Below are 57,671 nucleotides of genomic sequence, written 5' to 3'. Positions count from 1 at the left end.
GCGACCGCCTTCGAACACGAGGAGGAGGTCCTCGAGGAGCGATTCGAGGAGGACACGAAGGCCCACGGCGGGAACGTCACCCTGGCCGTCGGCAAGGCAGCGTTCTTCCTCTTCCTCTATCTCGAGGTCCTCGACGCCAGCTTCAGCTTCGACGGCGTCATCGGCGCCTTCGCGATTACAACCGATCCCATCCTCATCGCGATCGGCCTCGGTGTCGGTGCGTTGTACGTCCGATCGCTCACCATCTACTTGGTCCGCAAGGGCACGCTGTCCGACTACGTCTATCTCGAGCACGGGGCACACTGGGCGATCGGCGCCCTTGCCGTGCTGTTGATGGTGTCCATCGGCCACGAGATTCCAGAGCTCGTCACCGGACTGATCGGCGTCGCGTTCATCGGAGCGGCCTTCCTCATGAGTGTCGCCCGCAACCGACGTGAGGGTTCGCACGAGGACGCTGACGTCGACGCGGAGTCGGAGGGGGTCGGGGCCCCATGAGCAACTGGGGTCCGAGCGGTTCCTGGGGCAACAGCGGCGGCAACGGCGGCAGTGGCTGGGGTCAGCAGGGCGATGGCCAGGGCAGCCCGCCACCCGGAGGTTGGGGCAGCCCCAGCACTCCGCCGGTGGCACCCACCAGCCCGTCAGGGTGGGTCACCCCGGCGCAGGACGGACCTGGACCCGGTGGAGGAACCGATCCCTGGCGAGGTGGTCCGACGTCCCCGAGCAATGGCGTCGTGTCGGCCCCGGTGTTCTGGCTCTGCATCGGTCTGGCTCTCGTGGCCGCGGCCGCCGGTCTCTGGTTCCTCGACGACGGCGTGCCACTCGCAGTGCTCGGGTGGGTACTGGCCGGTCCGCTTGCGATCGGCGTGCTGGCGATCTTTCTCCTTCAGGACAGTCGCAGGCGAGCCGGAAGTTGGTACGCGCCTGCCGCTGCGGCAGCGCCCCTGACCGCTGTCCTTGTCGTGACGGCACTCGTGGTGGTGGGTCTGCACGCCTACCACGTGGCCGACGTCGTCGCGCGGAGCAAGTGATGGTCGGTCTTGAAGGACGCCGTGCGGGCGTCGCGTTGATCGGTGCCCTGATTCTTTCCGCCAGCACCTTCGGCGGGGCCGCCGGGGCGGGCACGCCCGAACCGAACGTTGCCGCACCGTCGGAGGCACCGGCGGACGACCCCGTCCGACGTCTCGGTTCCTGCATGGCCTCAGGCCAGCCGACGGACGTGCTCCTGGTCCTCGACAGATCCAGTTCGTTGGAGACGACTGACCCTGAGAACGAACGTGTCGACGCGGCCGGGTATCTCGTCGAACGCCTGATCGCCGTCGCCGACACGAGCGGTGCCGACATGAGCATCGCGGTCGCCGGGTTCGACGTCAGCTTCGAGATCACGAAGAAGTGGACGGAAGCTACCTCGGCCCGTCAGGGCGACCTCATTGACCACCTCGAGACGTATCGCACCAAGAACCAGGGTTGGGAGACCGACTACTGGGAGGCTGTCCAAGGTGCACGTACGGCGCTCGCCGGCCGGGAACGGGACGACGCCCATTGCCAGGCGTGGGTCTGGTTCAGTGACGGGTCCTACGACCTCGACGTACGTGATTCCGGCGAGGAGCAGAGCCGCTACGGCAAGGGGAAGCCGTATGCCGACGACGAACTGACCTCACGAAAGGCTGTCGACTCGGCGGTCAAGGCTGGGGTCCTCGACCTTTGCCGCGCGGGCGGTCAGGCGGACCAATTGCGTGCCCAGGACATCGTGACCCTTGCCGTGGGGTTGAAGGCACCAGGATCCGACGCCGACTTCGACTTGATGAAGGGGATCGCGGAAGCCAGCGGCAGCGGCGGGGAATCCTGCAAGGGGGGCGCGTCGCCCACCCCCGGCGCCTTCATCCAGGCTTCCCAGGTCGACGAGCTCCTGTTCGCATTCGACGAGTTCGCCAGCCCCAACCAGAAGCCGATCGAGCAGGATTCGAAGCTCTGCCCAAAGCGTTCCTGTGCAGAGGAGGCGCACACCTTCGTGCTGGATGATTCGATCGGGTCCGTGCACATTCTTGGAACCGCTGACGCCTCCCAGAAGCTGGTGGCGTTGCAGCGCGACGGGATGGCCAAGCCGATCCTGTTCGACCCGGCTACGACCTCCGGCGCCCAGCGGATCGGTGACGTCGAGGTCACGAGCACCTGGTTGTCGGACGATTCGCTCGAACTGGACCTGGTCCGTGGCAATGGCAAGGGCTGGGCCGGCCTGTGGTCGATCGTGTTCATCGACCCGGACGCTCAGAAGGCTGCCGGAGCCGCGCGATCTCGCATCCACCTGCAGGGTGACATCGTCCCTGCTTGGCGGGGGGACGACGAGGCCTGGCACACCGGGGACACCGTCGAGGCCTCCTTCGGTCTGGCGCGTATCGGCAGTGGCGAGAACGTCCCCCCCGCCAAGATCCAAGGGCGAGCCGTGGTCTCCGCTGTACTCGAGGTGCGCGGTGCCGAACCGATCGTCGTGACCGACGGCATCGAGGGGGCTGCAATCGGCCAGCCGCAGCAGATCGACCTCGACGACGTGCCCATCGGCGACGCGGTGCTCCGCATCACTCTCGACCTCACCACCAAGTCCGCGACCGACTCGGACGGGCGTGCGGTTCCCGGTACTGAACTTGAGCCGCAGAGTGTCGACGTGCCGGTGCAGATCCTTGCTCCGGCCGACTATCCGAGGGTGTCGACCGCCCTTCGGCTAGGAAGCATCGAGGAACTCGAGCCTGTCGACGGTGAGGTGACCGTCACCGGCCCGGGTTGTGTCTGGTTCGCCGAAGCCCGGCCGGCGACGACCCTGCCCACCGGCGTGGGATCCCCAAGAGTGACCTCGTCAGCTGATTCGCAGGAGAGCTGCGTGACGCTGCAGGAGGGTGAGGAGGGCGCCGTGCCGCTGTCCTTCGAGTTCGATGCCCTCGACAACGGAGCGGTCAACGGAGCGATCCAGCTGAAGGCGGTTCCCACCGACGGCGTCGGTGATCCGATTGCCATCGATGTCGACTACACCCTCGAGATGCGCAAACCGCGCGACGCATCGACGTTCTGGCTGGCACTCATCGGGATCACCCTTCTTGGGGTCCTCATTCCGGTCGCCATGCTCTACCTCGTCAAGTGGGTTGCCGCGCGGATCCCGGGGAAGTCGCTGTTGCTGGGTCGGATGTCAGGGACAGTCGACGCCGACGGTCAGTTCCACCCGACTGCTGGCGGACTACTGGGCTTCGATCAGGCGACCATGCAGACAGTGTTCGTCGGAAACGGCCGTGCCGTCGGTCTGCCCGGTGGCGGACAACTGATCGCCCGGATGGGTCTCAACCCAAGTGCGGCCGGACACGTCACCGCGCGTGGCCTCGGCGGTTCCTCGGCGTCCTCCCTTCGTCGGCGCTCTTCGACGCGAAGACGTGAGGCGATCCTGCCGTCGGCTGTGGCTGGCTCGTGGCTCGTCATCGTGAGAGCGGCCCACACGGGTGCCGCGGCGGAGGTGATCGTGTTCACCAACTCCTCCGGATCGGGGCTCGGTGACCTGGTCGATGACGCGAGGTCGCGGATCCCGGACGTTGTGACGGCCCTACGCAGCAGGATGCCGGCGTCGCCCCAAGTGTCCGCGGAGCCGCCACCGTCCGACCAGGGCTGGGGCGCACCGTCGCCCACGGCTCCCCCTGATGGCAGCCAGAGCCCGACCAACGGCTGGTGACGTGCGAGACAACGAAGGACGGATGGACAGATGAGGCGCTTTCTGATCGTCGGCTGCGGAGGATCGGGTGGCGCCACCATCCGGTTCATCCAGGATCAACTCCTGGCCGACCTTCGTCCCGAAGGAACAGACAAGTTGCCGGATGCCTGGCAGTTCGTCCACATCGATGTGCCCACGACACCAGACAAGGGGCCAGCACCGCTGGGATCCGTTCGCGACATGGGTGGTCGCTACCTGTCGGTGAGCGCCGAGGGGAACACATTCAACAGGACGGCACTCCAGCTGTTCCAGGCGTCGCGCACCCGGTTGGACATGGTGGGGGGCTGGGTACCGGACCCGCGCCGGTGCACGGTGCCCGTCACCACCGGTGCGGGGCAGTACCGAGCAGTGGGGCGCACGCTCACCCTGACGAGGACGAGTGACCTGAACAAGGTCATGATCCAGGCGCACGAAGACCTCCAGAAGCCCGATCCGTGGGCGGGCCTGTCCGACCGACGTCGGAGCGAGATCGCGCAGAACGCACCCATTGTTCCGATCGTGATCGGGAGCCTGGCCGGGGGCTCCGGGGCGTCAATGTTCCTCGACGTGTGCCGGATCCTGGGCACGATTCCTGGGATTGACCCGAGCGCCATCGGCGCCTTCTTGTTCACCTCTGACGTCTTCCAGGCGCTCCCTGCCGGGGCCCGGGACGGGGTCGAGGGCAATGCCCTCGGAGCGATCGGGGACGTCATCGCCGCTCAGACGGGCCTCTCCTACGATGCCGACCGCGCCCTGCTCACCTCACTCGGTGTCGCGGACATCTCACGCTTCGCCTTCGCGCGGATCTTTCCGATCGGATCCGCGATCGGCGGGGACGGGGCCCGGTTCGGCGACGGCACTGCCACCGGGATCTTCCGTGGGATCGGTCGCGCGCTTGCTGCGCTCGTCATCGGCGATGCCGGAATGCAGCAGAAGTACGTCGACTTCATCGTCGGCAACCCTGGTGGGGGAGGGTCCACCGACACGCAGACTGTTGGTTGGGGCACGGATCCGGGTGTCTTCGCCTGGGGATCCTTCGGCTACGCAAGTCTGAGCCTCGGTCGCGATCGCTATGCCGAGTATGCCGCCCAGCGCCTTGCTCGCAGCGCGGCCGACCGGCTCCTGGAAGGTCACCTTGACCCGGGAGTGGACCTACCAGGAGGCGAGCAGCTCACCGCCAAGGTCGACGCCCAGTGGACCTTGACCCTGAGTCGTCTCGGCCTTCCCCAGCCGGGCCAGGACGTCGGAGCCTGGTTCCGCGAGCAGGCGATGCCGCGCAGTTGGACGCAGGCAGAAACGCGGCGCGTCCTGAGCGACGCCTTCACGATGGTGTCCTCGATCCCCGGGGCCGCTGCTTCCGACTGGTTCGCCGAGGTCAGTGCTCGACTTCCTTCGCAACGTGAGCAGGTGCGCAGCGCGCTGAACGATGCGGCCTACCTCTGGAATGAGCGTTTCGCACATGATCTCGAGAACCGGGTGATCCAGCAGTTCCTCGATGACATCCGCCGCCAGGGCCTCCCCTATGCACGAGCGGTGCTGGAGCGCCTCCAAGCGCATCTGGAGGTGATGGTCAACGTCCTCCAGACAGTGCCGGACCCCAACGGGTTCGATCCTCTCGCGCTCGACGGAGGCGGCATCCAGCAGCGCGTGCTCGCGCTGAAGCGGGCGATCGTCGCCGCGGGCCACGATCTGGTTGGCCTGGTGGCGGGAGAGCTGGAGGGCAGCAGCTCGCGCGTGCTCCAGATGTCGGGGGCACGCTATGCGGCGCAGCTGCTGGACTCCTTTGAGTCCGACGTGCTGGGGCCGCTCGTCACTGCGGCCAGCAACGCCCTCGGCGACCTGGAGGTCTCCCGGACGTCCAAGGACGTCGAAGCGGGGCTGGCCCAGCTCGGTACCGACGTCTACCGGGAATGGCCGGACGACTCGGAGGTCCCGGTTCGCTTCCTTCACGCCGAGAACGAGATTCTGTTGACCACGGCGACCGAGTTTCCGGGTCTGTTCACGGATCACGTTGTGCGGTCGGTGCCGGGTGGCATGCCGCCTGCTGACGCACAGCGTCAGATCGTCTCGCAGATCATTCGTGGCGAGTGGGAGACGCAGGGTGGCAAGTTGGGATCCATCGACATCATCGCGACCCAGGCCCGTTGGCGGGCGGCGGTGCTGAACGTTAACGCAGAGACCGGCGAGCCCACCCCTCGTTCCGCGGGCCGGTACACACTTCACCTCGGACCAGCCCATCTCGCCGCCCGCGCGCGACTCTTCCTGGAGCGGCCGAACGAACCCTTCGCGGTCTTCCGTGGCGAGAGCATCGGGCAGTACCTCAACGACCTGAACATCCCCCCGGCAGAGATGAGTGCACGAAAGTCCGGCTTCGCACAGAAATTCACCGAGGCACTGCTCCTGGCTCGTCCGTTGGTGGGCGTCGACTCGAGCATGATTCCTGCCGTCCACCCCGGGCAGACGCTGAAATACACCTACGTGTTCGGAAATCTCGGGTTGCAGGGGAGCAGCGAGGTCGTCGAACGCATCCGCTCGGGCCTCCAGGCCGATCCGACGCTCGAGCTCGAGACCGTCCTTCCTGCCTTCGACGCTGCGGCGATGGGTGACGCTACGGAGTCACGGATTGCGATCTTCGGGTCGTACCCCAAGTACTCGCCGATCGTGTTCAGTTCCCTGCTCGGCAATGTCAAGAATCAGTTCGCGATTCAACCCGACGGTGGTCGCGCCGCGCTGTGGAAGTGGAAGGGAACACGTCCCTTGGGGGCGTCGTTGCCGATGAGCGCAGCCGAGCTCCGTGCGCTCATCGCCGGGTGGTACGTCGGTCGCCTGACCGGACAGTTGCGTACCGGATCCGGTGAGCAACCGGTCATCGTGTGGTCGGCCAAGGACGTACGTTGGATGCCCTTGATCTGGCCGATGTTGACCAACCCGTCCCAGATCAGCGCCGTTGACTGGCTACCGATCACGCTCGAGAGCTACTCGTTGGCGTTCATCCAGTGCAACCGGGATCCAGAACTGCAGGCACTGCAACCGTTCCGGGCACTGCGCAGTCTGTGGGACGACTCGTCGACAGGCCCCGGCCTGCGTGACGGCCTCACCGGATTCGCGGCGGAGCGGAACATCGCCAACTGGCTTCAGTCCGGTGCCATCACGGGCGCTGATCCCTCGCCGGTCATCGCCGATGCGGGCGCGCTGACAGTCGAGGAACGACGGGCCAGGGGTCGTGACTGGATCAAGCAGTTGGTCCAGTGGATCGACACCGACATGCTGCAGCAGGGCACGGGAGCAAACACGGGCCAGCTACTCGGTCGCATCGACAAGTGGGAGGAGTTGTACGACTCGAACGGCAATTCCCGGGTCCGGTTCCTGACGATCGCGCCTCTTGCCCGGCAGGTGCTGTTGGAGATCGACCAGATCCTTGCCTCCTTGTCCTTCACCCCGGCCGCCGCGCCGGGCCTCCCGCCCAGCGAGCCTCCGGTGGTGATGTGAGTTGCCGAACGAACTGAGTGTCCTGGTCGTCGCCGGCGATGTTGCCGGTGCGGCCATCGACGTCCTGACCGACTGGTCCGCGTCCGGCATCGTCGATCCGATCCTCGTGGTCGATGAGACTTCGCTACGGCCAAAAGACTTCCGGGTCCCGGCCCACCTGATTGTGGAAGGTCGGTCCTACGCCACCTCCATGCAGTCCTACCTCGCCGATCAGGTCGGGATCGACCTCGTACGGCTCGTGGCGCTGGGCCGCGTGCGGGTGACTTCGTCGATGGCCTCCGCCGAGGTGGCTTCCGAGGTGTTGAAACAGCTCCAACAGACTCTGCCGGGAGCGAGGACCCTGCAGGCGCAGGTCATCGGGACCTCCCACCAGGGAGAAACACTGCCCGCCACCTCGGCGTGGCTGGGCTGGCACAACATCGTGGTCGCTCCTGAAGACTCATTGGCTCCGGGGTCGGGCGTCGAGCGATTGGCGAGTGACGCCCCTGCAGGTCTGCTCGACACCCACCTGCTGACCTCGGTGTGCACGATCGCCGGGGCATGGGCGCATGCTGACGGGTCCCCGCTGGACGACGATCCACCCCTTCCCGGCAATCAGGTCACACTGTTCCGATCGTTCACTCGCCTGCTCTCTGCGCAGCAGGTCGAGAACGAGCTCCTCGGCCGAATCATCTCGGTCGCAGACGGCTATCCGCTCCCCATGGTGGGGAACGAAAGGGCTTGGGCGGTCGAGGACCAGGGTGCTGCCGCCCAGGCGATGGCAGACCAGCTCCTGACGAAGCACCACTACGTAATGCCCCAGCCGCGGGTACTTCCTCCTCGCGAACCCGTCAAGGTCTTGGGCTTCTGGGAAGCGTTTCGCCTGTTGTGGGGCTTCCTTTGGTCGGCATTGGTCAACGCCCCGCGGCGGTGGGTCGAGTCGACGGTGCACCGGTTCTCCACGGGGATGGCGGCATTGGCGCAACGGACCGTCTTCGGCACCGACGATTCCGAGTACGAGGTGGTGGTGCGGGGGATTCGCAGTGATGGCACCCCTGCCTCGTGGGCAGACATCGACCAGATGTCGGCTGTGCTGGCGTCGCGGATCGGACCGTCCGGCAGCACACAGACGGCGGGGACCGACCTGTCGGCGTTGTGGCGTGACTTTGCCGGCGGAGCCATGACGCTGCTCGACGGCGAGTCCCGTTCGCCTGAGCTGCCTCCCATTGCGGTCGGCGCCCACCGGGGCATTGTGACCACGCCGGGCATGGTCGTGCCGGACCCTCGCGACCTGATGGAGCCGTCTGGCGCCGTCGGTGCGAACATCCGGGGTTGGAAGGTGGAGCCAGCTGATCTGATCCAGGCCCACGCGCTCGAGGCGGAGCTGCAGCGGGTCGCTCATGGCAACACCATGTTGCGCACCGCCGCCACCGCCGATCGCGAGCGGTTGCAGACGTGGCGAGCTCGCGTGGAACGCTCCTACACCGGGCGGGTCGGCCATCGACTGGGCCGAGCAGTGGTCGACACGCGGGAGGAGGTCATGAGCCTGGCGCAGCAACTGGCTGGTGCCAACAGCGCGCTCGAGCTTCCCAATGACATCGAGGAGCGTCAACGCAGGGTGGCAACCAAGCTCCGCTGGATCCTGCTGGGCGCGCTGGTGGCCGTTGCCGTGACTGTCACGGTGATCGTGCTCAACGTGATCGGCCCGATCGTCGGCACCGCTATCGCAACGGCGATCGTCCTCATCTGGGTGCTCAGTTCCGTCGTCGTCTTCATGAGGGGACAACAGGAGCTCTTCCAGCTCCTCAACGCCCGCAAGGATCTCGGCAGGAGGGCCGAGATCCTCCAGGAGTTCTTGGGCGCTGCCGTCGGTGATCTGCGCAGGTTGGTCCGCGCCTACCGGCAGTACCTCGACTGGACCCGGGCACTTGGCACGTTCGTCGCGGCGCCGAACGGCGTGCTGTCCGACGTCCGGCAGCAGGGGGTCGCACTGGGGGCGGGCCTGCCGCGGAGCATCGCCTTCGGCGAGGTTCAGCCAGATCCGGCGGTTCTGGACGATGTCGCTGCTCGGCTCCGCAACGAGATCCTCAAGGCCGGTTGGCTCAGCGCCAGCTGGGAGTCCTTCCTAGCCGATGTTCCTGAGCAGTTGGGCACCCGGGCATACGAGGTTCGTGAGAACCCGGACGCCATCTGGGTCGACCAGGGCAGCAGCGATCGTTCCTTGCTGTCGGCATGGAGCGGCGCAGTTGATGCCCGCGGGGTGGCTGCCGGGTCCGTGGACGGACTGCGCCAACGAGTGCGGACCACGCTTGCCGTGCATCCTGCGGGTCTTGTGGAGCAACTGTCCGCGACGATTCGCACGCGCAGCACCTCGGGCACCATCGAGTTGGTCAGCTACCGACAGTTCATCGCCGGACTTCGTGACATCCGTGACGACAACCATGTCTTCGACCAGTCGGTGTTCACCGACATCGGCGCTGCGGGCGAACCGTGGCGCATCGCACCGGGATCGACCTGGACCGCGACGGGTGCGGCGGATCTCGGTGGTTCGGTCGTTGTTGCCCAACGAAGTCGGGCGATCTCAGTGGAGGACCTCGTGTTCGGAGCGGAGGTTGAGGTGATCCTTCCCCAAAAGGATGAGTCCTCGCCGCCCGGCCATCCGGTGATGTGACATGGACCTGCCCTGGGGAACTCTCGTGACCGTCGCGACGGTGTGGACCATCGGAATCGTCGCCTACTCCACCGCGGCCGCCGTCGTGGTGGCGCGCGCTGCACAACGCCCGATGTGGGTTGCTCTGGTTGTCGGAGTCCTGGTCCCCGTCATCGGTCCATGGGCGTGGGCCGTCATCGAGTACGCAAAGCTCAAGCAGCACGGTTACTCGGGCCGGGGGCAGGCGTTCGTCATTCGGTCGACCACCGCGGCCGTTGGGTGGTGGATCGCGAGTGTCCTGTTGCTGACCGCGTTGTTCTTTCCCTGGCTGCACGTCCAGGCGACCGTCGAGGCCTACGGTGGCAAGGCGGACCCGACACCCCTCGACACGACTGTCGGTGGACTGGTGCTCGCGGCGACGGCTCTCGTGTCCTTGACGGCCGGTGTCGTCACGGGTTCCGCGTTCCAGAGACGCCTGAGCCTGCTGATGGGGGCCGTGATGATGACGTGGTTCCTCGTGTGCCTGTCGTCATTGGTGGTTTACAACTCCCTCGATGCGGCGGCGTCGAACGTTCTTCTCTGGTCCGGGCAGGAGGTCGCGGGCGAGATTCGCGGTGGCGCAGGACTGTGGCTGACCCTTCTCGCGAGTGTGGCCGGGATCGTGGGTGCGGCCGCCGCCGGGGCCAGCAAGGTTTCAGTCGATCAAGCGCGTCAGGCCGGCGTGGCTCCTTCCCCGGTCGTCGGGCGTGACTTCTCCACGGGTTGTGGGGCGCCGCCCCTGCCTTCGCCGCAGCCCGGCCCGTCCAGAGATTCGACAGGAGGCTGGTGATGACGACCCCCTCGGCGCGCATCATGCGCGCACTCGAGTGGTTCAACGCACTCGGCCCGACCCAGATCGACGAGCGCGATGTCACGGTCGTCGCGGCTCTCGGCATTCGCGATGAGTCGGTCGGCCGCGAGTTGGCCCTGCACAGCGCAGCGGCCCTGTTGCCGCGCTGGGGCGAGTTGGTGTCGGCCGTCGACGGGGTCGTCGTGCAGCAGGTGGTCAGCAGCAACCGATGGGGGAGTCAGCAGTCCCGACGCGGGGATCACCAAACGGAGGAGCTCGGAGCGGCGGCCCCGGCCGAAGCGGGGCAGTCAGAAGCGGGGCAGTCAGAAGCGATCCCCGAGGTGGTCCCCCAAGGCCGCCCCTCGCGTCGGTCGAAGTCGACCGAGTGGGAACCCCAGGACACTACTGCGGTGGGCGCTTCCGCTGGTAAGGCGACACCGCAGACGTCACCGACCCGCGCCGCGGAGATCGTCGACATGGGTGGCTTTGAGCCCTACACGGCAGTGGAGATCGACTATGCCTCGGCGCAGTCGCTGGCTTTCGCCATGGCGCCCGACGGGAATGTACGGATTGCGTGGACACCCGCGTCCGCCTCCTCGGGAGAGGTTGCCGTCTATCGGGTCGTGACGAGCATGGCGGGGGAACCGTACAGCCCGGACCAGAACCCTGTCGGGGCGACGACCGACCTCGTCCACGTCAATGACGATCCGCGCCGCGAGCCCTACCTGAACGTCCAGGTCTGGGTGAATGTCGGAGCCGACATCCCGGCAGCCAAGCGCGCGCAGCCCACTTTGCACGCCCGTGGACTGATGGTGCTGCCTCCGGCGAACTTCGACATCCGAGTGAGTGAGGGGCAGGTCGCGGGCAGTTGGCCGGTCGCCTCCGACGACGTGACGGTCGACGTGATGTGCGTGGAGGCTCACCTGTCCGAGCGGATCCATGGCTTCGACCCGACGCGTCGCCTCGAGTCGGTCCAGCAGGGTGGTTTTCGGCATGACAACCCGCCATCGGGCAGTCGCCTCGAATACCGCGTCGTTGCCCGACTGGAGCGTATGGGCGGAGACGGCCACATGCGACAGGGAACCTCGCCCTACCTCTCCCGCTTCGTGGACACGCCGGCTGTCATCGAGGCGGTCACCGATCTGGAGGTCAACCTGTCGGGTGAGGCGAAGGTCGACCTGAGCTGGACGACGCCGCCCTCGGCAGTTGATGTCCACATCTACATGACCGAAGTAGAGCCGCCGGCGGGCCTGCACCGACAGGATCTGATCGACCGCAGCTCTCTCGACCAGAGCAACTTGGTGGCGTCGAGCCGGCTGATCCATCCGACCGATAAGCAGGACGGCCGCACCTGGATGCGGGACGTTCCATGGCCGCGATCCTGGGCACGGGCTTGGTTCGTACCCGTGACTGTTCTCGACGACCAGCACATGAAGGCGGGGCCTGCACTGGTGCGCAGCAGACCGCCCGAACCGGTGACCGACCTGCGGCTCGTCGATCGGGTCGACACCAAGACTCTGACGTTCGACTGGCCAGAAGCAGTTGAATTGGTGCGTGTCTATGTCACCCCACGCGGTGTGGATCTCGATCCCGCCACCCAAGCTGCGGTCCAGGAGCTGACGCAGGAGGACTACCGCCGATTTGGGGGCCTCCAGATTCCGCCGGGCGTGCTGAACGACGATCCCTCGACGGTGCACGCCGTGTCGACGACGTACTCGAACTATGAGGCGATCATGGCCCGCCCGGTGACGATCGAGTACTCAGGCATGCGGCAGTTGCGGTACTTCGTCGTCGCACCGGAGCCCGCGCAGGGCCGGGGCGCACCTCCTGTGTCGCCCGGCCAGCGGATCCTGCGAGTGGAATCGCAGACAACCTGGGATCGGCCAGTGCGTTTCGGTCTCTACTTCCATCGCACCCATCTCCCGCTGACAACAGAGGGAGCGGAGCTGGCCGCGGAGTTCACCTGGCAGCCCAACAAGGACGAGCCGCTGACGCAGGAGTGGGACCTGTCGCGCGGAATCGGTGGTTTCATCCGACTCTTCGCTCTAGTGTCCGACCTCGAGCAGCGCACCCTCGCCATCACGGATCCCGTCGTCGAACAGCTGAGGATCAGCTGATGACAGTCTGGTCCCAACTCGTCTACACGTCAGCCGACTTCAACGACGGATCTCCCGGAGGATGGGGCGTGAAGCTGGCGTCTCCGGAGGAGACCCGAAACCAGGCCGACGCCATGCTTGCGAGCGTCGACACTCGGGCGTTCGCATCTGAGGACCTCGGCGACTTCCCCACGGCAGCGACCTTGGCAGTCCGTCGGCGGCAACTGTCCGCCCGTCGGCTCGACGGCAAGTTGCTGCTCCTGCACGTGGTCTCGGCGGGAGCAGATGCGACGGGGCGCCCGGGCAATGTTTTTGTCCACGGCGCGCTGGGTGCCGCCGTCGACGGAACGGCGATCGAGCACTGGCACTCCGACGGCTGGCTGATGCCCTACGGCCCGAGCGCTGTGGCCGCAGCGAAGCTCCCTGAGCACTTGGAGAGAGGAACGGTCATCACTCGGGCGACGGTTGCGGCCCACCTCGTCGAGCCAGGTCGACTGGAACTTCTTGCCGTGCTACTCGAGCAGATCTCACAGGTGGCAGGCCCCCTCGGTCCCGTGGTGCTGTTGGTGGAGGATCCCGACGAGGCCGCATGGTGGATCGGAGCCGTCACCTTCCTCAGAGACCCCCGCAGCGACGGCGACATCGGTTGGACCACCTGGGCCCGGGCAGAAGCACTATCGACCCTTGCCAGCGCGGGGCTGAGTCTGTTCGCCGTGTCGCACAGTGAGGCGGACGGCGCGCGCACCTGGGTTCGCGAGACGGACGGTGCCGTCCTGATCGACACCAGCATCATCTACCGCCTCGCCGATGACGGCGACAGCTGGCTCGCACCCGACGGCACGCAGGTTGCGGTGGCTGACATCCCCACAGCTTGCGTACGCGCCCTTCGGCAAGGTGTCGAGGAGTTCGGAGCCGATCTGCTCCGCGATCTGCTGGACGATGTTCCGTTGGCCGTCGCTGACTCGTCTACCGACTACGGAGAGCCGCTCTGGGCAGTGACCGCGATCGCGCTCTGCGATCCAGATCTGCAGGTGGACAAGCGCGAGGAGCTCACTTGGACAGTTCTGATGTTCGGGCCCCAGGAATCCCAGTCCCCAGTGGTGACAGCCGTGATCGACCGGTGGTGGCAGGAGCAGCCGACGGCTGCAGCGAAGGCCATCGTCGGTCCGGATGTTGTCACGAAGGTTCTCCAGGCGGTTCTCCGTCGACGGGCAGTGCTGCTGCTGGCCGGTCGTCTCTCGTGGGATGACGACCTCGACGGCCCCTTCGCGCTCAGCGACGAGGACCGGACGCTGATCGAGCCAGAGGTCGCCAACGCAGTGAAGCGCTTCGAGGCGCTGACCGGCATCCCGAACCGTCTGGACGAAGCGGCTCAGATCCTGAGGGTCTTCGACTGCTATGGCATCGGCCTGGAGGTGGCGGCCGTCGCGGCTGCACGAAGTGGCCTGCTCGAGGGGCTCGACGAACCTGAACGTCAGCGGCTGACGGAACTGGCGACACCGCCGCGACGAACCCCACCCTTCGTCGCCATGGTCCCGGTGGACCTTGCCAAGGCATCCGAGATCGTCACCGTGAGGGTGCCAGACCGTGGCCCGCCGGAGATTCCCTCCTACCTTCCGTCCCCGCCCAGCACCGTCGTGCCCCGGCCAGTGCCGCCGGCGGCACGCCCGCAGGTGAGGGTGCCCGCCCCGCCTGCCGGAGCACGTCCTGCAACTGGCGGCCGGGTCGCATCGCGCGCGATGTCGGTGGTCCAGGCGTCGAAGCAGTTAAGTAGCCAATGGAGGATGCTGATGACAACAGCCCTCCATGGCGCCGAGCTGCCTCCATCGGCATGGCAGTCGGTTGCTGACAACGTTGCTGTCGTCGACGCCGGCGACCTCGCGGCCGAACTGCTGCTCCTCGAGGATCCAACACTGTTCGCTCTACTCCGTGAGGCCTTGAGGGTGACGATGTCCCGGAACGAGGTCGACACACCTTTCGCGATCGGAAGGGCGGAGAACCTGAGCAACTCACTGCTCTACCACGTTGCGGTCGCCGCTCTCATCGAGATCATTGCGGTCAACGGCAACGGTCGGATGTGGACACTCACCGAGTGGGACGAACACATCGCCCTCGCCGTCGAGAAGCGGTTGGGTCGTAAGAACCCGCTCTCAGGAGCGTGGGGCAAGGCAAAGAGCCACCATCAATGGAAGGGAACCGGTCGTGCCTGAACTCAAGGGCGGCGAGTCGTACGTGATGAGCCTCGCGCCACTCAGAGTGACGCTCGCGGGAGTCGCCGAGGGCGTGGTGCTGCGGATTCTCGAGGGGGACAAGCTCGCCCAGGTGGCGTGGGTGTCGCCGACCGAGGCAGTGATCCTCACCCAGCCACGGGTGCTGAGTCTCCGCGTGGAAGGTGCTGACGGCGGCCTGATTCCCCCGGGGACGACGGTCGGACTCGGCATTCGCGCCGACCTGGCCGGTGACCCCGAGCAAGTTGTGGTCTCGCCGTCAGACGTCGGGGCGAAGCGGTCCGTGGAGTTCGCAAATCTCACCATCACATCGGACGGCGTCACCGTGAAGGTTCCGGAGAGGGCATCCGAACCGATCGCTGGCCAAGGCCGTGGCGACTGGTCGCGGCCGGGTGCCTATGCCTTCCGCGAGGCCTTCGTCAGTGCCGTCCCGGCTTCCTCGTTGCCGTGGGTGTTCGCAGTCGACGGCTCCGTTTCCATGGCACGGCGCCTCGAGCAGGAGTCGATGCGGGAAGTCGTGCGACTCGTGGCCGGGATCGGTCAGGAGTGGATGCGGCGCAGTCCGAAGGGAGTCCTACGGACAACCCCATGGTCGCCGAGTCCTGTGACGGCAGGACCCACTTACGCCGATGATGTCATTGCGGCGATTCGCGATAGTGAGGCTCTGGCGTCGTGGCTCCATTTGGCGCCGGTGGTTCGCAACGCCGGCGCGGTTCTCGGTTCGGGAGGATCTCTGTTGGCCGTCCTAAGCGGAGTCCCCTCGGACATCCCCGAGGTGATGGCTGCCCTTGACGAGTTCCCTCGCCTCGACCTTCGACTCGTCGTCTGGGGGCGATCGGTGCTCGGACTGCCGGCGGCGCCCCGCCCCGAGTGGTTCGCCGACGACCTCGCGCTGCTGTCGAGCCTCAGTGCCCGAGCCACCGTGATCGCTGTCGACGACGACCCTGCGCTCGTCCGTTCCGTTGAACTCGCCGCGGCCCTGGCAGCCGAAGAGCCCGCGAGGTACGCCGGATGAGTCAGTGCCCGCAGTGCTTCCACAGACTGCCGCCGATGCCGCACGAACTGGTGTGCACGGGGACCTGCGCACCCAAGGCCGATGAGGCGGCCGCCCGAGTGCTGGGGTTCGACGTACAGGTGCGGCCGTTGGTCCAGATCGCGCCGAACTCCACGGCCGAACTCCCGCAGGGCACCTGTGGGAAGTGCAAGCTGCACACGACCACCGAGGCCTGCCCGTACTGCCGCTACGAGATCCCCGCCCTGTGGCGTCAGAGTCGGGTCACGACGATCGCGATGGCGGGAGCCCGCACCACGGGCAAGAGCCTGTTGGTGGCGACGGGCGTCATGCAGCTGCATCTCCTGGCGGAGCGACAGTGGCATTCGGCGGTCGAGCCCCTCGGGAGTACGGCTGCCCGCTTCCGCGCTATTTACGAAGAGCCGCTGTTGGAGCAGCGACGACTGATGCCAGCCACGGATGGTATGAACTCGGCGACGTCAGCAGGTCGTGAACCGCTGATGTTCCGCATGACGCAGCGAATCAACGGTGAGGTCCTGCCTCGAATTCTCGTTCTGAAGGACGTCGCCGGTGAGGACCTGGAAAATTCAGCAGTCAACCGACAGCAGTTCAGCTTCCTGAGCCGCGCGAATGCGGTCTTCTTGATGGTTGACCCGCTGAAGGTGGCCGAGATCCGGGCAGTGCTGGCTGACGCCATCCCCTCGGCGCAAGCACTTGGTGGCGATCCGCTGGTGGTCCTCAATCTGGTGCTGGGCCACATGACGGGTCACATCCCTGGTGCCATGACGGACATCCCCGTTGCGCTGGTACTTTCCAAGTTCGACGTCATGCAGCGCCTGCGCGACGTGTCGAACCCACGATGGTCGGGGATCATGTCGAGGGCGGGTTCCCCGTTGGTCCGCGACCCAGGACTGGCGACTCCTGTCTGGGACGCTCATGACGGCGACCTGTTGCACGAAGAAGTACGCACGCTCCTGATCGAACTCGGCGTGCCGCTGATCGAAGCGACGTTGAAGGACCGCACGAGGCATCATCGCTACTTCGCGGCGTCCGCTCTCGGAGAGTCGCCGGACGACAAGATGATCAATCCACGAGGGATCGCCCCGTTCCGCGTGCTCGACGCCTTCAAATGGGCGATGTCGTTCACCTGATGACCGGAGGAAAGATGAAGCTCAGCAAGGGAGCCAACGCCCAGCTTGGCGGAATGGACATCACCACCGGACTCCTGGTCGGCCTGCGTTGGGACTCGACGGACGTCGAGGTCAACGCCTCAGCCTTCGTTGTCGGTTTCGACGGGCAGGCGATCAGCGAGAAGCACTTCGTCTACTTCAACAACCCGTCGTCTCCTGAGCACTCCGTGTGGCTGCTCGAGCCGGAGCGCTCTCCGGTCACGGACAGGGCCCAGATCGCGATCTCGCTCGCTGATCTGCCGAGCCGGGCGTCGAAGGTGATTGTCACCGTCGCCACGCTCGACGGCGACTCGACCTTGGCATCGCTGACCGGTCTGTCCGCGCGTGTCCTCAGCCTGCAGTCGGGCGACGAGCTGATCTCCGTCGCCTCCGACACCTTCGGTGTCGAGAGCCTCGTCCAAGTGTTGGAGATATATCATCACCCTTCGAGCGGTTGGAAGGTCCGTGCCGTCCTTCAGGGCTACAGCAGTGGACTGGCTGGTATCGCGACCGACCTGGGCATCGACGTGGCCTGAAGCCGGAGCCTCGACTCAGCAGGCGGCAGCGGTGAGGCGGAGTGACTCGATGTCGGCCACGGGAAGCGGTAGGTCGTAGGCAATGACCACCCGGGTGAACCTCTCCGCATAGTTGCAGCGGAAGTCCTTGTTGACGGGCAACCAAGTGCCGGGGCCCTGATCGCCCTTTGACTGGTTCGCCGGGCCGTCGGCGGCCAAGAGGTTTCGGGGGTCGTTGGCGAAGTTCACCCTCAGCTCGGCCGGCCACGCATGGGCACCGAGGTCCCAGGCGAGCGACAGAGGCACCAGATGATCGATTTGGACGTCGGTCTCTGCGCGCACGAAGTGCACCCGCTGGCCGGTGTAGGGCTCGATGAAAGTTCCGGACAGCACGACGCATCCGTTAGTGCCGTCCTTCAGTACGACCTCGTCGAGGTCTCGGCGCAGGGTGTCATTGCGGGTGTCGCACCCGTTGCGGCCGAACTCCATGTCGTTGTCGTCGGTCCATGCCGGTCCGAAGACGCAGCCTTCGCCGGGGGAGCAGCCTCGCTCGTAGCCGACTGGGTGGGGGCGTGCCGAGAGCATTCTGATCGAATCGAGCAGCGCAGTGAGGTCCTCGGTCGGTGACGGCAGTGCCGAGGCGGTTGGCGCGGGCGCGCTGGACGGCCGGGGGGCATCGGACTGGCCGGGGGCATCGGACTGGCCGGGGGCATCGGACTGGCCGGGGGCATCGGACGGCGCGGAGGAGATCGCGGGTTTCGCCCGCTCGAGCTCGATATCGGCTCGCACCTGAGTCACGCCCAGCCCGGCGACCGCGAGCAGTGTGACCGACGATCCGAGAACAGCCAAAGAACGGAAACGATTCGCCCACGACACCGTGCGATCATAGGTAGGTTTCCCATTCCAGACAGTTGAAAAGGGGAATACCGTGTCGGTTTCGCTCGCCAAGGGTCAACGGGTCTCGTTGGCCAAAAGCAGTGGTCAGTCGCTCTCCAAGGTCCGGATGGGGCTGGGATGGGACGCCAAGAAGAAGAAGGGCTTGTTCGGCTCGAAGACACAGGAGATCGATCTCGACGCAACCTGCCTGATCTTCGACGCACGGAACGAACTGGTCGACGTCGTCTGGTTTCAGCAACTCCAGAGCAAGGACAAGTCGATCGTCCACACCGGTGACAACCGCACCGGCGAGGGCGATGGCGACGACGAGTCAATCATCGTCGATCTAGTCAACATCTCGGCCAACGCACACACGTTGGTCTTTGTGGTCAACTCCTTCACCGGTCAGGACTTCTCACAGATCGAGAACGCACTCTGCCGACTGGTTGACAGCACTGACGAGAGAGAGCTGGCCCGCTATGAGCTGACCGGTTCGGGTACTCACAACGCTCAGGTGATGGCGAAGGTGTACCGCGAGGGCAACGGATGGGTCATGCAGGCCATCGGCCAGATCGCCAATGGGCGGACCTTTCACGACCTGCTGCCCGCTGTCGCCGCTGTTCTCTAGCGTCCGCGGAAGTCGCGGCGCCGTGCATTGACGGTGGCCGCGGCCTCCACGAACCGCGGCACGAACTTGTCGGCGGCGAGCACGCATCCTGCGTGCCCGTCGTCGACTTCGTGCATGGTGGCCCCGGGGATGGAGCGGGCCAGGGCGATCTGGCGCGACGTCGGGATGACCCGGTCGCGCATCATCACGACCACCGCGGTCGGGACGTCGATGCGTCCCAGCCACGGTCGTGAGTGGTGGCGGCCGAGCGCCGCGAGGGCCTGACCGACGGCCCAGGGACTGGTCGAGCGGAACTCGCGCAGGGCCCACTCGTGCATGTCCGAGGGAACGAAGTCGATGCCCCGGGCAGCCGCCCGGGCGGCCTTCAGTGCCGTGCGGGACCGGGACACGCCACGCAGCGCGAGCATCGTGGTCCCCATCCCGAGGAAGAACCCGCGCTCGGCGGGGTTGAGCTGGAAGCGGTCGGTGGTCGCGCCGAGCACGAGTCCCTGCACGATCTCCGGGTGCTGGCGCCACACCCGTTGGGCGACGATCGAGCCCATCGAGTAGCCGCCGACGACGACGTCGCGCAGGTCGAGCACCTGGACCAGGGCTGCCACGTCGTCCGCGCAGTCGGCGAGCGAGAACTCCTCGCTCTGGATGCCGCGCCCGTGCCACCGCTGGTCGAGGGTGACCACCCGGAAGCGCTCGGAGAGCGGCTGGATCGAGGGGAACCACGTCAGCAGGCCAGTGGTCCCCAGTGCGTGCAGCAGCACGATGGTGGGGGAGTGCGGGCTCGGCCCGGGGGTGTCGGTCACCCAGGTGGCCCCGCCGCGTCCCGGCAGCTCGACCATGCGGCCTTGCGGGATGGCCGTCGACGCTAGATGGACCCGTCGACGCGCCACGTGGGTGAGTGAGACGACCGCCATGCATCTCAGACTAGAACACGTTACAGTTTGGTTCGTGGATGCTGAGGCGATCAATGCAGTCCGCGCCGTCGTCGGCGAGGTCCTCGAGCGTGAGTCGGACGCGCGGAAGTGGTCCGCCTGGGCCGCGGCCGGCCTGACGGCGCTCCCTGTTCCCGAGGAGCACGGCGGTGAAGGACTCGGGCTCACCGAGATCGCCGTGCTGCTGCGTGAGGCCGGGCAGGCCGGGGTGCAGGTCCCTGCGTGGGAGACCCTCTGCTGCGGCGCACTCACCCTCGCGTCGTACGGCACCGATGCGCAGCGCAAGGAGCTCCTTCCCGGGGTCGCCTCCGGCGAGGTCCTCCTGACGCCTGCGCTCCGCGGTGACGCGTCGTACGACGACGGCAGGGTCTCCGGTCGCAAGCTGGCCGTGACCTGGGCGGCCGAGGCCACCCGCCTGCTCGTCGTCGCCCGGCAGGGCGAGCGCGACGTGGTGGTGCTCGTCGACCCGACCGGACCGGGGGTCGAGCTGCTCCCCGCCAGCGTGTCGAGCAGCGCCCCGCAGCACACCGTCCTCCTCGACGGCGCTCCTGCCGACCTGCTGGAGGACGGGGCGGCAGGTCGTTTGCTCGACCTGGCCCGTGCCGGGCTCACCGTGACGGCCGCCGGGGTGCTCGCCGGTGCCCGCGACCTCACCGCGGAGTACGTCAAGGGCCGCCGCCAGTTCGGTCGCGCCCTGGCCGAGTTCCAGGCAGTCTCGCTCCAGATGGCGGACGTCTACGTCACCTCCCGCACGCTCGACCTCGCCGCGGACAACGCAGTGTGGCGGGTCGCCGAAGGCCTGCCGGCCGGGGACGACCTCGCCGTCGCCGGCTACTGGGTCAGCCAGGTCGCGCCGTACGCCTTCCGCACCTGTCACCACCTGCACGGCGGGATGGGGGTCGACATCACCTACCCGTTGGTCGGCTACACGACCTGGGGCACCGATCTGGCCCACGCGCTGGACACCACGGCCGACCAGGTGCCGGTCGAGTCGGTGTCCGCGAAGAACCTCGAGCTCACCGAGGACCAGCGCGCCCTCAAGGACCGCCTGCGGACCTACTTCGGTGGTGTCGCGGCCGCGTTCGAGGGCCAGCACGACCCGGATCCGGTCGAGGGCGCGTGGAACCGGCACGGACCGACCTACGAGCGCCAGATCCGGCAGCTCGGCACCGACGGCTGGATGGGGGTCGGCTGGCCGAAGGAGTACGGCGGCCACGGACTCGGCGAGATCGAGCAGACCATCTTCGCCAACGAGGCGCAGTACTCCGACGTGCACCTCCCGTCGGTGACCCTGCAGACGGTCGGCCCCACGCTGATCCGGTACGGCACCGAGCGGCAGAAGGAGCTTTTCCTGTCGCGGATCCTCGCTGGCGACGTCCACTTCGCGATCGGCTACAGCGAGCCCGACGCGGGCACCGACCTTGCCTCGCTGCGGACCACCGCCCGGCTCGACGGCGACCACTACGTCGTCAACGGCCAGAAGATGTGGACCACGGGCGGCCATCAGGCCGACTACCTCTGGCTCGCCGTCCGGACGGACCCGGACGCCCCGAAGCACAAGGGCATCTCGATCCTGATCGTGGACACGAAGGACCCGGGTTACAGCTGGACGCCGATCATCACGGCCGACGGCTCCCACCACGTGAACGCGACGTACTTCAACGACGTGCGCGTGCCTGCGGACATGCTCGTCGGTGAGGAGAACCAGGGCTGGAAGCTGATCACCACCCAGCTGAACCACGAGCGGGTCATGCTCGGGCCGGCCGGCCGGATCGAGGGCCTGCGCGACCGTGTCGTGCGCTGGGCAGACGCTGCCGGCATCCGCGACGAGCACGACGTGCGGGACCTGCTGGGCAAGACCACGGCGGTGTTCCGGATCAACGAGCTCCTCAACTGGGAGGTCGCCCGCGCGGCGGCGTCCGGTGAGCTCAAGGTGGCCGACGCCTCGTCCTCGAAGGTGTTCGCCTCCGACCAGGTCCAGCACCTGCTCGCCGACCTGCACTCCCTGGTCCACCGCCACGGTGACGCGGGTGACCCGGTGACCCGCGACCTGCTCGACTACCTCGACGCCCAGGCGAAGCGCAATCTCGTCATCACCTTCGGTGGCGGTGTGCAGGAGGTCCAGCGCGAGCTGATCTCGATGTTCGGGCTCGGCCTGCCGCGGGTGCCGCGATGAGCGCGCCAGCCCAGGAGCTGGTCCCGGCCGACGTCCACGAGCACGTGCTGGCCGAGGCCGAGCGGATCAAGGCCTGGGGGGAGGCCGCCGAGCGGTTCTCCCGTGACGAGGTCAACCAGCCGACGATCAACAACTGGCTCGAGGCGATGGGACTCGACAACCCGCGCTTCAGCGCGGGCGAGGCGCCGCCGTCGATGGCGCAGGTCTGGACGATGTACGGACTCGGCGGCAAGCCGTCCGACCAGGACCCGCTGCACTCGATGATGCGCGTGCTCACCGATGCCGGCTTCACCGCGGTCCTCGGCACGAACTGCGACCAGTCCTACGACCGCTACCTGCAGGTGGGGGAGCGCCTGCGGGTGACCACTGCGCTGGACTCCGTCGTCGGGCCCAAGGCCACCGGGATGGGTGTCGGCTACTTCGTGACCTCGCGCAACACCTGGTACGTCGAGCACGAGGACGGCTCGAGCGAGCAGGTCGCGACGATGCTCTTCCGGGTGCTGAAGTTCGTCCCCCGGAAGAAGGACTCATGAGCGGCCCGGTCCGTCCGGTCGTCAGCCGCGACAACGCCTACTTCTTCGAGGGAACGCGGGCCCGCGAGCTGCGCATCCAGAAGTGCAAGGCCTGCGGCGTGCTCCGCCACCCGCCCGGCCCCGCCTGCCCGGAGTGCGGTGCCTTCGACCGCGGCTTCGTGCTGGCGCAGGGCGAGGGAACTGTCTTCTCCTACCTGGTGCACCACGCGCCGAAGGTGCCCGGCAAGGAGCTCCCGCTGGTGATCGCGCTGGTCGACCTCGACGAGGGCGTGCGGATGGTGGCCGAGGTGACCGGTCCCGTCGAGATCGGTGACCGGCTGCGCGTGGGCTGGAACGTGATCGACGACGAGCTGACCCTCCCGATCTGGACGAAGGTGGACCGATGAACGTGGGAGAGAAGCTCCCGGAGTGGAGCCTGCCGATCACGCCGACGCTGGTGGTCTCGACCGCCATCGCGACCCGTGACTTCCAGGACGTCCACCACGACCGTGACATCGCACAGGCGGCCGGGTCGAAGGACATCTTCGTCAACATCCTCACCTCCACCGCGCTCTGCGAGCGCTACGTCACCGACTGGGCCGGCCCCGACGTGCAGATCAAGGGCATCGCGATCCGGCTCGGTGCGCCCGCGTACCCGTACGACACGTTCACCTTCACCGGCGAGGTGACCGAGGTCGTCGACGGCGAGGCCACGATCAAGGTCGTCGGGTCGGTGTCCTTGGGTGACCACGTCATCGGCACCGTGCGGGTGGCGTCATGAGCGCCCGCACGCTGTCGGGCAAGGCCGCGATCGCGGGCATCGGCGCCACGGAGTTCTCCAAGGAGTCCGGCCGTTCCGAGCTGCAGCTCTCCGTCGAGGCCGTTCGCCACGCCCTCGTCGACTGCGGTCTGACGCCGGCCGACGTCGACGGCCTGGTCACCTTCACGATGGACAGCTCCTCGGAGATCGCGATCGCCCGCGAGCTGGGGATCCCCGAGCTGCGGTTCTTCAGCCGGATCAACTACGGCGGCGGCGCGGGCTGCGCGACCGTCCAGCAGGCCGCGATGGCCGTCGCCACCGGCGTGGCCGACGTCGTCGTCGCCTACCGCGGCTTCAACGAGCGCTCCGGCGACCGGTTCGGCCAGGTCTCGGCCTGGGCAGCCGCGCAGGTCAACACCAACGGCCTCGACAACGCCTGGACCTACCCGCTCGGCCTGAGCACCCCGGCCGCGACGGTGGCCATGCAGGCACGTCGCTACATGCACGAGTACGGCGCCACGTCGGCCGACTTCGGACGCGTCGCCGTCGCCGACCGCCGCCACGCAGCGACGAACCCGGCGGCCTTCTTCCACGGCAAGCCGATCACGCTCGAGGACCACCAGGCCTCGCGCATGATCGCCGACCCGCTCCACCTCCTCGACTGCTGCCAGGAGTCCGACGGCGCGGTCGCGATCGTCGTCGTGTCCGCCGAACGCGCCCGCGACCTCGCCCAGAAGCCGGCCTTCATCACGGCCGCGGCCCAGGGCTCAGGCCGCGACCAGTTCGTGATGACGTCCTACTACCGCGACGACATCGGCATCCCTGAGATGGGCGTTGTCGGTCGCGAGCTGTGGCGTCAATCGGGGCTCACCCCCGCCGACATGCCGATGGCGATCCTCTACGACCACTTCACGCCGTACGTCCTCATGCAGCTCGAGGAGCTCGGCTTCTGCGGCCGCGGCGAGGCCAAGGACTTCATCGCCGACGGCGCCATCGAGATCGGCGGACGCCTGCCGATCAACACTCACGGCGGCCAGCTCGGCGAGGCCTACATCCATGGCATGAACGGCATCACCGAAGCCGTGCGCCAGGTGCGTGGCACCTCCGTCAATCCGGTCGCCGACGTGGAGAACATCCTCGTCACCGCCGGCACCGGAGTCCCGACGAGCGGGCTGGTCCTCAGCGCCTGATCCCTCGGTGCTGTCGGTGGTCGAGGAGGTCGCGCAGCGACCGTCTCGAGACCTGGTGAGCCGGTGCCGGGACTGAGTCACGGGCGGGCGGGTGCACCGGTGTGGGTGGTCTCGAGACGGCCGCGGGCGGCCTCCTCGACCAACGGCAGGGCAGCACCCCGGTGGTCGAGGAGGTCGCGCAGCGACCGTCTCGAGACCTGGTGAGCCGGTGCCGGGACTGAGTCACGGGCGGGCGGGTGCACCGTGGCGGGTGGTCTCGAGACGGCCGCGGGCGGCCTCCTCGACCAACGGTGGCGGATCTACTCCTCGACCCACACGTTGTCGTGCTCGCGCATGAACTCGTCGTACTGCTCGGAGGTCCACTGCTCGCCGCGCGCGAGCCGGTCGAGGCCCTCGAAGTACGCCTCACGCGGTGCGCCGGGGGAGAAGTGGAGCAGCATCGACGCGGGGGCCCCGGACTCGTTGCGGAAGCCGTGCAGGCCGCCCGCAGGGACGTGGAGGAAGTCGCCCGGGCGGGCGGTGACCCACTCCGTTCCGTCGTGGATCCGGACCTCGCCGTCGAGGATGTAGAACGACTCGGAGATCGAGCGATGGAAGTGCAGTCCCGGGCCGCTCACGGCCTCGGAGAACTCCCAGCGGTACAGGCCGAACTGGCCGCCGGTGCTCTCGCCGCGGGCGAGGTGGTGGACGCGGTTGCCGTTGGGGTAGACGAGGTCGGGCTCGGCGTCACCCGGGCGGACCCAGGCCGAGACCTCGCCGTCGCCGTCGTACAGGGGCGGGGGGTAGGACATGCGGCCACGCTACGCCGCGGTCAGTCCTTCTCCTGGTTGCCGAAGCCGATGCCGAGCGCGATCCCCAGCAGCACGCCGAGGAGCAGCAGGACGAACTGGTCGGAGGCGAACCAGAGCAGCACCCCGGCCAGGCAGCCGAGGCCCAGCCAGGTCAGGTTCACCCCTCCGACGGTAGTCGGTCCCATGTGACAGGACCCACAACTTCGGTCGATCCGTGATGTGCCACCATGGTGACCAAGAGCTCGCGTGCTCTGGGGTCGGTGAAAATCCGAGCCGGCGGTGAATGATCCGAAGCGTCCTCGCTTCGCTCACAAGTCCGCGACCCGATCACATCCAGTGATCGGTTGACCAGGTGGAACTCCTGGACCGACGGTCAAAGTCCGGATGGGAAGTGCACGCAAGCGTTCGACGGACGAGCCAGCCCTTTCGGGCTGGCGACGGCGTCGGACGTCCTGCCAGCCCCGGAGTCCGCAGCATCGGACACGAGAGGCACGCAGTTGACCGGCACGACCGAGAACTTCGCCGATGAGTACGACGCCATGCGTCGCGCCATCGCGCTCGCCGCGAGCCCCGGCGTACCCCTGCACCCGAACCCGCGCGTCGGCTGTGTCCTGCTCGCAGGGGACGGCACCGTGGTCGGGGAGGGCTTCCACCACGGGGCGGGGACTCCGCACGCCGAGGTCGAGGCGCTGGCCATGGCCGGTGACCGGGCGCGAGGTGCGACGGCCGTGGTGACCCTCGAGCCCTGCAACCACACCGGACGGACGGGTCCGTGCGCCGAGGCCCTGATCGCTGCCGGCGTCGATCGGGTGATCGCCGCGCAGCGTGACCCGAACCCGCAGGCGAGTGGCGGGCTGGAGACGCTGCGCGCCGCCGGCATCGAGACCGACGCCGGACTGCTCGCCGACGAGGCCGCGGAGCTCAATCGTGCATGGACCTTCGCGCACCGGCACGGTCGCCCGTTCGTCACGTGGAAGTTCGCGACCACCCTCGACGGCCGCAGTGCGGCCAGCGACGGCTCGTCGCGGTGGGTCTCCTCGCTGCCTGCCCGGCGCGACACGCACGTCCTCCGTGGGCTGTGCGACACGATGCTGGTCGGCACCACCACCGTCGAGGTCGACGACCCGCACCTGACCGTGCGGGGTGAGGACGACCAGCCACTGGGCGTCCAGCCGTTGCGGGTGGTGATGGGGAAGCGCGAGTTGCCCGCGGGCCGTCGGGTCTTCGACGACGCGGCCGAGACGGTCCACCTCCGCACCCGTGACCCCGAGCTGGCGCTGCGCACGCTCTACGCCGAGCACGACCGTCACCACGTCTTCCTGGAGGGTGGCCCGACCCTGGCGGCGGCCTTCCTCAAGGCAGGCCTGGTCGACGAGGTCATCACCTACATCGCCCCGATGCTCCTCGGCAACGGCACATCCGCTGTCGGGCCGCTCGGAATCGGATCGATCGACGACGCGTTGCGTCTCGAGATCGTCGACACCACCGTCGTCGGCAAGGGCACCGAGGCCAATGTGCGCCTGGTGCTCCGCCCCGTCCAGCAGGAGGACTGAGTCCATGTTCACCGGAATCGTCGAGGAGTTCGGCACCGTCCAGGCCATCGAGGACCAGGGCGACGCCATCCGGCTCACCATCGCCGCCGACGTCACGCTGGGTGACGCCGGGTTGGGGGACTCGATCGCGGTCAACGGCTGTTGCCTCACGGTCGCGGAGCGGACCGACGACACCTGGACCGCCGACGTGATGGCCGAGAGCCTGGACAGGACCAGCCTCGGCGGCCTGGCCGTCGGCGACCGGGTCAACCTCGAGCGCGCCGTCACGGCCGAGAAGCGGCTCGGTGGGCACATCGTCCAGGGCCACGTCGACGCGGTCGGCGAGGTCGTCGGCCGCACGCCCAGCGAGCACTGGGAGATCGTCGAGATCGCGATGCCGGCCGAGCTCGGTCGCTACCTCGTCGACAAGGGCTCGATCACCGTCGACGGCATCTCGCTCACGGTCGTCGAGGCCCACGACACGACCTTCACCGTCAGCCTCATCCCCGAGACCCTTGCGCGCACGACCCTCGGGTTCCGCGCCCCCGGTGACCGGGTCAACCTCGAGGTCGACGTCATCGCCAAGCACGTGGAGAAGCTCGTGCGTGCCTACACCAAGGAGAACAACTCATGAGTGACCAGGACGCCAGGGTGCGCCTCGACTCCGTCGAGCGGGCGGTCGCGGACATCGCGGCCGGTCGTGCCGTCGTCGTCGTCGACGACGAGGACCGCGAGAACGAGGGCGACATCATCTTCGCCGCCAGCAAGGCGACCCCGGAGCTGATGGCCTGGACCATCCGTTACTCCAGCGGTGTCATCTGTGCGCCGATGCCGGGCGCCATGCTCGACCGGCTCGAGATCCCGTTGATGACTCCTCACAACAAGGACGCCTACCGCACGGCGTACACGATCTCCGTGGACGCTCGCGACGGTACGACGACCGGCATCTCGGCCGCGGACCGCGCCCGCACCGTGCGCACCCTGGCCGACTCCGCCACCGAGCCGTGGGAGCTCACCCGCCCCGGTCACGTCTTCCCGCTGCGCTACCGCGAGGGCGGCGTGCTGGTCCGCCGCGGGCACACCGAGGCCGCGGTCGACCTGTGCCGGCTGGCGGGCCTGACGCCTGCCGGCGTGCTGGTCGAGGTCGTCAACGACGACGGCACGATGAAGCGCGCGCCCGAGCTGCGCGCCTTCGCCGACGAGCACGGCCTCGCGATGATCTCCATCGAGGACCTCGTCCGCCACCGCCGCCGCGTCGAGCGGCACGTGATCCGCCAGGCCGAGACCCGCCTCCCCACGCGCCACGGGGACTTCACGGCCATCGGCTACACGATCACCGTCGACGACAGCGAGCACGTCGCGCTCGTGTACGGCGACGTGGCCGATCTCGGTGCCGACGGCCCGGTGCTGACCCGGGTCCACTCGGAGTGCCTCACCGGCGACGTGTTCGGCAGCAGCCGCTGTGACTGCGGCCCGCAGCTCGACGAGGCGATGGCCCGGATCGTCGAGAACGGCAGCGGCGTCGTGGTCTACCTCCGTGGCCACGAGGGTCGAGGGATCGGCCTGGTCGCGAAGCTGCAGGCCTACCAGCTGCAGGACGGGGGACGCGACACCGTCGACGCCAACCTCGACCTCGGCCTCCCGGCGGACGCACGCCACTACGGCGCGGCGACGCAGGTCCTCAAGGACCTCGGCGTCGAGCAGGTCCGCCTGCTCACCAACAATCCGGACAAGGTCAGCTCGCTGGAGGACTACGGCATCAAGGTCGCCGAGCGCGTCCCGCTGACGCCGCACCCGAACGACCACAACCTGTCCTACCTGCTGACCAAGCGCGACCGCATGGGGCACGACCTGCCCGACCTCGAAGGAGCGAACTGACATGGCTGGACACGGCGCCCCCGACATCGAGCCCGTCGACTGCCACGACCTCCGGGTCGCGGTGGTGGCTGCCAGCTGGCACACCGAGGTGATGGACGGCCTCATCGCCGGTGCCCACCGTGCCTTCGCCGACCACAAGCTCGAGGCGCCCGTCGTGGTGCGCGTGCCCGGCACGTTCGAGCTGCCGGTCACCGCTGCGGCGCTCGCGCCGTCGTACGACGCCGTCATCGCGCTCGGTGTCGTGATCCGCGGGGGCACTCCGCACTTCGACTTCGTCTGCAATGCGGCCACCGACGGCCTGACCCGGGTGTCCCTGGACCACCACACCCCGATCGGTTTCGGCGTGCTGACCTGTGACACCGACGAGCAGGCCCTGGACCGTGCAGGCCTCGAGGGTTCCAACGAGGACAAGGGCTACGAGGCGGCGTCCGCCGCCCTGCAGACCGCGGCCACCTTGAAGCGGATCCGTCGGGGCTACGCGAGCTGAGGTCGTGGACCGGCGGCGCGTTCCGGCCGGGCGCACCGTAGGCTGAACCCCCGTGAAGACGTTCGACGACCTGTTCCGCGAGCTGAGCGAGAAGGCCCAGACCCGACCCGAGGGATCGGGGACGGTGGCCGCGCTGGACGCGGGAGTCCATGCGATCGGCAAGAAGCTGATCGAGGAGGCCGCCGAGTCGTGGATGGCAGCCGAGCACGAAGGCCCTGAGGCGACCGCGCTGGAGATCAGCCAGCTGCTCTACCACGCCCAGGTCCTCATGATCGCGAGCGGCCTGTCGCTCGAGGACGTCTACTCCCACCTGTGAGGGCCACTGGCCCCGATGAGGAATCACCCATGCTGAAGATCGCCGTCCCCAACAAGGGGGCCCTGTCGGAGGCCGCTTCGACGATGCTCCGCGAAGCGGGCTACGCCCAGCGCTCCGACTCCAAGCAGCTCACCAAGATGGACCCGGACAACGGGGTCGAGTTCTTCTACCTGCGTCCGCGCGACATCGCGCTGTACGTCGGCGAGGGCACCCTCGACGCCGGGATCACCGGCCGCGACCTGCTCCTCGACTCCCACGCCACCGCGACGGAGGCGCTGCAGCTCGGCTTCGGCCGCTCGAAGTTCCGCTTCGCAGCCAAGCCCGGCACGGCCGACGACGTGTCGGACCTCGGTGGCCTCCGGGTCGCGACGTCGTACGACGGCGTGCTCAAGCGCTACCTCGCCGACCGTGGTGTCGACGCCAGCGTCGTGCGGCTCGACGGCGCAGTGGAGACGAGCATCCAGCTCGGTGTGGCCGACGTGATCGCCGATGTCGTGGAGACCGGCAGCACGTTGCGCAGCGCCGGCCTCGAGGTCTTCGGCGAGGTGATCCTCGAGTCCGAGGGCGTGATGATCACGAGGTCCGACGCGGACTCCAGCGCGCTGGAGATCTTCACCCGACGCCTGCAGGGCGTCCTGGTGGCCCGGACCTACGTGATGATGGACTACGACATCCCGGTCGAGAAGATCGAGCAGGCCATCGCGCTCACCCCCGGCATGGAGGGACCGACCGTCAGCCCGCTCCACCGTGAGGGCTGGGTCGCCGTGCGGTCGATGGTCAAGCGGGCCAGCGCCCAACAGGTCATGGACGACCTCTGGGCCCTCGGTGCCCGGGCGATCCTCACCACCGACATCCACGCCTGCCGGCTCTGATGTCCGAGCAGGCGGCGGCGCCGACCCTCCCGCACACCTGGCGCCCCTTCGGGCCGCGGATGGCCTCAGCCGTCTTCGGTGTGGTGCTGGTCGGTGCCTTCGCCTGGCTGTGGGTCAACTTCGACGACGGGACCAGGGAGTCGGTCAACCCGATCCAGAAGGGGACCGTCATCGCCCTGATCGGGCTCGGTCTGTTCCTGCTCAACGGGCTCGCCCGTTCCCGGGTCCGCGCGAGCGACACCGGGCTGATCGTGGTCAACGGGTACCGCAAGCGCGTGCTGCCCTGGGCCGAGGTCGGTGTCCTGCGGATGCCGCGTGGTGCGCCGTGGCCGCACCTCGAGATCGGCGACGGCGAGCGGGTGTCGCTGATGGGGGTCCACACCTCCGACGGCCAACGTGCGGCCACCGCCGTACGGGAGCTGCGTGCGGTGATTGCGGAGCATTCCGACACCGTCAGTTGACCGCTACCTGTCGACCGGTTCACAGCACTTGTCTAGAGTCTGTCCTGCCCGACCTTCTCAACGAATAAGGACATGGACATCATGGCTGTTTCCCTCACCAAGGGTGGCAACGTCTCCCTGACCAAGGAGGCCCCCGGCCTCAGCGCCGTCGACATCGGCCTCGGCTGGGACGTGAACTCGTTCTCCGGCGGAGAGTTCGACCTCGACGCCTCGGCGATCATGCTCAACGCGGCGGGGAAGGTCGTGTCGGACGCGCACTTCGTGTTCTTCAACAACCTCTCCAGCCCGGACGGCTCCGTCGTCCACGCGGGCGACAACACGACCGGTGAGGGTGACGGTGACGACGAGGTCGTCAAGGTCAACCTCGCCGTCGTCCCGCCGGACGTCGACCGCGTCGTCTTCCCGGTCTCGATCTACGACGCCGACAACCGCAGCCAGAACTTCGGCATGGTGCGCAACGCGTTCATCCGCGTCCTCAACCAGGCCGGTGGCACCGAGATCGCTCGCTACGACCTCACCGAGGACGCCTCGACCGAGACCGCGATGGTCTTCGGCGAGCTCTACCGCAACGGCGCCGAGTGGAAGTTTCGCGCGGTCGGCCAGGGGTACGCGTCCGGCCTGCGCGGCATCGCGCAGGACTTCGGCGTGAACATCTGATCGAGCTTCTCCTCGCTGCGACGCCGGGTCGACCTCCGTGGTCGGCCCGGCTCGCTGCCACCAACAACTAGGGAGCACCCCCATGGTCGACTACGTGAAGAAGCCCAAGGCCGCGCCGGCGCCTCCGCCGCCGCCCCCGCCGCCCTCCTCGGCGACTCCTCCGCCGCCTCCGCCGCCGCCTGCTCCGGGCGCGCCCGCTGGTGGTGGCGTGAATCTCTCCAAGGTCTCGCTCACCAAGGGCAGCCCCACCGTGTCGCTGACCAAGGGTGGCGGCGCCAACGGCCACATGCGGTTCAACCTGAACTGGACCCAGGGCGGCAAGCCCTCCGGCGGCCTCTTCAAGCGCGCGATGGGCGGCAGCTCCAACGTCGACCTCGACCTCGGCTGCCTCTGGGAGACCTCGGACGGCAACAAGGGCGTCGTCCAGGCCTTGGGCAACTCCTTCGGGGCCCTGGACCGTGCGCCGTTCGTCTTCCTCGACGGTGACGACCGCTCCGGCACCGCGACCGGTGGCGAGAACCTGCTGATCAACCTCGACCAGCTGGACCGGATCCGCCGCATCCTCGTGTTCGCCTACATCTACGAAGGTGCGCCGAACTGGGCCGCCGCCAACGGTGTGGCCACGATGTACCCGGTCGGCGGTGCGCCGATCGAGATCGTCCTCGACGAGGCCGCCAGCGACAAGCGGTTCTGCGCGGTCGCGCTGCTCACCAACGCCGGTGGCAGCCTGCGCATCGACCGTCAGGTCCAGTACATCTCCGGTACCCAGCGCAACGTCGACGAGGCGTTCGGCTGGGGAATGGACTGGACTCCCGCCCGCAAGTAGATGAAGCACTTCAGCTACCTCGACACCGGTTCTCGGGACCGGTTGTTCGAGGTCGCGCCTCACGACTTCGGCCCCGAGAGCCCTCGAGAGCTCCTGGCGCTCGCGCTCGGCGCGACGCTCTACATGCCGGGCACCCGCACCAACCTCGCGGCCGACGCCCACCGCCTCGCGGCGGTCGGCGCGACCTCTCTGGTGTGGTGCCTGGAGGACGCGATCGAGCACTCCGCGGTGGAGCAGGGCGAGGCCAATGTCGTCGCCGCGCTGCAGGAGCTCTGGGCCGACGAGTCGACCCGGCGCTCCGTGCCGCTGCTGTTCATCCGGATCCGCGATGCCGATCAGATCACCCGGCTGACCGAGCGGATCGGCGATGCGCTGCCGTTGCTGACGGGCTTCTCGCTGCCCAAGGCCGACCTGACCCGGTCGGAGTCGATGCTCACCGCGGTGCGCGACGCGTCCGTCGGTCTCGACCGGCCCATGTATGCCATGCCGATCCTGGAGAGCGAGGAGATCGCGTTCATCGAGACGCGTCGTCCCGCCCTCCAGCGGCTCGCGGAGCTGTTCTCGCAGTACGACGAGCACGTCGTCTGCGTGCGGGTCGGCGGGACGGACCTCTCCGGGCTGTTCGGTCTGCGTCGCGATCGCGACACCACCATCTGGGACCTCGCGGTGGTCCGCGACGCCCTCGCCGACATCCTCAACCAGTTCTCCCGCAAGGGCGACCGGGTCGTGAGCGGTGCGGTCTGGGAGCACATCGCCGCACCCCGCATGTTCAAGCCCCAGCTCCGGGCGACGCCGTTCGCCGAGCAGGACGCCTCCAAGCTGCGCAGCCAGCTGATCCGCGACGACGTCGACGGCCTGATGCGCGAGACCAGCCTCGACAAGACCAACGGGATGTACGGCAAGACCGTCATCCATCCGTCGCACGTGTCCGTGGTCAACAGCCTGCTCACGGTCCACGGCGAGGAGTACCAGGACGCGCTGATGATCGACGCGCACCGCGACCGCGGCGGCGTGCTCGCCTCGGCCCACGGGCGGATGAACGAGGTCGGCCCGCACGCCCGTTGGGCGGACCAGGTGCTCGCCCGGTCCAAGGTGTACGGCGTGCTCGCCGAGGACACCGCCCTCGTGGACCTGCTGTCGATCGGTCAGCGGGTCGCGACGAATGCCTTCGGTCTCCCGAACCCCCGCCCGCGGGTGGTGTCGTGAGGGCAGGCGCCGCCCCGGACACCGCTGACCTCACCGCCACCGTCGAGACGCTGCTGGGTGTCACGGTCCCCGTGGACGACCCGGACCAGCCGTTCACCTCGCTCGCGGGCCTCGCGCTGCGCGACAACCCCCGCCGGGCCCATCTGATCGTGTCCCGGATCCTCGGCAAGCACATCCCGGTCGCCCCCGGCGATGTCCTGCGCGGGGGAGCGCTGCTCGGGGAGGCGGTCCGGGACGCGGTGGACCTCCGAGACCCGGATGGCGCGCTGGTGATCGGGTTCTGCGAGACCGCCACCGGCCTGGGGCACGCGGTCGCCCAGGAGCTCGGCGCGTCCTACCTGCACTCCACCCGGCGCCCGGTGCCCGGGCTGCCGCTGCGCATCTCCTTCGAGGAGGAGCACTCCCACGCGGTCGCGCACCACCTCCAACCCGGTCTCGCCTTCCCGCTCGACGGCGACGGCCCGCTGGTGCTGGTGGACGACGAGCTCACCACTGGCCGCACGGCGCTCAACATGATCGCCGCCCTGCACGCTCAGCACCCACGCGACGAGTACGTCGTCGCCGCCCTGATCGACACCCGCACCGCCATCGAGCGTGAAGGCTTCGAGCGCCGGGCCGCGGAGATGGGCGTCCGGGTGCGCGTCGCGTCCGTGCTGGCCGTCGCCCTGGACATCCCCGAGGACGTGCTGGAGCGGGTCGCCGCCGCACGCTCGGCGCTTCCCGGCCCCGCTGCCGCCCCGACCGGACCCCTCGGCTCGGTGCACGTCCACGACGAGTGGTGGCCGCAGCAGCGGGCGGCGACCGCCCGCTCCGGCATGACCCGCGAGGACACCGAGCGCCTGGTCGGGTTCGCCGAGCGCCTGGCCGGCGGGCTCGCGGGCGCACTGGAGGGCAGCGGCTCCACGCTGGTCGTCGGCACCGAGGAGCTGCTCCACCTCCCGACGCTGGTCGGTGCCGGACTGGCCGGGCGGCGGCCCGATCTCGCGGTCGCCTTCCAGTCGACGACGCGATCGCCGGTCCACGCCGCCGACGACCCGGGCTACGCGATCCGGCGATCCCTGGCCTTTCCGGCTCCCGACGATCCGTCGCGCCCCTCGCGCCTGCACAACATCATCGACCCGAGCATCGTCCCGCCGCCCGGTACGCCGTGGAGCGAGCTCCGGCACGAGCACATCGTGGTCGTCGTCGACGCCCCTGCCGCGGACTGCGGCCCGATGGTCGAGGCGCTGCGTCCCTACGCCGCCTCGGTCCATGTGGTGGTGGTGGACGTCGAGCGGCCGTTCGGGTCCTACCCGCCTGAAGACGTCACCTGGTTGCTCACCGATCTCTCGGAGGTCGAGCTCGAGCGCGGCACCGACGACCGGGAGGAGGCCATCCAGAGCGGCGTCCACTACTCCGAGATGCTCCCCGTCGAGTTCCAGCCGGACGCGTCCTACCTTGCCCTCTTCCACGAGGCCCTCGCCGAGTCCGCCCGACGGCTCGCCGTCGACACCGGAGTGGTGGGCGAGCTCCTGGCCGCCCGTCACGAGGTGCACGGCGAGCGGCCCGTACTGGTCTCGCTGGCCCGGGCGGGCACGCCCGTCGGCGTACTCCTGCGGCGCTACTACGACCAGGTGCACGGCTGGTCCGTCCCGCACTACACGATCTCCATCATCCGGGGCCGCGGCATCGACGAGGTCGCCCTCGCACGGGTGCTGGAGTCCCACCCGGCCTCGGCGATCGCCTTCGTCGACGGCTGGACCGGCAAGGGAGCCATCCAGCGGCAGCTCACCGAGGCCGTCGCCGCCTGGCGCGAGAGCCACCCCGAGCACGCCGCCCTCGACGACGAGCTGGCCGTCCTGGCGGACCCCGGTGGCTGCACCGAGCTCCACGGCACGCGCGAGGACTTCCTGATCCCGTCGGCCTGCCTGAACTCGACGGTGTCCGGCCTGGTGTCGCGCACGGTGCTCCGCGAGGACCTGATCGGGCCGGGGATGTTCCACGGCGCGAAGTTCTACCCGCAGTGGGCCGACGAGGACGTCTCCCGACTGTTCGTCGACACCGTGGCCGCCCACTTCGCCGACGCGGCCGCCGACATCGCCGCCCGGGTCGAGGACACGACCATCTCCCGGACGGTGACCTGGGCAGGTCTGCGGTCCCTCGAGAGGATCGCGGCCACCTACTCCATCGCCGACATCAACCTGGTCAAGCCCGGGGTGGGGGAGACGACGCGAGTCCTCCTCCGCCGCGTCCCGTGGCAGATCCTCGTGCGCCCGGACCGCCTCGGCGACCTGGGCCACGTCCTCGCGCTCGCCGAGGCCCGCGGCGTCCCCGTCGTTCCCGTTGCCGACCTGCCGTACTCCTGCATCGGCCTGATCCGACAGGTGGTCCCGTGACCCTGGTCGCCGTTGACCTCGACCGCACGCTGATCTTCTCCCCGGCCGCCCTCGGGCCGCTGGCCGACGACGCGACGCTCCGCGTCGTCGAGATGTACGACGGCGCCCCGCTCTCGCGGATGACCGACCGTTCCTGGCAGCTGCTGACCGAGCTGATGGACCGCTCGCAGCTGGTGCCAGTGACGACCCGCAGCACGCTCCAGTACCAACGCGTGGAGCTGCCCCGGGTGCCCGCGTTCGCGCTCTGCACCAATGGCGGGACGCTGCTGGTCAACGGTCGGCCCGACCCGCTGTGGCGGGCCGAGTCGCTGGCGATCGCCGCCGAGTCCGCGCCCCTCGCCGAGGTCGCCGACCTGTTCGGCACCGTGGCGGACGAGCCCTGGGTCAAGCTGGTCCGTGACGTCGAGGACCTCTTCACCTATCTCGTCGCCGTCGAGCGCAGCGCGATCCCCGTCGGTTGGGCCGAGGAGCTCACCGGGTCCGCGGAGCGCCTCGGTTGGCGGGTGTCGGTCCAGGGCCGCAAGATCTACGCCGTCCCGTCAGGGATCTCCAAGGAGAGCGGCGTGGTGCGCCTGCGCCGACATCTCGGCAGCGACGGTCCGGTGTTCGCGGCGGGTGACAGCCTGCTCGACGCGGGGATGCTGATCGCCGCCGATCACGCGATCCGGCCCGCGCACGGCGAGCTGCACGACGTGGGCTGGGCCGGGGACGGCGTGACCGTGACCGGTCGCGCCGGCGTGCTGGCCGGCGAGGACGTCCTCGACTGGCTGCTCAGCCGTTCCGGGCATTCCTGATCATCGCGTCGATCGCTGCCTCGATCGACTCCTTCTCGGCCAGCACCGCACCCCAGTCGGGGCGGTCCTCGCCGATGGCGCTGCGGAGCGACTCGGCCCGCGCGGCGAGCTTGTCGAGCGTGGGTGACATCCGGGTGGCCTCCTGCGCGCTGCGCCCGGCGACGAACCGTCGCGTGTCCACCAGTCGACGCTGGAGGTCGGCGAGCGTCTGATCGGGGTTGCGCGACACCTCGTCCAGGTGGGCCAGCAGGTCGACCGCCGCTCGCAACCGGCGATCGGCCTCCGTCACCGACGTGCGTACGGCGGCGAGCAGGTCGGCCGCATCGGGGACCACCAGCGGCCGGGCTGCCAGGAGACGGTCGAGAGCCACCAGGTCGTCCTCGACGCGACGCAGGCTGGCCGTCACCACGGCGGGGGCGTCCTCGACGTGACGCCAGGTCGGCAGCGTGTAGCGCCGCCGGAGCTGGCTCATCGCGTCGTCGAGCCGTCCCTGCTGGTTGCGCAGCGCATCGCACCGGGTCCGCACGGACAGGAACCCGTTGCGAACCTGCGCGCCGCGGGCCTCGAGGGTGCTCGCCAGCTCGAGAGCGGTCCCGGCGTCACCGCGGGCGCGGGTCGCTGCCGCGTGGGCCTCGACCCAGCGGCGTTCGTCCGCGGCTGCGCGTGCTGCACCCAGGTCGGTGCTCGCGCGAGCGTGCGCGGTGCGGGCACTCGGGTCCTCCATGCCTGCCGCGGAGCCGGCCGCCAGGGCGAGCCCGGCCTCCTTGAGCGTGGTCGTGGCGGTCCGGATCAGCTCGGGGACGGCGTCGCGCAGGGCCAGGGCCGCATCGAGTGCCACGGAGTGCTGGGCCCGGAACGCGTCCACCTCGGGGAACAGGCCCCGCAGCTGGCCGGCGACCGCGGCGAAGCGCTGGGCGAAGCGCTGGGCCTCGCTCTCCTCGAGGTCGGCCGCGGCGTCATAGGCCGCGTCCATCTCGTAGAACTCCAGCGCCGGGAGCCCGGTGCGGACCGACAGCTGGTCCCACGCGTCGGCGAGCGGGGTGCGGAACCCGACAGGGTTGGCGCGGGCGCGACGAGCCGCTGCCGCGGCGTCGATCGCGCTCAGCTCGTTCAGGTCGACCTCGAGGGATTCGAGGTGGACCATCGCCTGACTCGCATCGGCGTGGGCCGCCCGGGCAGCAGCGAGGGCGAGATCGCGGGACCTCCGCCACCATCGTGGCCCGCCGCTCTCGGGCTCGTTCGCCATGCGGCCAACGTTAGCGACGCGACCTATGTCCGCAGAACCAGGTCCGCACGAGCCCGGGTGTCCTCGCGGGCGTGCAGGGCCGCTTCGTCGTCGAGCCAGGTCAGCCAGTGTCCCCGCATTTCCTCGCCGTCGCGGGCGAGTCCGCGTGCCAGGCGGGTCCCGCGATCGGCCTCGACCCAGACCAGGAAGGTGATCAGGTCGTCGTAGGCAGCGGCAGCGGAGCCGACGCCCTCGAGCACGATCAGTGGTGCGGGGTCGACCGTGGTGGACCCGGCCCAGCCGTCGGCGTACCAGTCCCAGCGCCGCCACGTCCCGGGACGGTTGTCGGCCAGGGGACGCAGCAGGGACTCGACGGAGGCACCGAGGCGGGGGAGACCGCGCCATCCCTCCAGCATCTCGTCGGTCCCGATCACGACGGCCTCGGGCGCCAGGGCGGCCAGGCCGCCGGCGAGCGTCGTCTTGCCCGACCCGGCCAGCCCGTCGATGCAGATCAACCGGCCCGCGCCCAGCGTGGGCGGTCGCGAGAGCGCTGCAGACAGGACCCGGGAGGCCTCAGAAGGCGAGGCCATGACCGCGGTAGGTGGGCACCTGGTCGACGAACCGGTCGCCCTGGAGGAGCTGGACCTGCAGGCCGTGCTCGAAGGGCTCGCCCGACTTCGCGTGGCGGAACCAGACCAGGTCGCCGATCGCCAGCGTCGCGGCGTTGGTGCCCACGAGCGGCGTCTGGACCTCGCCGGCGCCTTCGAGGCCGGTGAGGCGGAGGCCGGCCGGCGCCCACGGGGTGGGAGCGCGGTCGGAACCCGTCGGTCCGGAGGCGATCAGTCCGCCACCGTGGACGGTGGCCACGTCGGCCGAGGGACGGCGGGTGACGGGCAGTCCGAAGAAGGCGGCCGGCTGCGGCTGGAACACCTCGTAGTTGTCGAAGAGGGTGGGGCCGAACAGTCCCGACCCGGCGGTCACCTCGGTCACGACCGGATCGGCGGCGGAGGACTCGATGGAGCCCGATCCGCCCGCGTTCCAGAAGCCCGGACCGGTGTGGTCGCCGTGCCCGGCGAGTCCGGTCAGCGCCTCGGCGATGGCAGTGCGACGCACCTGGAGCTGCTGGACCGAGAGCTGCTTGAGCTTGCGGACCACGGCCGACTTCGTCCGCTGGTGGGGCACGACGTCGGGGACGCCCGCGACCTGGCCCTCGTAGGTCATCACTCCCACGAGCTGGAAACCCGGCCGCTCGATCACGAGCAGGGCGAGGTCGCTGACCGATCCGACGTCGTACAGGGGCGAGCGCTTGGGGCCGACGGCCTGTCCGCCCCAGCGCAGGCCGGCATCGATGTCGATGGCGACGCGGACCGGCACGGCCGTCGAGGCCCGCAGTGCGTCGACCGCATCGAGGTGGGCGACGTCGTCGATCATGATCGTGATCCGCGAGGCCGCGCGGGGGGAGGCGACCAGCGCGGACAACGCCGCTGCATCGACGCTCGGATAGGCGACGACCACGTCGTCGCTGACGTCCTGCTCGACCAGCCAGAGTGCCTCGGCGAGCGTGTAGGCCAGGACGCCGGCGAAGCCGGGGGTCTCCAGGGCGCGCCGGATCAGCGCCGGCACCCGCAGCGACTTCGACGCCACCCGGATCGGCGTGCCGCCGGCGCGGCGGACGAGGTCGGCTGCGTTGGCGTCGAAGGCGTCGAGGTCGACGACGAAGCTCGGCGAGGGGAGCGGCTCGGGCCAGGCCCGGACGGCGTCGCCCAACCTGACCGAGAGGCGATTGCGGGCGACGAACGAGTGGTGCACGTCGTCATGCTTCCACGAGTGCCAGAATCCTCCGGTGACCGAATCGCCGAAGGAGCGTCCCGACGCCCGACGTCTCGAGGGCTCGGAGTACGTCGACGACGACGGCAGCGCGAGTCCCGCCCTCGCTTCCGCGCTCGCGGGGTACGACGCCGGGACGGTGCCGTACGCCGAGGCGCTGGCCGCGCTCGGCTCCTCCCGACTGCTGGTCCCGGTCGTCGCCCTGCTCGGCGAGGTGGAGATCGGTGAGGACGGCCTGGCCCGGGACAAGTCGAGCGACATGGCGGCCGTGCTGCTGACCGGCGGCGACGGCCGGCTCGCCCTCCTCGCCTTCAGCGACATCGCGGCGCTGACCGCGTGGAACCCGGAGGCACGACCGGTGCCGGTCGCGGCCCATCTCGCTGCTGCGACGGCGGTGCAGGAGGGGGCTGCGGCGCTCGTCCTCGACGTCGCCGGCCCGCACCGGCTCGTGGTGGACGGCGACGACCTGCACCGGATCGCCTCCGGATGGCGCGCCGTACGCCTGGAGGACGGCGGCTGGGGATGGCTGGGTGCCGCGGATTCGGCACCGGGGGAACAGATCCAGTAGCATCTGTGTTTGACCGATCTGTCATGCCCTCGCGGGACTGACAGGTCCACAAGCGGGGGCACGCACCATCGTCTCCCACCCGCAGCGGCCGCCAGGTCGTCGGGTCCGGTCCATGGAGAGTCACGATGCAATTCGTCGTGACTCATGGCTGGCTTCCGCTTGGACTTTTAGCGGGAGCCACTTCTCATTTTGCAGGCCTGACCTGCAGGACCGGAAGTCCTCCTGACCGAACGAGTTTGGAGGACACATCAGCACCGAGCTGCGCATCAATGACCGGATCCGGGTTCCCGAGGTCCGTCTGGTGGGACCCAACGGCGAGACCGTCGGCATCGTCTCCACCGACCAGGCACTGAAGCTCGCCCAGGAGGCGGACCTCGACCTGGTCGAGATCGCCCCGATGGGCAAGCCCCCCGTCTGCAAGCTCATGGACTACGGGAAGTTCAAGTACGAGAACGCCCAGAAGGCCCGTGAAGCTCGACGGAACCAGACCAACGTCATCATCAAGGAGATGAAGCTCCGGCCGAAGATCGACGCGCACGACTACGAGACCAAGAAGGGTCACGTCGTTCGCTTCCTCAAGGCCGGCGACAAGGTCAAGATCACGATCATGTTCCGCGGCCGCGAGCAGCACCGTCCCGAGCTGGGCTACCGGCTGCTGCAGAAGCTGGCCGAGGACGTCGAGGAGCTGGGCTTCATCGAGTCCAACCCCAAGCAGGACGGCCGCAACATGGTGATGGTCCTGGGGCCGCACAAGAAGAAGGCCGAGGCCAAGGCCGAGGTCAAGGCAGCCAAGGAAGAGCGTCGCGCCGAGCGCGAGGCCGACGCCGCCCTGGATGCGGCCGCGCAGGCAGAGCGCGTGGCCCAGAAGCCCGCGGCGCAGAAGAAGGAACGGGGTCGCTCGGAGAACCTCGATCCCGAGATCGACGCCTGAGACTGACTCGAAGGAAAAGGAAGAGACATGCCGAAGAACAAGACGCACTCCGGTGCCAGCAAGCGGTTCAAGGTCACGGGCAGCGGCAAGATCCTGCGCGAGAAGGCCGGCAAGCGCCACAACCTCGAGAAGAAGGCCTCCAAGGTGACCCGTCGCCTGTCCGGCACGGTCGAGGTTGCCAAGAACGACGTCCCGCGCGCGAAGAAGATGCTCGGTCTCTGACCGGCCCTTCCGCACTGAGCACCGAAACAAGGAGTTAGAAGATGGCACGCGTCAAGCGCGCAGTAAACGCGCAGAAGAAGCGTCGTACCACCCTCGAGCGGGCCAGCGGTTACCGCGGCCAGCGCTCGCGGCTGTACCGCAAGGCCAAGGAGCAGGTCACCCACTCCCTGGTCTACAGCTACAACGACCGCAAGAAGAACAAGGGCAACTTCCGCCGCCTGTGGATCCAGCGGATCAACGCGGCTGCCCGCGCCGAGGGCATGACCTACAACCGCTTCATCCAGGGCCTGAACCTGGCGGGCATCGAGGTCGACCGCAAGATCCTCGCTGACCTCGCGGTCAACGAGCCGGCCACGTTCTCGGCGCTCGTCGCCCAGGCCAAGGCTGCGCTGCCCGAGGACGTCAACGCGCCCAAGGTCTCCGCCTGATCCGATGGCGCCCCTGACTTCTGGCAACACCAGGGTCAAGGAAGCACGGAAATTGCACCGCCGCTCGGAACGTTCCGCGCGGCGGTGTTTCCTTGCCGACGGCCCCAAGGCCGTCGAGGGTGCCCTCGCGACGGTGCTCCCCTCGGGGGAGCCGTGCGTGGTCGAGGTCTTCGCGACCGTGGCGGCCGCGACGCAGTACGCCGGGCTGCTCGGTGGTGCCGAGGTGGTCCTGGTCGAGGACCGCGCCATGGACGGGCTCAGCGACAGCGTGAGCCCTGCGGGACTCGTCGCGGTGTGCCGTCACCTCGACGTCCCCCTCGCCGACGCACTGCACGGCGAGCTCGTCGTGATCTGTTCCGACGTCCGTGACCCCGGCAATGCCGGAACGGTCATCCGCACCGCCGACGCGGCCGGTGCGACCGGTGTGGTCCTCGCCGGCGACGCCGTGGACCTCTACAACCCCAAGACGATCCGGGCCTCGGTCGGAAGCGCCTTCCACCTCCCGGTCGCCATCGAGCGCGACCCCGCTGCCGCGGTCCGGGCAGCCCGGGCCGCCGGCCTGCAGGTCCTGGCCGCTGACGGTGCCGGCGTCGTCGACCTGTTCGCGGACGACGCGCTGCTGTCGCGGCCCACCGCGTGGCTCTTCGGCAACGAGGCCTGGGGTCTGCCTGTCGAGCTCGCCGACCTCGCCGACCACCGGGTCAGCATCCCGATCCTGGGTCGGGCCGAGTCGCTCAACCTCGCCACGGCGGCGGCGGTCTGTCTCTATGCCAGTGCCCGCGCCATGATGAGGGCGTGACGGACCCAGCGCTGGACCTCCTGCCCGACGGCGTGGTCGTCGCGGACGCCGACGGTCGCGTGACCGCGATCAACGCTGTCGCGGTGACGATGCTGGCTGCCGGCCCGGTGGAGCGGGCCCTGGGCCGCACGCTGGCCGACGTACTGGCCCTGACCGACCACGACGGCCAGGCATGGACGGCGGCCAACTCGCCGTACACCGGACTCGCGACCCGCAAGGCCGTCCCCGAACAGGCATGGCTGCTCCCCGACGGCACCGAGGTGCTGGTCACCGCGCGGCTGCACCGTGAGGTCCGGGTCGGACCGGTGAGCGCGGTCGCGATCTCGTTGCGATCCGGCCGGGGCCGCGCCCGCCTGGACCGGGACCGGTCCGACCTCGTGGCAACGCTGGCCCACGAGCTGCGCTCGCCGCTGACGGGCGTCAAGGGCTTCGTCCACGCGCTGCTGAACCGGTGGGACAAGCTCACCGACGAACAGAAGCTGCTCATGCTGACGACCGCCGGGGCGGACGCCGACCGGCTCAGCCGGCTGATCACCGAGCTCCTCGACGTCGCGAGGATCGACACCGGGCGCCTGCAGCTGCACCGTCGGCCGACCGACCTGGCGGTCAAGGCCCAGCGGGTGCGCGACTCCATCGGCGTGGTCACCTCCACGCCGATCGAGCTCGAGTGCGATCCCGACCTCCCGCTGGTGACGGCTGATCCCGACAAGGTGATGCAGGTCCTGACCAACCTCGTGGAGAACGCCGTCCGGCACGGCAGCGGCACCGTCCGGATCCGGGTGGCACCGTGGGCCGAGGACCCGGCGTACGTCGCGGTCACGGTCACCGACGAGGGCGAGGGCATCCCCGTCGAGCTGCGCAAGCGGATCTTCACCAAGTTCTGGACCGCCGGAACGGGCGGCGGTTCGGGCCTGGGGCTCTACATGGTGCGAGGGCTGGTGCGGGCCCACGGTGGCGTCGTGAGTGTCGACGACCGACCCGGTGGGGGAGCCCTCGTGCTCACCGCCTGGCCGGTCGCGACCTGACCCGCTCCGCCTGCGAGCGATACCGGTTCGCGGACACGGGTCCCTGCTTCCTAGACTTGCCCCGACATGTCTGGACCCAACACTGACTACGACCCTGTGGAGGTCGCCGCCGTGAGCCCTGCCGAGGTGGAGGCCGCGCGCGACGCCGCTCTCGCCGCGATCGCTGCTGCCACCGACCTCGAGCGACTCAAGGTGGTCCGCAGCGAGCACACGGGCGACCGGTCGCCGCTCGCGCTCGCCAACCGTGAGATCGGTGCCCTGCCTCCGCAGGCGCGCAAGGAGGCTGGTCAGCGCATCGGTCAGGCCCGCGGCGCGGTGAACCAGGCGTTCGGCGCGCGTCAGGCCGAGCTCGAGGTCGAGCACGAGGCGCGGATCCTGGTCGAGGAGGCGGTCGACGTCACCCTGCCGACCGACCGCGACCCCGTCGGTTCACGCCATCCCCTGACCACCGGCGCCGAGCTGATCGCCGACATCTTCGTCGCGATGGGCTGGGAGGTCGCCGAAGGACCCGTCATCGAGGCGGAATGGCTGAACTTCGACGCGCTCAACCTCGGCCCCGACCACCCGGCGCGCACCATGCAGGACACGTTCTGGACCGACCCGGGCGAGGACCACCTCGTGCTGCGCACCCACACCAGCCCGGTGCAGGCGCGCACGATGCTCAGCCGCGGTGTCACCGACGATGCTCCGATCTACGTCGTGTGCCCCGGTCGGGTGTTCCGCACCGACGAGTACGACGCCACCCACTCGCCGATGTTCCACCAGGTCGAGGGCCTCGCCATCGACAAGGACATCTCGATGGCGCACCTCAAGGGCACGCTCGACCACTTCGCCTCGCAGATGTTCGGCGAGGGCATCACGACGCGCTTCCGGCCGTCGTACTTCCCGTTCACCGAGCCGTCGGCCGAGGTGGACCTCGTCTGCTTCGTCTGCAGGGGCGTCAACCCGGAGGCATGCCGCACCTGTCGCGGAGAGGGCTGGATCGAGTGGGGCGGCTGCGGCATCGTCAACCCTCGCGTCCTGCAGGCGTGCGGCATCGACTCGTCGCGCTACTCGGGCTTCGCGTTCGGCATGGGCATCGACCGGACCCTGATGTTCCGGCACGGCCTCGAGGACCTGCGCACCCTGTTCGAGGGCGACGTGCGCTTCACCACGGCATTCGGGAGTGAATTGTGAAGGCCCCAGTCTCCTGGATCCGGGAGCTCGTCGAGCTGCCCGCGGACGTCACGACCGAGGCGCTCACCGACCGTCTGACCGCGCTCGGTCTCAAGCTCGAGGGCATCCAGTCCGCTGGCGCCGACCTCCAGGGCCCGCTCGTGGTCGGCAAGGTGCTGACCAAGGACCCCGAGCCCCAGAAGAACGGCAAGGTCATCAACTGGTGCACCGTCGACGTCGGTGACGCCAACGGCACCGGCGAGCCCCAGGGCATCGTCTGTGGTGCGCACAACTTCGAGCCCGGTGACCTGGTCGTCGTGGTGCTCCCGGGCGGCGTACTGCCGGGCGGCTTCGAGATCTCCGCGCGCAAGACCTACGGCCACGTCTCGTCCGGCATGATCTGCTCGGTCAGCGAGCTGGGCATCGGCGAGGACCACGACGGCATCCTCGTGCTGCCGGCCGATGCCGGCCGGCCCGGTGACGACGTCTTCAGCCTGCTCGGACTGGACGAGGAGATCATCGAGTTCGAGATCAACCCCGACCGTGCCTACGCGCTGTCCCTGCGCGGAGTGGCTCGGGAGGCGGCCCTCGGTTTCGGCGTCCCGTTCCTCGACCCCGCCGAGCGCGAGGTCCCGGCGGTCGACGGCGCCGCGTGGCAGGTCGACGTCGAGGACACGGTCGGTTGCCCCGTCTTCGCTGCCCGTCTCGTGAGCGGCTTCGACCCGGCCCGGCCGACGCCCGAGGTGATCAAGCAGCGGGTCGAGCAGGCCGGCATGCGCTCGATCTCGCTCGCCGTCGACATCACCAACTACGTCATGCTCGAGCTCGGCCAGCCGATCCACGGCTACGACGCCGACAAGGTCGTCGGGGCGCTCGGCGTGCGCCGTGCCCGCGACGGCGAGCGCGTCACCACTCTCGACGACACCGACCGCGAGCTGTCCACCGAGGACCTCGTCATCACCGACGACTCGGGCCCGATCGGGCTGGCCGGCGTGATGGGCGGTGCCACGACGGAGATGTCGGAGGCCACCACCCGGATCCTCATCGAGGCCGCCCACTGGGACGCCACCTCGATGTTCCGCACCGGCAAGCGTCACCGGCTCAGCTCGGAGGCCGGCAAGCGCAACGAGCGTGGCGTCGACCCGCTGCTGCCGGGCGTGGCCGCCGATCGCGTCGTCGAGCTGCTCGTCGAGCACGGCGGAGCGACGGCGGAGCCGGGCTTCACCCTGGTCGGCACCGCGCCCCAGCGCCCGACCATCACCATCGAGACCGGGCTCCCGGCGCGGCTCAGCGGCATCGACATCTCGGCGATGACCACGGTCGAGCACCTCCGTGCGATCGGCGCGACGGTGACCGAGCACGAGTCCGGCGCCGTGGAGGTCGTGCCGCCGTCCTGGCGCCCTGACGTCAACGAGCCCTATGACCTGGTCGAGGAAGTCGTCCGGATCGTCGGCTACGACCAGGTGCCCAGCATCCTTCCGCGCCGGGCCACCGGTCGAGGCCTGACCCGGACCCAGCGCCTGCGTCGTCGCATCGGACGCACCCTGGCCGGCTCGGGCCTCGTCGAGGTCGTCAGCTTCCCGTTCGTGGGGGAGGCCTCGTTCGACAAGCTCGGCCTCGCGGCGGACGACCCGCTGCGCACGACCGTCGGGCTGGCCAACCCGCTCTCCTCGGAGGAACCGTCCTACACGACGACGCTGCTCCCGGGCCTGCTGGAGGCGGCCGGTCGCAACATCGGCCGCGGAGCGACGGGCGTCGCACTGTTCGAGACCGGCACCGTCGCCTTCCCCTCCGACAGTGGACCGGCGCCGATCTACGGCGTCCACACCCGGCCCTCGGAGGCCGAGCTGGAGAAGCTCTTCGAGTCGCTGCCGATCCAGCCGCAGCACCTCGCCGTCGTCCTGGCCGGCGAGCGCACCCGCCCCGGCTGGTGGGGCGCCGGTGCCGACGCGGCGTGGAGTGATGCGCTGGCCGTCGTACGACGGCTCGCGGGCGAGCTCGGCGTCACGGTGCAGGTCACCGGTGCTGCCCGGATGCCGTGGCACCCGGGTCGTTGCGCCGTCATCAGCATCGACGGCGTCGAGATCGGTCATGCGGGCGAGCTGCATCCAGGCGTCTGCACGTCCTTCGGCCTGCCGAAGCGCAGTGCTGCGGTCGAGATCGACCTGGATGCCCTGATCGCGGCGTCCGTCGACGTGACGCCGGGACCGGTGTTCTCCACGATGCCCCTGGCCAAGGAGGACGTCGCCCTGGTGGTCGACGCTGCGGTGCCGGCGGCGCTCGTGGAGGCCGCCCTGCGCGAGGGCGCCGGCGAGCTGCTCGAGTCGGTGCGGCTGTTCGACGTGTACGTCGGCGAGCAGATCGAGGAGGGCCGCAAGTCCCTGGCCTTCGCGCTCCGCTTCCGCGCACCGGACCGGACCCTCACGGACGCAGAGACCGGTGCGGCCCGTGACGCCGCGGTCGCCGCAGCGGCCGAGCGGACCGGCGCCGTCCAGCGGTGAAGCGGGCCCGGTTACGCAGGATCATGCAGCCTGCTGTATGTTCATGCACATGAGCAAGGTACGGGTGGCAGTCGCCGGCGCCAGCGGGTACGCCGGCGGCGAGGTGTTGCGACTGCTCCTGGGTCACCCGGGGGTCGAGATCGGCGCCGTCACGGCGGGCAGCAACGCCGGGGAGCTCCTCGGCGGCCTGCAGCCCCACCTCGTGCCGCTGGCCGACCGGGTGCTCGAGCCGACCACGGTCGAGGTCCTCGCGGGACACGACGTGGTCTTCCTCGGCCTCCCGCACGGCCAGTCCGGAGCGCTTGCGGCTGAGCTGTCCGCGCGGGACGAGAACGTCGTCGTCATCGACTGCGGCGCGGACTTCCGGCTGGAGGACAGCGCTGACTGGGAGCGGTTCTACGGCAGCGAGCACGCCGGGACCTGGCCCTACGGCCTGCCCGAGCTGCCCTCGATCCACGGTCCGGGCAACCGGGAGCTGCTGCGCGGTGCGCGGCGGATCGCCGTTCCCGGGTGCTACCCGACCATCTCCTCGCTGACCCTCGCACCGGCCGTGGCCGCTGGCCTGGTCGTTCCCGAGGTCGTCGTGGTGGCGGCATCCGGCACCAGTGGCGCGGGCAAGGCCGCCAAGACCCACCTGCTGGGCAGCGAGATCATGGGCAACACCAGCGCCTACGGCGTCGGGGGAGTCCACCGGCACACGCCGGAGATCACCCAGAACCTCGGCAAGCTGGTGGCCGGGGGACCGGCGGCGGTCAAGGTCAGCTTCACGCCGCTCCTGGTGCCGATGGCCCGGGGCATCCTCGCGACCTGCTCGGCACCGCTGGCCCGCGACGTGAGCGCCGAGGAGGCCCACGAGGTCTACCGGACGGCGTACGCCGACGAACCGTTCGTCCACGTCCTGCCCACCGGGCAGTGGCCGCAGACGCAGTCCGTGCTCGGTTCCAACGCCGTGCACCTCCAGGTGGCCGTCGACCAGACGGCGGGCCGCCTGGTGGCGGTCGGTGCCATCGACAACCTCGCCAAGGGCACTGCGGGCGCCGCCGTGCAGTGCATGAACCTCGCCCTCGGTCTCGACGAGACCACTGGCCTGACGACAGTAGGACTGGCACCGTGACCGAGCACATCTTCGAGATCGCCCGTTTCCCCGAGACCCTCGCCGTGGTGAGGCTGGCCTCCGGTGCGGAGATCCCCACCTGGGCGGAGTCGTCCTCGATCTTCTCGATCACCGCGACCGCCACCGAGACCTCACTGATCTGCGCGGGCCGCAGCGTCCCCAAGAAGGCGCGCCACGAGAAGCCCTTCACGGCCTTCTCGGTGCAGGGTGCTGCCGACCTGGGCACGCCCGGGGTCCTGGTCGCGCTGCTCGCGCCGCTGGCCGAGGCGGAGATCAGCGTCTTCACCGTCTCGACCTACGACACGAACTGGGTGCTGGTCCACGTCGGGCAGGCGGACAAGGCCGAGGAGGCGTGGCGACGATCGGGGCACACCGTCGTCGCCGCCGTTCCCGCCTGACCCACTTCCCACCCGAGGACCCCAGATGAGCATCACCCACCCTGCCGGCTTCGTCGCCGCCGGCGCCGCCGTCGGACTCAAGTCGAGCGCCAAGAAGGACTTCGCGCTCGTCGTGAACCAGGGCCCCACCTTCGACTCGGCCACCGTCTTCACCAGCAACCGCTGCAAGGCGAACCCGGTGCTGTGGAGCGAGCAGGTCGTCAAGGACGGCGTCGTGCGCGCCGTCGTCCTGAACTCCGGCGGCGCCAATTGCTACACCGGTCCCGAGGGCTTCGCCACGACCCATCAGGTCGCCGAGGAGGTCGGCAAGGTCCTCGGCTTCGGTGCGGGCGACGTCGTCGTGTGCTCCACGGGACTGATCGGGCTCGTCAACGACCGCCAGCTGATGCTGGACGGCGTCCACACCCTGCACGGCCAGCTCTCCGCGGACGGCGGGGACGACGCCGCCGAGGCGATCATGACCACCGACACGGTCAGCAAGCAGGTCGTCGTCCGGGCGCCCGGGGACGCAGGCTGGTCCATCGGCGGCATGGCGAAGGGTGCCGGCATGCTCGCGCCCGCCCTGGCCACGATGCTGGTCGTGATCACGACGGACGCCGTCGTGTCCGCCGGCGACCTCGACCGGGCACTGCGCGCGGCGACCCGGGTCAGCTTCGACCGGCTCGACTCCGACGGCTGCCAGTCCACCAACGACACCGTCACGCTGTTGGCGAGCGGCGCCTCGGGTGTCACGCCCGACCTGGCGGACTTCACGGCTGCGCTCACCGAGGTCTGCACCTCGCTCGCCAAGCAGCTCCTGGCCGACGCCGAGGGCGCTGACCACGAGATCGCGATCACGACGATCAACGCGGCCTCAGAGGACGAGGCGGTGGAGGTCGGACGGAGCGTTGCCCGCAGCAACCTCTTCAAGGCCGCCGTCTTCGGCAAGGACCCCAACTGGGGACGGGTGCTCGCGTCCGTCGGCACCACCACGGCCGCGTTCGACCCCGCCGATCTCGACGTCGCGATGAACGACGTGTGGGTGTGCCGCAACTCGACCCCGGCCGAGGACCCCGCGCTCGTCGACCTGACCGAGCGCAAGGTCACCGTCACGATCGACCTCAAGGCCGGGGGTGCCCAGGCCACGGTGTGGACCAACGACCTGACCCACGCCTACGTCCACGAGAACAGCGCCTACTCCTCATGAGCGGAGAGAAGATGAGCGACTCCGGGGCGATCGAGCCGGGGCGGCCCGATCCCTACAAGGCCGCCACCCTCGCCGGCGCGCTGCCGTGGCTGAAGGAGTACCACGGCAAGATCGTCGTGGTGAAGTACGGCGGCAACGCGATGACCGACGACACCCTGAAGCGGGCCTTCGCCGAGGACATCGCGTTCCTGCGGTTCGCCGGCTTTCGGCCCGTCGTCGTGCACGGCGGAGGCCCCCAGATCTCGCAGATGCTCGACCGTCTCGGCATCAAGTCCGAGTTCCGCGGTGGCCTGCGGGTGACCACGCCGGAGGCGATGGACGTCGTCCGCATGGTGCTGGTCGGCCAGGTGCAGCGCGAGCTCGTCGGCCTGATCAACGAGCACGGACCGCTCGCCGTCGGCCTCTCGGGCGAGGACGCCCACCTGTTCACGGCCGAGGCCACCGGCACGATCGTCGACGGCGAGGAGGTCGACCTCGGCCTCGTGGGCGAGGTCGCGCACGTGCGGCCCGAAGCCGTCCTCGACCTCATCGAGGCGGGCCGGGTGCCCGTGGTGTCCAGCGTCGCCCCCGACGTCGACGGTGTCGTCCACAACGTCAACGCCGACTCGGCTGCTGCGGCGCTCGCTGCGGCGCTCGGCGCGGAGAAGCTCCTCGTCCTGACCGACGTCGAGGGTCTCTACCTCGACTGGCCGGACCCGGAGGAGGTGATCGGCGAGATCAGCCCCGAGGCACTCGAGGAGATCCTGCCGACCCTCGCCAGCGGGATGATCCCCAAGATGAGCGCCTGCCTGCAGGCCGTGCGCGGTGGCGTCAAGCGCGCCACCGTCGTCGACGGCCGCCAGGCGCACGCCGTGCTCCTCGAGCTGTTCACCGACGAGGGCGTCGGCACCCAGGTGCTGCCCGGCGTCACGACCAAGACGCGCAAGGCGCGGGAGATCCAGTCATGACCACCGAGACAGCCGGGACAGCCGGGACAGCCGGGACCACCAGCACGCAGTGGACCGAGCGCTACACCGATGCGCTCATGAACACCTTCGGCCCGCCCAAGCTCGTCCTCACCCGGGGCGACGGCGCGCACGTCTGGGACGCCGACGGTCGCGAGTACGTCGACCTGCTCGGCGGCATCGCGGTCAACGCCCTCGGCCACGCGCACCCCCGCCTGGTCGCAGCCGTCACCGAGCAGATGCAGACGCTCGGCCACATCTCGAACTTCTTCGCCAGCACGCCGCAGATCGCGCTGGCCGAGCAGCTCGTCTCACTGCTCGGCGCCGAGGCCCGGGTGTTCTTCACCAACTCCGGCGCCGAGGCCAACGAGGCTGCCTTCAAGCTGACCCGGAGGACCGGCCGCACGAAGATCGTGGCCACGACCGGTTCCTTCCACGGTCGCACCATGGGCGCCCTCGCGCTGACCTCGAAGCAGGCCTACCGCGAGCCGTTCGAGCCGTTGCCCGGCGACGTCGTCTTCGTGGAGTACGGCGACATCGCTGCCCTGGAGGCCGCCGTGGACGACACCACGGCGGCGATCATCGTGGAGCCGATCCAGGGGGAGGCGGGCGTCATCGTCCCGCCCCGCGGCTACCTGCCCGCGGCCCAGCGGATCGCCCACGACCACGGCGCGCTCCTGTGGCTCGACGAGATCCAGACGGGCGTCGGTCGCACCGGCGCCTGGTTCGCGCACCAGCACCCGGACCTCGTCGACGCCCCCGTGGTCCCCGACATCGTCACGCTGGCCAAGGGGCTGGCAGGCGGCATCCCGATCGGCGCCTGCATCGCCACGCACGGATCCGGCAAGCTCCTCGACCCGGGCAACCACGGCACGACCTTCGGCGGCAACCCGGTCGCGGCAGCAGCCGCTCTCGCGGTGATCGACGTCGTCGGTGGGGACGGGTTCCTCGCCCGGGTGACGGAGGCCGGCAGCCGGCTCACCGCCGCTGCGGCACTCGACGCCCGGGTCGTGGAGACCCGTGGCGCGGGCCTGCTCGTCGGGCTGACGCTCTCCGAGGCCAAGGCCCCCGAGGTGGTCGCCGCCGCGCAGGACGCCGGCTTCATCCTCAACGCCGCGACGCCCGAGCGGGTGCGGATGGCGCCGCCCCTGGTGCTGACCGATGCCGACATCGACGCCTTCGCGGCTGCCTGGCCTGCGATTCTCGACGCCGCGGGCCTCACGCCGTCGGGAGCGAGCGCATGACCCGATCCTTCCTGCGCGACGACGACCTGACCCCGGGGGAGCAGGCCGAGGTGCTGGCCCTGGCGGCCGAGCTCAAGGCGGCGCCGTACGACCACAAGCCGCTGGCCGGCCCCCGCACGGTCGCGATGGTCTTCGACAAGCCGACCCTGCGCACCCAGGCCTCCTTCGCCGCCGGCATCGCCGAGCTCGGCGGGAACGCGATGCTGGTCGACGGACTGCTCGCCGGCATCGGCAAGCGCGAGTCGGTCGCCGACGTCGCCCGGGTCCTCGGCCGACAGGCCTCGCAGATCGTGTGGCGCACGTTCGCGCAGTCCGACCTCGACGAGATGGCGGCACTGTCCGGAGTCCCGGTCATCAACGCGCTCACCGACGAGTTCCACCCCTGTCAGCTGCTGGCCGACCTCCTGACCATCGCGGAGCACAAGGGCGCCCTCGCCGGGTTGAGCGTGGCGTTCGTCGGCGACGCGGCCTGCAACATGGGCAACTCCTGGGCGCTCGCCGGCGCCACGGCAGGCATGCACGTCCGGTTCGGGTGCCCCGATGGCTATGCGCCCGATGCCGAGGTGGTCGCCGTCGCCGAGGCGATCGGCGCCGGCGGCAGCATCACCGTCACGGCCGACCCGCACACCGCAGTCGACGGCGCCGACGTCGTCGTGACCGACACCTGGATCTCGATGGGCAAGGAGGACGAGGCCGCGGCACGCCGCACCGTCTTCGGTCCCTACTCCGTCACCCCCGAGCTCGTGGCCCGTGCCGCAGCGGACGCGATCGTCCTGCACTGCCTTCCGGCGTACCGCGGGTCCGAGATCGCCGCCGAGGTCATCGACGGTCCCCAGAGCGTCGTGTGGGACGAGGCCGAGAACCGGCGCCACGTCCAGAAGGCCGTCATGAGCTGGCTCCACTCCCACGTGGGGGAGTCGGTCTGACATGAGCGAGCACGCCCTGACCCCGGTGACGAAGAACGCCCGCCAGGCGATCGTCAGCGAGCTGCTGGAGAGCCGTGAGGTGCGCTCGCAGCCCGAGCTCGCCGAGCTGCTCGGCCAGCGCGGCGTGCACGTCACCCAGGCCACGCTGAGCCGCGACCTCGTCGAGCTCGACGCGGTCAAGGTGCGGGGCGTCAACGGCTCGCTCGTCTACGCCGTCCCGGCCGAGGGCGGCGACCGCACCCCGGTCGCCGGCGAGAGCGCTGCTTCCCAGCACCGGCTCGCGCGGTTGTGCTCGGAGCTGCTGGTCAGCGCCGAGGCCAGCGCCAACCTCGTCGTGCTGCGCACTCCTCCGGGGGCTGCCCAGTTCCTGGCGAGCGCGGTCGACAAGGTCGAGATCTCCGACGTCCTCGGCACCATCGCCGGGGACGACACCGTGCTCATCATCGGGCGCGACCCTGCCGGGGGCGAAGCCCTGGCCCATCGATTCACCTCCCTTGCCGAAAGGAACGAAAGTTGAGCAAGGTCCTGACCTCCCTCCCCGTGGGAGAGCGCGTGGGTATCGCGTTCTCCGGCGGCCTCGACACCTCGGTCGCCGTCGCATGGATGCGCGACAAGGGTGCGGTGCCCTGCACCTACACCGCCGACATCGGGCAGCCCGACGAGCCGGACATCGAGGGCGTGCCGGAGCGTGCCCGGCAGTACGGCGCCGAGATCGCCCGCGTCATCGACATCAAGCCGCAGCTGGTCGAGGAGGGCCTGGCCGCGCTCGCGTGCGGTGCCTTCCACATCCGCTCGGGCGCGAAGGCCTACTTCAACACCACGCCACTGGGCCGTGCCGTGACCGGCACGATGCTGGTGCGTGCGATGCAGGCCGACGAGGTCAACATCTGGGGCGACGGGTCGACCTACAAGGGCAACGACATCGAGCGGTTCTACCGCTACGGCCTGCTGGCCAACCCGGAGCTGCGCATCTACAAGCCGTGGCTCGACGCGGACTTCGTCGCCGAGCTCGGTGGTCGTCACGAGATGAGCGAGTGGCTGGTCGCGCACGGCCTGCCCTACCGCGACTCGACCGAGAAGGCCTACTCCACCGACGCCAACATCTGGGGCGCCACCCACGAGGCCAAGACGCTCGAGCACCTCGACGTCTCCCTCGAGGTCGTCGAGCCGATCATGGGCGTGAAGTTCTGGGACCCGAGTGTCGCCATCGAGACCGAGGACGTCGCTGTGACCTTCGAGGCCGGCCGCCCGGTCGCCCTCAACGGTCGCCGGTACGACGACCCGGTGGCGCTCGTCCTGGAGGCCAACGTCATCGGTGGCCGCCACGGCCTGGGCATGTCGGACCAGATCGAGAACCGGATCATCGAGGCCAAGTCCCGCGGCATCTACGAGGCACCGGGCATGGCCCTGCTGTTCGCTGCGTACGAGCGCCTCCTCAACGCCGTGCACAACGAGGACACCCTCGCCAACTACCACCTCGAGGGGCGCAAGCTCGGTCGCCTGCTCTACGAGGGCCGCTGGCTGGACCCGCAGGCGCTGATGCTCCGGGAGTCCATCCAGCGCTGGATCGCCTCCCTCGTCACCGGAACGGTGACCTTGCGCCTGCGCCGTGGCGACGACTACACCATCGTGAAGACCGAGGGGTCGAACTTCTCCTACCACCCGGAGAAGCTCTCGATGGAGCGCGTCGAGAACGCCGCCTTCGGGCCGACGGACCGGATCGGTCAGCTCACGATGCGCAACCTCGACATCGCCGACTCGCGCGCCAAGCTCGAGCTCTACGCGGCCCAGCCTCTCGACCAGGGCCAGGTGCTCGTGGAGAACGGCACCCTGTTCGGCGAGCTGCCCCCGGGTGGCTACGACCAGATCACCGCCAACCCGGACGGCGTCCCGGAGGACGAGTCGATCCTGGACGACGTCGCGATGGAGTCCGGGACCGACTGATGACCGGCGGGCTGGTCGTGGGCGAGCCGACTCGACGAACGGTGGCACGGGTGCTGCCGGTGAGCGAGGAGGGGACCGTCCTCCTGCTGCTGGGCTGTGATCCGGCACAGCCGGAGGTCCGGTACTGGTTCACCGTCGGTGGGGCGGTGGACCCCGGCGAGACACTTGCCGAGGCGGCCGTGCGCGAGCTCCACGAGGAGACCGGCATCGTCGTCGGTCAGGGGGACCTCGGCCAGCCGTTCGGCACGTTCGAGGTGGAGTTTTCCTGGGACGGGCGGTCCTACGTCAACGACTCGACGTTGTTCGCCGTGGCGCTCGAGGAGACCCCGGTGAGCTTCGCGGGGCTGGACCTGCTGGAGTCGCAGTCGATCTTCGACGCCCGGTGGTGGACGCCCGAGGGGCTGGAGCAGGACGGCCGCGCGGTGGACCCGCGGCTGGTGGACCAGATGCGGGCGGCCATCGAGCACGTCCGGCACGACTGACAGGTAGGGGACCAGGGGCATGAGCGACACCACCGGACAGACCGAGGGCGGCAAGCTCTGGGGCGGACGATTCGCGGGCGGACCCTCGCCCGAGCTCGAGGCGCTCTCGCGCTCGACCCACTTCGACTGGCGCCTGGGGTTGTACGACATCTCCGGGTCGCATGCCCATGCGAAGGCGCTCGGCGCCGCCGGCCTGTTGACGACCGCGGAGGAGGCGGAGCTGCATCGCGGCCTCGACGCCTTGGCACAACGCTTCAGTGACGGCTCCCTGCAGCCCCAACCCTCCGACGAGGACGTCCACGGCGCCCTCGAGCGATTGCTGATCGAGGAGGTCGGTCCTGACGTCGGCGGCAAGCTCCGCGCCGGTCGGTCCCGCAACGACCAGATCGCGACCCTGTTCCGCTGCTACCTGCTCGACCACTCGGTGCACGTCGCGCGGCTGGTCCTCGACCTCGTCGACGCCCTCGCCACGCAGGCCGAGACCCACCTGACCAGCGTCGAGGGTGGACCTTCGATCATGCCCGGGCGCACCCACCTGCAGCACGCCCAACCCGTCCTCCTCTCGCACCACCTGCTGGCCCATGCGTGGGCGCTGCTGCGTGACGTCGACCGGCTGGGGGAGTGGCGCCGTCGGGTGGCCGGGGACTCGCCGTACGGCTCGGGAGCCCTCGCGGGCCAGAGCCTGGGGGTGGATCCCGAGCTGGTCGCGCGTGAGCTCGGCTTCACCGGCTCGACAGCGAACTCGATCGACGGCACGGCCTCACGGGACTTCGTCTCGGAGTTCGCCTTCGTCGCGGCCCAGACCGGGATCGACATCAGCCGGATCGCGGAGGAGGTCATCCTCTGGGCGACCAAGGAGTTCGGGTTCGTCGTCCTCCACGACTCCTGGTCGACGGGGTCGAGCATCATGCCCCAGAAGAAGAACCCCGACATCTCCGAGCTGGCCCGCGGCAAGGCGGGCCGCCTCGTCGGCAACCTGACCGGCCTGCTCACCACGCTCAAGGCGCTCCCGCTCGCGTACAACCGCGACCTGCAGGAGGACAAGGAACCCGTCTTCGACTCGGTCGACACCCTCGAGGTGCTGCTGCCGGCGTTCACCGGCCAGGTCGCCACGCTCGTCTTCGACACCGATCGTCTGAAGGAGCTGGCCCCACAGGGCTTCTCCCTGGCGACCGACATCGCGGAGTGGCTGGTGCGTGAGGGTGTGCCCTTCCGCGTCGCCCACGAGCTCGCCGGTACCTGCGTGCGTCGGTGCGAGGAGCTCGGCATCGAGCTCGCCGACCTCACCGACGAGCAGTTCGCGGCCATCTCGGACCACCTGACCCCCGAAGTCCGCACCGTTCTGACCATCGAGGGATCGGTGGCCTCACGTGCCGGACGCGGGGGTACGGCTCCGGTGCGCGTCCGCGAACAGCTCGCTGACCTGCGCAAACGCGTCGCAGAGGCCCGCTCCGCGACGTAGGGGGCACCCCGATTTGCAACAGGTGGGACATGTGCTGTTAATGTTCCACTCGTTGCAGAGGAACGCAGCGAAAACCTCCGGGCCAAGGGCCCAAACAAGAGGTTCTCGCCATGTCCGAAGCAAGGTTCGGACCTGGTCCGGAACACCGGTTCGCCGGAGTTGACGAGCAGGACCTGAACCAGTAACGTTTCACAGGTTGCCCCGCGACCGAAGGCCCTCAGGGTCCGAAGCGCGGATGCGTGTGATGTTTGAGAACTCAACAGTGTGTCATGCATAGATTGTTGTGACGTTTGTAATGCGTCCGGCCATCGTCTGCTCTTTGGGGTGGGTGTTTGG

At 69.2% G+C, this 57,671-nt stretch carries 54 protein-coding genes and 1 riboswitch (1 of these 55 running past the window's edge); of the genes, 47 read left to right on the top strand and 7 right to left on the bottom strand.

Features of this window, described 5'->3' with window-relative positions; all coding sequences use genetic code 11:
* From ASE01_RS13175 to ASE01_RS13125, 11 genes are all read left to right on the top strand, one after another.
* Positions 1-495, top strand: the 3' end of a protein-coding gene (locus ASE01_RS13175) for a DUF475 domain-containing protein (protein ID WP_056752427.1). It extends 618 nt beyond the left edge of the window; 495 of the gene's 1,113 nt are visible here — the last part of the coding sequence; the start codon falls outside the window, past its left edge; it ends in the stop codon at positions 493-495.
* 236 nt (positions 496-731) lie between these two features.
* Positions 732-1,028 carry a hypothetical protein gene (locus tag ASE01_RS13170; RefSeq protein ID WP_056752422.1) on the top strand — a complete coding sequence of 99 codons (297 nt, stop codon included), beginning with the start codon at positions 732-734 and terminating at the stop codon, positions 1,026-1,028.
* A complete protein-coding gene (locus ASE01_RS13165) occupies positions 1,028-3,706 on the top strand; it encodes a VWA domain-containing protein (protein WP_056752418.1) in 2,679 nt (892 codons plus the stop codon). Before ASE01_RS13170 ends, ASE01_RS13165 begins: the two co-directional genes overlap by 1 nt.
* A gap of 30 nt (positions 3,707-3,736) precedes the next feature.
* Positions 3,737-7,213 carry a tubulin-like doman-containing protein gene (locus ASE01_RS13160; protein WP_056752415.1) on the top strand — a complete coding sequence of 1,159 codons (3,477 nt, stop codon included), beginning with the start codon at positions 3,737-3,739 and terminating at the stop codon, positions 7,211-7,213.
* Position 7,214: 1 nt separating this feature from the next.
* Positions 7,215-9,863, top strand: a complete 2,649-nt coding sequence (locus ASE01_RS13155) for a hypothetical protein (protein ID WP_056752412.1) — start codon at positions 7,215-7,217, stop codon at positions 9,861-9,863.
* Position 9,864: 1 nt separating this feature from the next.
* A complete protein-coding gene (locus ASE01_RS13150; protein WP_056752407.1) occupies positions 9,865-10,671 on the top strand; it encodes a hypothetical protein in 807 nt (268 codons plus the stop codon).
* Positions 10,671-12,788, top strand: coding sequence for a hypothetical protein (locus ASE01_RS13145; RefSeq protein WP_056752403.1), 2,118 nt, complete (start codon positions 10,671-10,673; stop codon positions 12,786-12,788). Before ASE01_RS13150 ends, ASE01_RS13145 begins: the two co-directional genes overlap by 1 nt.
* Positions 12,788-14,977, top strand: a complete 2,190-nt coding sequence (locus ASE01_RS13140; protein ID WP_157537332.1) for a hypothetical protein — start codon at positions 12,788-12,790, stop codon at positions 14,975-14,977. Before ASE01_RS13145 ends, ASE01_RS13140 begins: the two co-directional genes overlap by 1 nt.
* Positions 14,970-16,010: a hypothetical protein gene (locus ASE01_RS13135; protein ID WP_056752395.1), complete on the top strand. Its 1,041-nt coding sequence runs from the start codon at positions 14,970-14,972 to the stop codon at positions 16,008-16,010. Before ASE01_RS13140 ends, ASE01_RS13135 begins: the two co-directional genes overlap by 8 nt.
* A 35-nt stretch (positions 16,011-16,045) precedes the next feature.
* Positions 16,046-17,158, top strand: coding sequence for a hypothetical protein (locus ASE01_RS13130; RefSeq protein WP_056752391.1), 1,113 nt, complete (start codon positions 16,046-16,048; stop codon positions 17,156-17,158).
* Positions 17,158-17,712 (top strand): TerD family protein, encoded by a 555-nt coding sequence (locus tag ASE01_RS13125; protein ID WP_162260295.1) that lies wholly within the window; start codon positions 17,158-17,160, stop codon positions 17,710-17,712. The genes ASE01_RS13130 and ASE01_RS13125 overlap by 1 nt, the downstream gene beginning before the upstream one ends.
* Positions 17,713-17,727: 15 nt before the next feature.
* Here ASE01_RS13125 and ASE01_RS13120 read toward each other — a convergent pair whose 3' ends face one another.
* On the bottom strand, positions 17,728-18,567 hold the full coding sequence (locus ASE01_RS13120; protein ID WP_200958847.1) for an HNH endonuclease family protein: 840 nt from the start codon (positions 18,565-18,567) through the stop codon (positions 17,728-17,730).
* Positions 18,568-18,619: 52 nt separating this feature from the next.
* Between ASE01_RS13120 and ASE01_RS13115 the strand changes: the two genes are divergently transcribed.
* Positions 18,620-19,195, top strand: a complete 576-nt coding sequence (locus tag ASE01_RS13115; RefSeq protein ID WP_056752384.1) for a TerD family protein — start codon at positions 18,620-18,622, stop codon at positions 19,193-19,195.
* On the opposite strand, the gene ASE01_RS13110 is transcribed toward ASE01_RS13115, so the two are convergent.
* A complete protein-coding gene (locus ASE01_RS13110) occupies positions 19,192-20,103 on the bottom strand; it encodes an alpha/beta fold hydrolase (protein WP_056752381.1) in 912 nt (303 codons plus the stop codon). The genes ASE01_RS13115 and ASE01_RS13110 overlap by 4 nt on opposite strands.
* 34 nt (positions 20,104-20,137) lie before the next feature.
* On the opposite strand from ASE01_RS13110, the gene ASE01_RS13105 reads away from it, so the two are divergent.
* From ASE01_RS13105 to ASE01_RS13085, 5 genes are read left to right on the top strand one after another with little or no spacing between them, the layout of a single operon-like run.
* Positions 20,138-22,297: an acyl-CoA dehydrogenase gene (locus tag ASE01_RS13105; RefSeq protein WP_157537330.1), complete on the top strand. Its 2,160-nt coding sequence runs from the start codon at positions 20,138-20,140 to the stop codon at positions 22,295-22,297.
* The gene (locus ASE01_RS25000) at positions 22,294-22,830 is read left to right on the top strand and encodes a MaoC family dehydratase N-terminal domain-containing protein (protein WP_056752379.1); all 537 of its coding nucleotides are present in this window, start codon (positions 22,294-22,296) and stop codon (positions 22,828-22,830) included. The genes ASE01_RS13105 and ASE01_RS25000 overlap by 4 nt, the downstream gene beginning before the upstream one ends.
* On the top strand, positions 22,827-23,216 hold the full coding sequence (locus ASE01_RS24995) for a Zn-ribbon domain-containing OB-fold protein (protein WP_056752376.1): 390 nt from the start codon (positions 22,827-22,829) through the stop codon (positions 23,214-23,216). The genes ASE01_RS25000 and ASE01_RS24995 overlap by 4 nt, the downstream gene beginning before the upstream one ends.
* A complete protein-coding gene (locus tag ASE01_RS13090; protein ID WP_056752373.1) occupies positions 23,213-23,590 on the top strand; it encodes a MaoC family dehydratase in 378 nt (125 codons plus the stop codon). The genes ASE01_RS24995 and ASE01_RS13090 overlap by 4 nt, the downstream gene beginning before the upstream one ends.
* Positions 23,587-24,759, top strand: a complete 1,173-nt coding sequence (locus tag ASE01_RS13085; RefSeq protein WP_056752372.1) for a lipid-transfer protein — start codon at positions 23,587-23,589, stop codon at positions 24,757-24,759. The genes ASE01_RS13090 and ASE01_RS13085 overlap by 4 nt, the downstream gene beginning before the upstream one ends.
* A gap of 299 nt (positions 24,760-25,058) precedes the next feature.
* Here ASE01_RS13085 and ASE01_RS13080 read toward each other — a convergent pair whose 3' ends face one another.
* Positions 25,059-25,550, bottom strand: a complete 492-nt coding sequence (locus ASE01_RS13080) for a cupin domain-containing protein (RefSeq protein ID WP_056752369.1) — start codon at positions 25,548-25,550, stop codon at positions 25,059-25,061.
* 20 nt (positions 25,551-25,570) lie between these two features.
* Entirely contained in the window at positions 25,571-25,711 is a 141-nt protein-coding gene (locus ASE01_RS24415; RefSeq protein ID WP_157537328.1) for a hypothetical protein, read from the bottom strand.
* An 81-nt stretch (positions 25,712-25,792) separates the two neighbouring features.
* A riboswitch (FMN riboswitch) is annotated at positions 25,793-25,951 on the top strand.
* Positions 25,952-26,089: 138 nt separating this feature from the next.
* On the opposite strand from ASE01_RS24415, the gene ribD reads away from it, so the two are divergent.
* From ribD to ASE01_RS13020, 12 genes are all read left to right on the top strand, one after another.
* Positions 26,090-27,103 carry a bifunctional diaminohydroxyphosphoribosylaminopyrimidine deaminase/5-amino-6-(5-phosphoribosylamino)uracil reductase RibD gene (gene ribD / locus ASE01_RS13075; protein ID WP_056754654.1) on the top strand — a complete coding sequence of 338 codons (1,014 nt, stop codon included), beginning with the start codon at positions 26,090-26,092 and terminating at the stop codon, positions 27,101-27,103.
* A gap of 4 nt (positions 27,104-27,107) precedes the next feature.
* A complete protein-coding gene (locus tag ASE01_RS13070; RefSeq protein WP_056752365.1) occupies positions 27,108-27,716 on the top strand; it encodes a riboflavin synthase in 609 nt (202 codons plus the stop codon).
* A complete protein-coding gene (locus ASE01_RS13065; protein ID WP_056752360.1) occupies positions 27,713-28,960 on the top strand; it encodes a bifunctional 3,4-dihydroxy-2-butanone-4-phosphate synthase/GTP cyclohydrolase II in 1,248 nt (415 codons plus the stop codon). The genes ASE01_RS13070 and ASE01_RS13065 overlap by 4 nt, the downstream gene beginning before the upstream one ends.
* A gap of 1 nt (position 28,961) precedes the next feature.
* Entirely contained in the window at positions 28,962-29,447 is a 486-nt protein-coding gene (ribH, locus tag ASE01_RS13060) for a 6,7-dimethyl-8-ribityllumazine synthase (protein ID WP_056752358.1), read from the top strand.
* A 52-nt stretch (positions 29,448-29,499) separates the two neighbouring features.
* Positions 29,500-29,763, top strand: a complete 264-nt coding sequence (locus tag ASE01_RS13055) for a phosphoribosyl-ATP diphosphatase (RefSeq protein ID WP_056752353.1) — start codon at positions 29,500-29,502, stop codon at positions 29,761-29,763.
* A 29-nt stretch (positions 29,764-29,792) separates the two neighbouring features.
* Entirely contained in the window at positions 29,793-30,635 is an 843-nt protein-coding gene (gene hisG, locus ASE01_RS13050; RefSeq protein ID WP_056752349.1) for an ATP phosphoribosyltransferase, read from the top strand.
* Positions 30,635-31,096, top strand: coding sequence for a PH domain-containing protein (locus ASE01_RS13045; protein ID WP_056752345.1), 462 nt, complete (start codon positions 30,635-30,637; stop codon positions 31,094-31,096). The genes hisG and ASE01_RS13045 overlap by 1 nt, the downstream gene beginning before the upstream one ends.
* An 81-nt stretch (positions 31,097-31,177) precedes the next feature.
* A complete protein-coding gene (locus ASE01_RS13040; RefSeq protein ID WP_056754652.1) occupies positions 31,178-31,753 on the top strand; it encodes a TerD family protein in 576 nt (191 codons plus the stop codon).
* Positions 31,754-31,835: 82 nt separating this feature from the next.
* On the top strand, positions 31,836-32,579 hold the full coding sequence (locus tag ASE01_RS13035; protein ID WP_082606039.1) for a TerD family protein: 744 nt from the start codon (positions 31,836-31,838) through the stop codon (positions 32,577-32,579).
* Positions 32,580-33,785, top strand: coding sequence for an HpcH/HpaI aldolase/citrate lyase family protein (locus tag ASE01_RS13030; protein WP_056752335.1), 1,206 nt, complete (start codon positions 32,580-32,582; stop codon positions 33,783-33,785).
* Complete coding sequence (locus ASE01_RS13025; protein ID WP_056752332.1) at positions 33,782-36,160, top strand: phosphoribosyltransferase; 2,379 nt, start codon at positions 33,782-33,784, stop codon at positions 36,158-36,160. The genes ASE01_RS13030 and ASE01_RS13025 overlap by 4 nt, the downstream gene beginning before the upstream one ends.
* Complete coding sequence (locus ASE01_RS13020) at positions 36,157-36,954, top strand: hypothetical protein (RefSeq protein ID WP_056752329.1); 798 nt, start codon at positions 36,157-36,159, stop codon at positions 36,952-36,954. Before ASE01_RS13025 ends, ASE01_RS13020 begins: the two co-directional genes overlap by 4 nt.
* Here the strand turns inward: ASE01_RS13020 and ASE01_RS13015 are convergent.
* The 3 genes from ASE01_RS13015 to ASE01_RS13005 are packed head-to-tail and all read right to left on the bottom strand — an operon-like array spanning position 36,932 to position 39,988.
* Complete coding sequence (locus ASE01_RS13015) at positions 36,932-38,200, bottom strand: hypothetical protein (protein ID WP_056752325.1); 1,269 nt, start codon at positions 38,198-38,200, stop codon at positions 36,932-36,934. The two genes, ASE01_RS13020 and ASE01_RS13015, sit on opposite strands and share 23 nt — an antisense overlap.
* A 23-nt stretch (positions 38,201-38,223) precedes the next feature.
* Positions 38,224-38,769, bottom strand: coding sequence for a uridine kinase (locus ASE01_RS13010; RefSeq protein WP_056752321.1), 546 nt, complete (start codon positions 38,767-38,769; stop codon positions 38,224-38,226).
* Positions 38,753-39,988: an amino acid deaminase/aldolase gene (locus tag ASE01_RS13005; RefSeq protein ID WP_157537326.1), complete on the bottom strand. Its 1,236-nt coding sequence runs from the start codon at positions 39,986-39,988 to the stop codon at positions 38,753-38,755. Before ASE01_RS13005 ends, ASE01_RS13010 begins: the two co-directional genes overlap by 17 nt.
* Positions 39,989-40,022: 34 nt before the next feature.
* Here ASE01_RS13005 and ASE01_RS13000 point away from each other — a divergent pair, with 34 nt between their 5' ends.
* From ASE01_RS13000 to argH, 18 genes are all read left to right on the top strand, one after another.
* A complete protein-coding gene (locus ASE01_RS13000) occupies positions 40,023-40,574 on the top strand; it encodes an SseB family protein (RefSeq protein WP_056752317.1) in 552 nt (183 codons plus the stop codon).
* 301 nt (positions 40,575-40,875) lie between these two features.
* Positions 40,876-41,505 carry a translation initiation factor IF-3 gene (gene infC / locus ASE01_RS12995; protein WP_235535985.1) on the top strand — a complete coding sequence of 210 codons (630 nt, stop codon included), beginning with the start codon at positions 40,876-40,878 and terminating at the stop codon, positions 41,503-41,505.
* Between the two features lie 27 nt (positions 41,506-41,532).
* A complete protein-coding gene (gene rpmI / locus ASE01_RS12990) occupies positions 41,533-41,727 on the top strand; it encodes a 50S ribosomal protein L35 (protein ID WP_056752309.1) in 195 nt (64 codons plus the stop codon).
* Positions 41,728-41,768: 41 nt separating this feature from the next.
* The gene (gene rplT / locus ASE01_RS12985; RefSeq protein WP_056752305.1) at positions 41,769-42,155 is read left to right on the top strand and encodes a 50S ribosomal protein L20; all 387 of its coding nucleotides are present in this window, start codon (positions 41,769-41,771) and stop codon (positions 42,153-42,155) included.
* A gap of 4 nt (positions 42,156-42,159) precedes the next feature.
* Positions 42,160-42,954: a TrmH family RNA methyltransferase gene (locus ASE01_RS12980; protein WP_056752301.1), complete on the top strand. Its 795-nt coding sequence runs from the start codon at positions 42,160-42,162 to the stop codon at positions 42,952-42,954.
* The gene (locus tag ASE01_RS12975; RefSeq protein ID WP_056752297.1) at positions 42,951-43,979 is read left to right on the top strand and encodes an ATP-binding protein; all 1,029 of its coding nucleotides are present in this window, start codon (positions 42,951-42,953) and stop codon (positions 43,977-43,979) included. Before ASE01_RS12980 ends, ASE01_RS12975 begins: the two co-directional genes overlap by 4 nt.
* Positions 43,980-44,045: 66 nt before the next feature.
* The gene (gene pheS, locus ASE01_RS12970) at positions 44,046-45,155 is read left to right on the top strand and encodes a phenylalanine--tRNA ligase subunit alpha (protein ID WP_056752295.1); all 1,110 of its coding nucleotides are present in this window, start codon (positions 44,046-44,048) and stop codon (positions 45,153-45,155) included.
* On the top strand, positions 45,152-47,635 hold the full coding sequence (gene pheT / locus ASE01_RS12965) for a phenylalanine--tRNA ligase subunit beta (RefSeq protein ID WP_056752292.1): 2,484 nt from the start codon (positions 45,152-45,154) through the stop codon (positions 47,633-47,635). Before pheS ends, pheT begins: the two co-directional genes overlap by 4 nt.
* A gap of 43 nt (positions 47,636-47,678) precedes the next feature.
* Positions 47,679-48,749, top strand: a complete 1,071-nt coding sequence (gene argC / locus ASE01_RS12960) for an N-acetyl-gamma-glutamyl-phosphate reductase (protein WP_082606136.1) — start codon at positions 47,679-47,681, stop codon at positions 48,747-48,749.
* Positions 48,746-49,147: an ACT domain-containing protein gene (locus ASE01_RS12955; RefSeq protein WP_056752287.1), complete on the top strand. Its 402-nt coding sequence runs from the start codon at positions 48,746-48,748 to the stop codon at positions 49,145-49,147. The genes argC and ASE01_RS12955 overlap by 4 nt, the downstream gene beginning before the upstream one ends.
* Positions 49,148-49,172: 25 nt before the next feature.
* The gene (gene argJ, locus ASE01_RS12950) at positions 49,173-50,333 is read left to right on the top strand and encodes a bifunctional glutamate N-acetyltransferase/amino-acid acetyltransferase ArgJ (RefSeq protein WP_056752284.1); all 1,161 of its coding nucleotides are present in this window, start codon (positions 49,173-49,175) and stop codon (positions 50,331-50,333) included.
* 11 nt (positions 50,334-50,344) lie between these two features.
* Positions 50,345-51,280 carry an acetylglutamate kinase gene (gene argB / locus ASE01_RS12945; RefSeq protein ID WP_056752281.1) on the top strand — a complete coding sequence of 312 codons (936 nt, stop codon included), beginning with the start codon at positions 50,345-50,347 and terminating at the stop codon, positions 51,278-51,280.
* Positions 51,277-52,521: an acetylornithine transaminase gene (locus tag ASE01_RS12940; protein WP_056752278.1), complete on the top strand. Its 1,245-nt coding sequence runs from the start codon at positions 51,277-51,279 to the stop codon at positions 52,519-52,521. The genes argB and ASE01_RS12940 overlap by 4 nt, the downstream gene beginning before the upstream one ends.
* Complete coding sequence (argF, locus tag ASE01_RS12935) at positions 52,518-53,447, top strand: ornithine carbamoyltransferase (RefSeq protein ID WP_056752275.1); 930 nt, start codon at positions 52,518-52,520, stop codon at positions 53,445-53,447. Before ASE01_RS12940 ends, argF begins: the two co-directional genes overlap by 4 nt.
* Position 53,448: 1 nt before the next feature.
* Positions 53,449-53,964, top strand: a complete 516-nt coding sequence (locus tag ASE01_RS12930) for an arginine repressor (protein ID WP_056752272.1) — start codon at positions 53,449-53,451, stop codon at positions 53,962-53,964.
* The gene (gene argG / locus ASE01_RS12925) at positions 53,961-55,391 is read left to right on the top strand and encodes an argininosuccinate synthase (protein WP_056752269.1); all 1,431 of its coding nucleotides are present in this window, start codon (positions 53,961-53,963) and stop codon (positions 55,389-55,391) included. Before ASE01_RS12930 ends, argG begins: the two co-directional genes overlap by 4 nt.
* Complete coding sequence (locus ASE01_RS12920; RefSeq protein WP_056752267.1) at positions 55,391-55,873, top strand: NUDIX hydrolase; 483 nt, start codon at positions 55,391-55,393, stop codon at positions 55,871-55,873. Before argG ends, ASE01_RS12920 begins: the two co-directional genes overlap by 1 nt.
* Before the next feature lie 19 nt (positions 55,874-55,892).
* Complete coding sequence (gene argH, locus ASE01_RS12915; RefSeq protein ID WP_056752262.1) at positions 55,893-57,335, top strand: argininosuccinate lyase; 1,443 nt, start codon at positions 55,893-55,895, stop codon at positions 57,333-57,335.
* The last annotated feature ends 336 nt before the right edge of the window (positions 57,336-57,671 follow it).

This window comes from Nocardioides sp. Root190, assembly GCF_001428565.1.
Classification (GTDB): domain Bacteria; phylum Actinomycetota; class Actinomycetes; order Propionibacteriales; family Nocardioidaceae; genus Nocardioides.
This window is presented reverse-complemented; position numbering and strand designations above follow the sequence as displayed.

Bases quoted from the DNA above. Each gene is read 5' to 3' on its own strand.
- argF (WP_056752275.1), top strand. From the start codon at position 52,518: ATGACCCGATCCTTCCTGCGCGACGACGACCTGACCCCGGGGGAGCAG.
- ASE01_RS13045 (WP_056752345.1), top strand. From the start codon at position 30,635: ATGTCCGAGCAGGCGGCGGCGCCGACCCTCCCGCACACCTGGCGCCCC.
- rpmI (WP_056752309.1), top strand. From the start codon at position 41,533: ATGCCGAAGAACAAGACGCACTCCGGTGCCAGCAAGCGGTTCAAGGTC.
- ASE01_RS13030 (WP_056752335.1), top strand. From the start codon at position 32,580: ATGAAGCACTTCAGCTACCTCGACACCGGTTCTCGGGACCGGTTGTTC.
- ASE01_RS13035 (WP_082606039.1), top strand. From the start codon at position 31,836: ATGGTCGACTACGTGAAGAAGCCCAAGGCCGCGCCGGCGCCTCCGCCG.
- ASE01_RS13165 (WP_056752418.1), top strand. From the start codon at position 1,028: ATGGTCGGTCTTGAAGGACGCCGTGCGGGCGTCGCGTTGATCGGTGCC.
- ASE01_RS13080 (WP_056752369.1), bottom strand. From the start codon at position 25,550: ATGTCCTACCCCCCGCCCCTGTACGACGGCGACGGCGAGGTCTCGGCC.
- ASE01_RS13160 (WP_056752415.1), top strand. From the start codon at position 3,737: ATGAGGCGCTTTCTGATCGTCGGCTGCGGAGGATCGGGTGGCGCCACC.
- hisG (WP_056752349.1), top strand. From the start codon at position 29,793: ATGCTGAAGATCGCCGTCCCCAACAAGGGGGCCCTGTCGGAGGCCGCT.
- argB (WP_056752281.1), top strand. From the start codon at position 50,345: ATGAGCGACTCCGGGGCGATCGAGCCGGGGCGGCCCGATCCCTACAAG.
- argJ (WP_056752284.1), top strand. From the start codon at position 49,173: ATGAGCATCACCCACCCTGCCGGCTTCGTCGCCGCCGGCGCCGCCGTC.
- ASE01_RS13090 (WP_056752373.1), top strand. From the start codon at position 23,213: ATGAACGTGGGAGAGAAGCTCCCGGAGTGGAGCCTGCCGATCACGCCG.
- ASE01_RS13010 (WP_056752321.1), bottom strand. From the start codon at position 38,769: ATGGCCTCGCCTTCTGAGGCCTCCCGGGTCCTGTCTGCAGCGCTCTCG.
- ASE01_RS13085 (WP_056752372.1), top strand. From the start codon at position 23,587: ATGAGCGCCCGCACGCTGTCGGGCAAGGCCGCGATCGCGGGCATCGGC.
- ASE01_RS13015 (WP_056752325.1), bottom strand. From the start codon at position 38,200: ATGGCGAACGAGCCCGAGAGCGGCGGGCCACGATGGTGGCGGAGGTCC.
- ASE01_RS13145 (WP_056752403.1), top strand. From the start codon at position 10,671: ATGACGACCCCCTCGGCGCGCATCATGCGCGCACTCGAGTGGTTCAAC.
- ribD (WP_056754654.1), top strand. From the start codon at position 26,090: ATGCGTCGCGCCATCGCGCTCGCCGCGAGCCCCGGCGTACCCCTGCAC.
- ASE01_RS13125 (WP_162260295.1), top strand. From the start codon at position 17,158: ATGACCGGAGGAAAGATGAAGCTCAGCAAGGGAGCCAACGCCCAGCTT.
- ASE01_RS13040 (WP_056754652.1), top strand. From the start codon at position 31,178: ATGGCTGTTTCCCTCACCAAGGGTGGCAACGTCTCCCTGACCAAGGAG.
- argC (WP_082606136.1), top strand. From the start codon at position 47,679: ATGCACATGAGCAAGGTACGGGTGGCAGTCGCCGGCGCCAGCGGGTAC.
- ASE01_RS13140 (WP_157537332.1), top strand. From the start codon at position 12,788: ATGACAGTCTGGTCCCAACTCGTCTACACGTCAGCCGACTTCAACGAC.
- ASE01_RS13110 (WP_056752381.1), bottom strand. From the start codon at position 20,103: ATGGCGGTCGTCTCACTCACCCACGTGGCGCGTCGACGGGTCCATCTA.
- ribH (WP_056752358.1), top strand. From the start codon at position 28,962: ATGGCTGGACACGGCGCCCCCGACATCGAGCCCGTCGACTGCCACGAC.
- ASE01_RS13130 (WP_056752391.1), top strand. From the start codon at position 16,046: ATGCCGCACGAACTGGTGTGCACGGGGACCTGCGCACCCAAGGCCGAT.
- ASE01_RS25000 (WP_056752379.1), top strand. From the start codon at position 22,294: ATGAGCGCGCCAGCCCAGGAGCTGGTCCCGGCCGACGTCCACGAGCAC.
- ASE01_RS13065 (WP_056752360.1), top strand. From the start codon at position 27,713: ATGAGTGACCAGGACGCCAGGGTGCGCCTCGACTCCGTCGAGCGGGCG.
- ASE01_RS12940 (WP_056752278.1), top strand. From the start codon at position 51,277: ATGACCACCGAGACAGCCGGGACAGCCGGGACAGCCGGGACCACCAGC.
- ASE01_RS12930 (WP_056752272.1), top strand. From the start codon at position 53,449: ATGAGCGAGCACGCCCTGACCCCGGTGACGAAGAACGCCCGCCAGGCG.
- ASE01_RS12980 (WP_056752301.1), top strand. From the start codon at position 42,160: ATGGCGCCCCTGACTTCTGGCAACACCAGGGTCAAGGAAGCACGGAAA.
- ASE01_RS24995 (WP_056752376.1), top strand. From the start codon at position 22,827: ATGAGCGGCCCGGTCCGTCCGGTCGTCAGCCGCGACAACGCCTACTTC.
- ASE01_RS13150 (WP_056752407.1), top strand. From the start codon at position 9,865: ATGGACCTGCCCTGGGGAACTCTCGTGACCGTCGCGACGGTGTGGACC.
- ASE01_RS12920 (WP_056752267.1), top strand. From the start codon at position 55,391: ATGACCGGCGGGCTGGTCGTGGGCGAGCCGACTCGACGAACGGTGGCA.
- ASE01_RS13070 (WP_056752365.1), top strand. From the start codon at position 27,108: ATGTTCACCGGAATCGTCGAGGAGTTCGGCACCGTCCAGGCCATCGAG.
- pheS (WP_056752295.1), top strand. From the start codon at position 44,046: ATGTCTGGACCCAACACTGACTACGACCCTGTGGAGGTCGCCGCCGTG.
- argH (WP_056752262.1), top strand. From the start codon at position 55,893: ATGAGCGACACCACCGGACAGACCGAGGGCGGCAAGCTCTGGGGCGGA.
- rplT (WP_056752305.1), top strand. From the start codon at position 41,769: ATGGCACGCGTCAAGCGCGCAGTAAACGCGCAGAAGAAGCGTCGTACC.